Below are 56,768 nucleotides of genomic sequence, written 5' to 3' on the forward strand. Positions count from 1 at the left end.
CGGGAGCAGGCGCGCGGCCAGCCAGGCCGCGTCGTCGCCGTCGACGATGCCGAACGCCGCAGGGGGCGGGGCCGGGATCCGCCCTCCGTCCCCGAGCGTCTCGGCTGCCGCACGGACGGCTGTGACGAAGGCGGCGGGAGCCAGGCTGAACATGCCGGCGCCGTCGGCCCCTGCCCACCCGTCCACCAGAACGACGTGGTCGACGGCCTCGGGCCGCGCGTCGGCGGCCTGCCGTACGACCAGGCCCGCGTAGCTGTGCCCGACGAGCACCAGCTCTTCCTCGCCGCCGACGGAGTCGATGGCGGCGGTGATCGCCTCGGCGTGGTCGTGCAGCCCGTGATCCCCCGCAGCGCTGAGGTCGGGGGTGAGCGTGCGTGCCCCGGTGGCGTGCAGCAGGGGGACGACCCGGTCCCATGCCCATGGGCCGTGCCAGGCGCCGTGGACGAGAACGAACGTGGTCACTGCCGAACGACCCCCTCGGCGGTCTGGGCCCGCTTGGGCTTGTCGGCCTGCCGCGCCTGGACGACGAGCCGTCCAGGCTCGTGCTCGCCCAGAACGGTCTGGTCGTGCGTCGGCATCAGGTAGCCGACCTCCAGCCGTGCCATCGTGCCTCCCGGTCGTCGTGAGGTCCCGATCCTAGCTGTTCGCTTCTTGATGTTGAAGTGCAAGATTCTGTTTCAGGTAGCGATCGCAACATGTCCGAATGTGACAGATAACTGTCGTTGCGGTCATCCCGCGAGGTCAGTGACAATCAGGTCATGTCCACCGCGCACCGCGTCGTCATCGCGCTCTTCCCGAACGTCGACCTGCTCGACGTCACCGGTCCGGCCGAGGTGTTCGCCCTGGCCAACCGGATCGGTGGCCGCGCCCTGTACGACGTGCGGCTCGCCGGACCCCAGGGCGGCCCCGTCACCACGGCCGCCGGGGTGCGGCTGCTCGCCGACGTGCGGTTCGACGAGGTGGGCGACCAGGTGGACACCCTGCTGGTCCCCGGCGCCGTGGACGTCACCCCCGACGGGCCGCGCGCGCTGACGGACTCGGAGGTGGTGGCATGGGTGCGGCGGACCGCTCCCGCCGCGCGCCGCGTGGCGTCGGTGTGCGTCGGCGCGCACATCCTCGCCGAGGCAGGGCTGCTGGACGGCCTGACCGCCACCACGCACTGGTCCACCGCCGCGCAACTGGCCGCTGACCACCCGAACGTCACGGTCGACCCCGACCCGATCTTCGTGCGGTCCAGCGGCCGGGTCTGGACGGGCGCGGGCATCAGCGCCTGCCTGGACCTGACGCTGGCGCTGGTGGCCGAGGACCATGGGGAGGAGGCGGCTCTGGCGGTGGCTCGCGAACTGGTCGTGTACCTCAAACGCCAGGGCGGACAGAGCCAGTTCAGCGTCCCCCTGACCCATGCCGCCTTGAATCGTCGCGACATCGACGACCTGTGCCTGTGGATCGCCGAGCATCTCGCCGAGGAACTCACCACCACTGAGCTGGCGGCTCGGATGGGGCTGAGCCAACGCCAGTTCACCCGGGTGTTCCGGCAGCAGACCGGCACCACTCCTGCCGCCTACATCGAGTCCGCCCGCGTGGAGATCGCGCGACGACTGCTGGAGAGCACCGACCTGCCGCTGCCGCAGGTGGCGGCCGACAGCGGACTCGGCTCGGTGGAGACCCTGCACCGCGCGTTCCGCCGTCGCCTGGGCACCGGCCCAGGCTCCTACCGCCGTCGTTTCCACACGGTGGCCTGACCCTTCACCCGCTCGCCGTCCGCCCGACGGCGGCGCGAGCATGCCCGAAAGATCGAAAGGAAACCCACCATGAGCACCATCGCCTCGCCCACCCTCCGCCAGGTCGTCGGGCTGCCCACCGGCCCTGCGCGCCTGGCCGACTCCACGCTGGTCCTGATCGACTACCAGAACACCTACCGCACCGGCGTCATGGCCCTGCCCGACGCCGAGCGGGCCCTTGTGGCCGGATCCCGCCTGCTGGAACGCGCCCGCGCCGCCGGAGCCCACGTCATCCACGTCGTCAACGACGGCGGTCCCGGCACCCCCTACGACGTCCGGGCCGAGATCGGGGCCATCAGCCCGCAGGTCGCGCCGCGCGACGGCGAACCTGTGGTGGTCAAGACGTTCCCCGACGCCTTCCACCAGACCGACCTGCAGCAGGTCCTGAAGGACCTGGACGCCGGACCCGACCTGGTCCTGGCGGGGTTCATGACGCACATGTGCGTCACCTTCACCGCACAGGGAGCGTTCAACCTGGGCTACCACCCCACCGTCGTCGCCGACGCCTGCGCCACCCGCCCGCTCTCCGGCCCCGACGGCGCGCCGCTGTCCGCCGACACCCTGCACGCCGCCGCCCTGACCACGATCGGTGACCTGTTCGGCCTGGTGGTGCCCACCGCCGACGCCCTGCCCGTCTGACAGGCTCTGGTGGCGGGCGTGGGGGAGTGCCGGCAGCGCGTCCCGGCGGTCGGCGTAGCGGTCATCGAACCGGGCGGGACGCTCGGTATGAGCACCCGGACTCCGCGGCGACCGGTTTCCCGCACGCGTCGTCGCCATACACGCGCGCGGCGTATCCAGGTATCACACAGTGCGCAGGAAGTCTTCGAGGATCTCGTTGTAGACGTCCGGGCGCTCCATGTTGGGGTAGTGGGCGGTCCCGTCGATCGAGACCGCGCGGCCGTCGGCGACGGTGCGGGTGAGGCGCTCGGCCATGCCGATGTGATCGGGCGAGTCGATGGCGCCGTTGATGGCCAGCACGGGAACGTCGATCGTGGTGACGCGTTCCCAGGTGTCGCTCACCGGGACAAGCAGGTTGGGCTCGTCCTTGGTGTGCTTGGACATGGTGCCCCTGGCCATCCTTCGCTGGAGGTCGACGAAGGCGGGGTCGAGGTCGTCGAGGGTGCGCTGTGGGCCCGCGGCGAAGAGGGTGAACGCCTCGACGGAGGCGTCCAGGTCACCGGCGGCCATCGCCGCGTGCCAGGTGGTCCACACCTGGTTGGTCCAGGGGTCGGTGAAGTACGGCGCGCTGGTCCCTGCGCCGGTGACGACCACGGCGCTGACCAGTTCCGGGTGCTCCAGCGCGGTGTCGACCGCGGTGCTCGCGCCCATGGAGACACCCACGAGGACGGCGGGGCCGGTGTCCAGGTGGGTCAGCAGCGCGGCCAGGTCGTCGGTGAGCCGGTACGGCTCACCGACGTTGGCGGACAGGCCGTGGCCGCGGGCGTCGGGCGCGATGACGCGGTATCGGGAGGTGAAGTGCGGAATCTGGTCGTCCCACATGTGGTGGTCGAGGAAGCCGCCGTGCAGCAGGACGAGGGGGCGGCCGGTGCCGGTGTCGAGCCAGAACAGATCCTTCATGACAACTAAGGTGTCATTATTGGCCGGAAATGACAACCCAGATGTCATCATGGTGAAGTGAGCGAGAGCGAGACAGAACGTGGCCCGGAGGCCGAAGAGCTGACCGACCGGCTCGTCGAGGTGTTCGACCTGGTGGGGCCGCTGTACCGGCGCGCCCAGCGCAAGGTGGAACAGGACGCGCCCATCGAGGGGCTGTCGGTCGGGGTGCGGGCCGTGCTCAACATGCTCCGCGAGCACGGGCCCATGACCGTCCCCCAGATGGGCAGGGCACAGGCGTTGAGCCGCCAGTTCGTGCAGCGCATGATCAACGACGCGGCCGCGCGACACCTGGTGGAGTTCGTTCCCAACCCTGCGCACAAGAGGTCCTCGCTCATCCGGTTGACCGAACAGGGCCGAGCCGCCATCACCGCCGTCATCGACCGCGAGCGCGCGGTGCTGGGCCAGCTCGGCGGCGACCTGAGCGACGCCGAGGTCGCCGTCTGCATCCGCGTGCTCTCACGTCTCCTTCGATTCCTCGACAACGTCGACGTGGATTGAGACCAGGCCGCGCACTCCGGTGGCGGCCATGTGACGGCCGGCCAGCGCACCGCGGCAGGCCCTGGTAAACGCCGAGGGCCAACGCCGGTCTGCTCGTGGGCGGGCCCACCTGCCAGCCCTCGGGGCGGAGGACGCCTTCGCCAGGGTGCATGGATCCGTCGCTGTAGGAGACGGCCGGCTGGTCTCATTCTCTTGGCTTCTCCGGTCTCGCTCGTGGCCGCTGAGCTGTGATGGGCGGCTCTCACGGACGCCAGGGACCGGGCGTGGGGCACAGGTGTGAGTCTCCGCTCGCCTCGACGGCAAGCCTGACGGAGTCACCGGGTGCAGGTGAAGGACACTGCTGTCATGAACGCGCATGAGATGGCTGCGGCGCCCGAGCGGGTGGAGTACGCGGGCGCCGTGTACGGCTCGCTGCTGGCGGCCTCCGTGGTCGTCGGTTCCACCGCGGAGGGAGGACCGCCCTCGGCCGGGGAGCTCATCGTCCTGCTGATCTGCACGGGGGTGGTGTTCTGGCTCACCCACGTCTACGCCCAGGTGGTGAGTCACGGATATCCCGCCAAACCCCTGAGCTGGCGTAACGTGCGCACGGTCGCCCAGCACGAATGGCCGCTGGCCCAGGCGTCGTTCCCGCCGGCCATAGCGGCCGCCTTCGCCTCGGGGCTGGGCATGTCCGACGTGGTCTCGGCCTGGGTGGCGTTGTGTGTCGCGGTGGCCGGCCAGATCGCCTGGGCCGTCGCCGCCGCGGTCAGGATCCACGCCTCCATGCGGGTCGTCATCGTCTCCGGCGTCGCCAACCTCGTCCTCGGCCTGGCCCTCGTCGCGCTCAAGACGGTGATCGCCGGCCACTGAGCTGCCGGCGACCGGTCAGGCGCAGGGTGGTGGGAACGGCACGTCGGGTCCCTGCGGCAGCGTGCTGCAGTCGTCGGAAGCGGCGCACGTCGCGACGTGATGCCCGTTTGTGGAGATCTGATGGAGGTTCGCTGCCTTTTCTGTGATCATCGGGATCTTGGGCCGCGGCATGTCCCTACGCTCGTGGCGTGGACATCGTCATCAGGCTCGTCCGGCGGGGGATACCGCCTCTGGCCGTCCTCGGCGCCGACATGCTGCTCATAGTGCTGGCAGGCCGGATCGTGGTGGGCGCGCACCTGCGGGGCAAGCTGTGCGACGGGGCAAGCGTGTGGTGCGCAGGCGGGGATCCGACCCCCGCCGAATGGGTCGCCGAGATGGACTTCCGAACAGTGGTGACCTTCTGGGCGTTCGGGGGCGTCGCCGTGATCATGCTGGTGAGCGCCGTGTGGGCGTGGCGCCGCCGCTTCAGAGTCTTGGCCGCGGTCCAGTTCCTCGCCCTGGTCGTGCCTCTCCTCGCCATCACTTTCCGAGCCCTGAATCCCTACCCCTCACTCCACTGAGGATCTGAACTCAGACAGGACTGGAAGAGGACGTCGTGCAGCAGGGCGGGCAGTTGCCGGAGGCGGACGACATCTCCGGCGCACGCCATGCCGCTACCGGACGGCTGTGGTGCAGCCGGTTGGCCGATACCGCGCACGATACGAGGCCCAGATCACGTCGCTGTTCAACTGGGCGACATTCGCCCCGACGCAAGCCGCGGTTCTCCGGTCCCGGCGACGTTCTCCCGGTTCGGTTGTGGAGGGCTTCTTCGGGGCCGGCCAGGTTTCGGTCAAGGGGTTTCCTTCGCCGTGGGAGTGGGCTCCGTCTCAGCCGCGGCAGTCGGCTCCTGGGAAACGGCGGGCTGGACCATGGCGCGCAGCATGTCCGAGGCGAGGGATGCCTGGCGTTCGGCGGGTAGATCCTTCATGGCCTCGAGGAAGCGTTCCGCGGCGAGGTAGCGGGAGAACTCCAGCGGCTGGTTGAAGTAGGCGCGCAGGTGGCTTGCGGCGGTCTCCTGGGAGCGGACGAACGGCCGGCCGATGTAGGCCCCGAACGCCTTGGCGGCGGCGCCGAGCGCGCCGGTGACGATGCTGGCCGATGTGGTCGGGCCCCTGAGGGCCAGGTAGGCGAACGCCGTCAGGAGCAGGAAGCCGCCGACCATCGCGAGCTGGGCGTTGCGGAAGCTCTTGCGCGCCTGCGTCGTGGCGATTTCGTGGTAGAGGTCGAGCCGCTTCACGTCCGTCACCGATTCCGTCTCGAGAGAGACGATGGTGAGCACGCCCAACGCGACGATCAGCGCGGCGAGCAGCAGGATGGCTGACGGACCGAACGGCGCCCGGGGCCTCGGGGTCATAGATCAAGGGTGCCATGCGAACGGCCTGCCTCCTGCGCGAGGCGCGCGACCTGCTGCCCTGGGGCCCATGCGTGCGTGGTCAGGCGGCCAGTCGCGTGCGGACGGCCGTCCGGTCGACCCCCAGTTCGTCGATGAGCTCGGCGACCGGATCGGGGCGCGCCTGCGCGAGCAGGGCCAGTAGCAGCTGGCTGGGTCCCTCCGTGTCGCGGTCGCGCCTCTTGGTGGACTTGACGGCCTGGTTGATCGCCGCCCTCGCACTCGTCGTCAGCGCGGTGCCGGGCACCGGAGGGTGCTTGCGCGGCCTGCTCTGTGGCGCCTGCCCGACGTCGATGCCGATCGCCCGCAGCGCCGCGCCGTCGAGCGCGTCGAGCGCCGCCCGGGCGTCCGCCACGCCCACGCCGAGCGCCCTCGCCGGCGGCCCTGCCGGGTCGCGCAGCAGGCCCAGGAGTAGGTGCTCGGTGCCCAGACGTCGGTCGCCGCGCTGCCTGGCCTCGTCCATCGCCGCTTTGATCGCCACCGCGAACGGGCTCTTCTCACTGCCGAACATGCGTCCTCACTTCCCGTACTTGGCGTGCACCGACTGGCGGGACATGCCGAGGGCGTCGCCGATCTGCTCCCACGTCCAGCCCTGCTCCCTGGCGAGCGCGACTGACACGGCCTCGACCTGCTCGGCCAGCCGGTGCAGGGCGCCCACCGCCCGAAGGCCTACCGCGGGGTCGTTCGACTTGATGCGTTCCGAAAGGTCTCCCAGCTCCACATCGTCAGGCTAGCTTGACAGCGCGAATTCTGTCAATCTAGCCTGACAGGCATGGACGAGGTTGTGATCGTAGGAGCGGGCCCCGTGGGCCTGATGCTGGCGTGCGAGCTGGGTCTGGCCGGCGTGCGCCCGATCGTGCTGGAGAAGCGGCCTGAGCAGGGTGACCTGCCGAAGGCCAACGGGCTGGGCGGGCAGATCGTCCAGTTCATGGACTACCGCGGGCTGCTGGAGCGGTTGAGCGAGGGCAGCTCGTTCGCCGGTCGCCCGCCGGGGTTCCCCTTCGGTTCCGTGCCGTTGAGCTTCGCGGGGCTGGACGACCCTCCGCTGCGGGTCGTGCTGATCCAGCAGCCGCGGCTGGAGCGGCTGCTGGCCGAACGCGCCGTCGAGCTGGGCGCCGAGATCAGGCGGGGACGCGAACTGCTGGACCTGTCACAGGACGAGGAGGGCGTCACGCTCGACCTGCCCGGCGAGCGGCTGCGGGCGAGGTACGTGGTCGGCTGCGACGGCGCCCGCAGCCTGGTGCGCGAGCAGGCCGGGATCTCCTTCCCCGGCACCACCGACGACGAGGTGCTGCGGATCGGCCACTTCACGACGCCCGACCTCAAGGGGCCGTTCGAGCAGTACGAGCACCTGGGCCTGCGGCAGGGCTGGAACCGCACTCCGCGAGGGCGCCTGCTGGTCACCTCGTTGCAGCCGGGCGTGCACATCGTGGGCGTGCGCGAACGCGGTCAGGAGCCGGAGGGACCCGTGACCCTGGCCGACTTCGAGGCGGCGGTGCACCGCGTACTGGGTTCCGGGCTCCCGCTCGGCGAGCCGATCTGGCTGTCGAGTACCGTCTCGCAGGCCCGTCTCGCCTCCCGTTACCGCGAAGGCAGGGTGTTCCTGGCGGGAGACGCCGCGCACCTGTTCCCCGCGGGCGGCTCGGCGCTCAACGTCGGCCTGACCGACGCCGCCAACCTCGGCTGGAAGCTGGCGGCCGTGCTCGCCGGGCGCATGCCGTACGACCTTCTCGACACCTACGACGCCGAGCGCCGGCCCGCCGGCGCGCACACTCTCGCCCACACCCGCGCCCAGGCGGCGCTGGAAGGCCTGGCGGGGGAGAACGGCGACGCGCTGCGCGAGCTGCTCACCGAGCTGTTCGCCTACGAGGGGCCCGCGCGGCACCTCGGGCAGCTGCTCCATGGCTCCGACATCCGGTACGGCACAGCCGGCCATGCCCTCGTCGGCCGCTTCGCCCCCGACCTGCCCCTGACCACCGCGGCAGGACCCACCAGGGTGGCCGAGCTGATGCGCGGCGGCAGGCCGGTCCTCCTCGACCTGGGCGGCGGGGGACTGAAGGGCGCCGGCTGGGTCGATGTGGTCCGCGCCCACACGGACGACCCGCCCGCCGACGCACTGCTGATCCGCCCCGACGGCTACATCGCCTGGGCGGGCACGGCCGACCTTCCCGAGGTCTGGCTCGCTTCGTGAGCGGACGGCCGCGCATCGACTTCTTCGTCGCGACGGCTGATCGGCTGGAACGTACGCTGGAGCCTGTGGAGACAGGTCGCTGTTACGCGTGCAAGCGAGAGTTCAGCTTCGATCCGGGGGAGGTCGTGACGTTCCTGGTCGATCCGGCGACCGGCCTGCCGCCGGGCTTCTCCGCTCTGGGCTCCTTCCGTCCGGCCACGCCGGAGGCCGTTGCCCGGTCGGGCGACCTGCCCGTCTGCCCGGACTGCGTGGAGAGGGCGAAGCGATTCCAGCCCGGTTCCTGACCGGCGCCCACATGCCCTGGCCAGGGCGCCGGCGAGTGCCGGCTTACTCGGTGCCGTCGTCGGCGATGGCGTTCTGGACCCGGGTCAGCAGGTCGGTACGGTCGACGCCGGCCAGGGCCAGGGCCCTCGGCACCGTGCCGACCTCGGCCTGAAGGATCCCGAGCAGCACGTGCGCCGGTCGCAGGTCCTTCTTGCGGGGGCCGGCGGCGAAGCCGCGCTCAAGGGCGAGCTTGGCCGTCGCGCCCATGGTGGGAGGGCGGTTGACCGGGGTGCTCGACCGGGAGAGGCCGAAGGAGGCGCGCGACACCCCGACCGCGCTCAGGCTGTGGTCGAACTCCCGGTCGAGAGCGGCGAGGACGGCCTGGTGGTCGAGGCCGGCGGAGGCCAGGAGGCGCTGCGGCGCGGTGCCTTCCTGCGCCGCGACGGCCAGCAGGAGGTGCTGCGCCTCGACCGTGGGCGATCCGTGCCTCTGCGCCTCGACCGCTCCCTCCGTGATGATGGTATGGAGATAGGTGTCGAACATGTTCATGGTGAACGTCTCCTCAGCTTGACGCCTGCGGCGATGAGCCGCTTGGCGTGCTTCCTGTGGACCGCCTGGCGGGTCACGCCGAGCGCCTCGGCGACCTGCGGCCAGCTCCACTCCGCGCGCATTGCCTGCTCGACGGCGGCGTCCTCCAGTTGGTCGGCCAGTCGGCGCAGCGCCACCACGGCCGCCAGCGCGTCGGCGGGATCCTGAGGGGTGGGGATGTCAGTCGCGGACATACAAGCAACACTAGTTGACTAGTTGTAACGTAGTCAACATGGGTTGCTTGGAAGGGGCGTCTGGTCTGCACGGCGGCAGGCGCGGTGACGTGCGCCGGGTGGGGTAGCTGGACGATGTGTCGACCGCGTCCGTCACCGTCACGGCCGAGCGCGTCGGCGTGGCGCGCCGCTGGGGCCCGCGCCTGCTTGCCGCCCTGACCGGCGCGTGCCTGGCCCTGGCCTTTCCCACGGTGAATGTCTGGTGGTGGGCGTGGTTCGGCCTGGTGCCGTTCCTGCTCCTGGCGGCAGGCGCGGGGACGTTCCGTGAGGCGGGGTGGCGGAGCTGGTGGGCGTCGGCGGGCTTCTTCGGGACGCTGCACCACTGGGTGCTGCCGTTCCTGGGGGTGTTCTGGCCGCTGGCGGTGCTGGTCATCGGGCTGGTGTGGGTGCCGTTCGGGCTGGTCGCGTACGGCTTACTGCGGCGCGTCTCCCCGGCCAGAGCGGCGGTGGCGCTGCTGGTGCTGCCCTCGGTGTGGGTGGTCGTCGAGGCGCTGCGTTCGTGGCAGCACCTCGGCGGGGCGTGGGGGCTGCTCGGGTCCAGCCAGTGGCAGGTGCGGCCGGTGCTGGGGCTGGCCGCGCTCGGCGGGGTGTGGCTGCTCGGCTTCACGCTGGTCGCCGTCAACACCGGGCTCGCGATCGCCACGCTCCGGGGCGCGAGCCCGCGCGCCAGGCTGGCCGGCGGGGGAGCCGCCGTGGCGCTGGCCGCGCTCGCCGCGTGCTCCGGGCTGGTACGGCCTGAGCCCGTCGTGAGCGGTGTCATGCGGGTGGCGGGCGTGCAGCCTGGCCCGGTGCCAGGCCCCGACCGGCGCGTGGCCGCGCACCTGCGCCTGACCGGCGAACTCGCCGGCCGTGATCCCGACGTGGTGGTCTGGGGCCAGAGCAGCGTCGGCCTCGACCCCGCCCGGCGTCCTGACGTGGACCGCCTGCTGCGCAGGGCAGCCGCCGAGGTGGGCGCCGACCTGCTGGTGAACGTGGACGCCGCCGATTCCTCCGGCAGGATCGCCAAGTCGGCCTACCAGTACACACCGAACGGGGTCGTGGACACCTACGTCAAGCAGCGCCTGGCCCCGTTCGGCGAGTACATCCCGCTGCGGCCGGTGCTCGGCTGGATCGCGGGGCATACCGAGGCGGCGGAGAAGGACCGGATCACCGGTGCGGGGCTGACCGTGTTCGAGGTGGCAGGCCGCCGGGTGGGGCCGCTGATCTCGTACGAGTCGACCTTTCCCGACCTGCGGCGCGGCCTGGCCCGCAGGGGCGTGGACGTGACGATCACCCAGGGGTCGCTCACGACCTTCCACGGGAGCTGGGCGCACGCGCAACAGGCGAGTTTCGAGGCGCTGCGGGCGGTCGAGTCGGGCCGGCCCGCGGTGCTGGTCGAGCTGGACGGCACCTCCGCGGCGTTCGACGCGCGCGGCCGGCGGCTGGCCTGGTTCCCGCCCGACTACCGTGGCGCGTTCGTGGTGAACGTGCCGCTGTCCGCCGAGGAGACGCCGTACGTGCGGCTGGGCGACTGGGTGCCCGCCCTGGCGGGCGGGATCGCCCTTGGCGCCGGGGCCGCGGCAGCCGCCCTGCGGATTCACCGGCGACGCGCCAGGCGGTAGGCGTCACTTCAGGCGTTCGGCGGTGGGGGTCGTCTCCCCCCGCGGCTGCCGCGCGCCTTCCTCGGTCACCGGCGGCCTCAGGAAGCTGGTGGCCCAGGCGACCGGGATGGCGACCACGGCGATGATCAGTGCGGTGAGCACCGCGGACGAGGCGGAGAAGCTGCCGATCGCCGCGCCACCGGCGACCGAGCCGAACGCGATGCCCACGTTGGCCGCCGAGGCGGGCAACGAGGAGGCCAGCGCGCCGCCGGGCCCTGCCAGGCTCACCACGCGGTACTGGAGCGAGGGCACCATGCCCAGGGCGAACAGACCCCAGGCCAGCAGCGCCAGCGCCACGAGGAGCGCGATCGCGCCGACGAGGTGGAGGACCAGCAGGCAGGCCGCCACGCCGATGGTCGCGACGATCAGGGTGCGTGCGGCGTTCGTGTCGGCGAAGCGGCCGCCGCCGAACGAGCCGACCGCCGTGGCCACGCCGTACGCCAGGAGGAACGCGCTGACCAGCGCGCCGGAGACACCCGTGACGCTCTCCAGGAACGGCACGATGTAGGTCAGCGCCGAGTACAGCGAGGCGAACACCAGGAAGTTCAGGAACAGTACGGCGAGCACCCGCGGGGCGAACGCGTACGCGGCCTGGTCGCCCGCGCCGCCGGTGCTGGGCACGGAAGGGATCAGCGTCACCGTGGCGATCAGCGCGATCAAGCTGAGGGCGACGACCGCGGTGAACGAGCCGCGCCAGCCGAGCGCCTGGCCGACCAGCGTGCCCAGCGGCATGCCCAGCGCGGCCGACACCGCGAACCCGGAGAAGACCGCGGCGATCGCCCGCCCCATGCGCTCCGGTGGGACGATCGACATTCCCACCACGAACGCGACGGCGACGAACAGGCCATGGAGCGCCCCGGTGAGGGCACGCGCCGTGACGAACAGTCCGTAGTCGGCGGCCAGCACCGGGACCAGGTTGCCCAGGACGCACAGGACGACCGCGCCGATCAGGACGGTCCGCTTGTCCAGCCTGATCGTCAGCGCGGTCAGGATCGGACCGCCGACGGCCAGACCCAGCGCGTAGGCGGCCACCAGAGCGCCGGCCGCGGGTATGGAAACCCCGAGGTCGGCGGCGATGAGGTTCAGCACGCCGACCACGAGCAGTTCGGCAGTGCCCAGCACGAACGTTCCGAAGAACAGCGTGGCCAGGGCGAGATTCGTCCTGCCCTGGCTCAGCGCAGCTTGCCGGGTACCCATGTGTACCTTCCTTGTCGTGTGACCGAAGTACAGCGCCGCAGCGTCCGGCTCGCCGGTCCATCCACCTACGGGCGGGTGGGTCCCGCGGCCCGGGTTCCTGCGGTGTCTCTCTACCGTGTGGTCGGTCAGGAGCCTGGCGGGTGGTCCGGCAGGCCGAACACGGCGAACAGGCCGGGGTCGTGGAACATGGTGATCCGCGTGATCCCTGCGGCGGTGAGGGTGAGCACCAGGATGGCGTGCGCATGGTGCCGCCCGTCCTCTTGGCGCAGGTACACCCCGAAAGCGGGCTGCCCGTTGGCCGAGGTGGGGATCATGCGCATGGCGCCGGGGGTGCGCAGCCGGGTGGCGAGGAACCGTCCGACGTGCTCGCGGCCGGCGAACCAGGTCGGGATCGGCGGCATCTCGAAGATCGCGTCCTCGGTCAGCAACCGCATGAGCGAGGCGATGTCGGCGTCCTCGAAGGCGGTGGCGTACTGGTCGACCAGCGCGCGCTGCCGAGGGTCGGTGGGCTCCACGATCTCCTCCTCGGCGGGGTTCGCCCGGGCGAGCTGAGCCCTGGCGCGCTGGAGCGAACTGTTGACTGAGGCCGTCGTGGAGCCGAGCAGTTCGGCGACCTCGGACGCTCGCCACGCGAGGACATCACGCAGCAGCAGCACGGCGCGCTGTCTCGGTGGCAGATGCTGCAAGGCGGCGATGAAGGCCAGCCGCATGGTGTGCCGAGATTCCACAGTGGCGGCCGGATCGGCCGGTGTGGAGCCGAACAACGTGTCGGGAATGGGCTGCAGCCATGGTGTCTCGGGCTGCCGCGGATCCAGCGGGCCCTCCGGGTCGTCACTGGGGGCGCCCAGTCCGGACGGCAGCGGGCGCCGGGCTCCGCGCTCAAGCGCCTTGAGACACGCCCTGGTCGCGATCTTGTACAGCCAGGTGCGCAGCGACGACCGTCCCTCGAAGTTCCCGTAGCCGCGCCAGGCCAGCAGATAGGTCTCCTGGACCAGGTCCTCGGCCTCGTGGACCGAGCCGAGCATCCGGTAGCAGTGCGCCAGCAGCTCCCGTCGGAACGGTTGGGTGAGCCTGCCGAAATCCTCTTCGCCCGGGCTCGCTGTCGCCACCCGTGGCGGGCCGGCTGATGACAATGCTGCTCCTCTCATCGCTCGCGGACGCCCCCGTCTTGTCGGTCGTCCCCATCATGGGCGGCCGCTCACGAGCGCGCCACGCGCCCATGAGCGGCCGGTCGCGGACCTCAGTCAGCAAGGAGGCGGTACGAGCCGACCAGGGTGGCGTCGGACCGGTCCAGGGGAGCGACCAGCCGCTCGCCGATCCCTTTCTGGAACTCCTCGAACGCGGCCGACTCCGTCAGCGGGTTCGTCTCGCCCTCGACGATCCCGACATGGACGAAGCTCACGCCGTCGGCCAGCCGGAAAGTGGCGTAACGCAGGCCGTCAGGGCGCTCCTCGTTCAGCTGGGCGAACACCTGCCGCACCAGGCGCTGGTTCTCCTCGGCCGCCTCGGCCCCCGTCTCGTAACGGACCACGAACATCCTGCTCATTGGCGTCTTCTCCCGTGTCCACCTGCTACGGCATCTGCCGCAATACCTGTATGGATCCGGGAGGTGGCGAAAACTCATCGCGAGAGGTGGCCGACCCTCGCAAGGGCGAGGGAGGCTGTCGGCAGCGCGCCTCCTCGGGAGAGGCGAAAACGTGTTGCCGCGGCTCCCTCCGAAACGTATGGTCTTGCGCTCGTGATCACAGTGGTGGAGAGGGTCCTGCCTGCCCGGCTGGGAACAGGATTCCGATGGTTGCTGGCCTCGAGCTGGCTGACGAATCTCGGTGACGGGGTCGCGGCCGCCGCGGGCCCGCTGCTGATCGCGACGCTGACGCGCGATCCGTTGATGATCTCGCTGTCGGCCCTGGTGAGCTGGGCGCCGCCGCTGCTCTTCAGCCTGTACGCCGGCGTGATGTCGGATCGGCACAACCGGCGCAATATCGTGCTCGTCGCGAACGCGGCGCGGGCTCTGGTGCTGGCGGCGCTCGTCGTGCTCATGGTGACCGGCACGGTGACCGTGGTGACGGCGCTGGTGGCGCTCACGCTCCGGTCCATCGCCGAGGTGTTCGCCGACAACGCGACGGCCACGCTGACGCCCATGATGGTCAGCAAGGACGATCTCGTCATCGCCAACGCCCGCCTGGGCACGGGGTTCATCACGCTCAATCAGCTTGCCGGGCCGCCGATCGGCGCGGCGCTGTTCGGCCTGGGCTTCACCTGGCCGTTCGCGGGCCAGCTGCTCCTGGTGGTGGCGGGGATCGTCCTGGTCTCCCGGATCACGTTGCCGCCGCACGGCCGACAGAGCGACGATCCCAGACCTGACACCGTACGGGAACTGATCGCCGGGTTCAGCTGGACCATCCGGCACGCGGCGGTCCGCACGCTGGCGCTCACGATCCTGATCTTCAACTTCACGTTCGGCGCGGCCTGGTCGGTTCTCGTCCTCTACACCCAGGAGCAGCTCGGCCTCGGCGCCATCGGCTTCGGCCTGATGACCACCATCGGCGGAATCGGCGGACTGATCGGCACCGGCCTGTACGGGGCCATCACCCGCAAGGTGAGCCTCGGCGCCCTGATGCGGATCGGCCTCATCATCGAAACGTTCACCCACCTGGGTCTGGCCCTGACCCATTCGCCGTGGGTGGCCGGGGGCATCTTCCTGGTCTTCGGCGCGCACGCGTTCATCTGGGGCACGACCTCGGTCACCGTCCGCCAGCGCGCGGTCCCGCGCGAGCTGCAGGGCAGGGTGGGCAGTGTCAACGCCATCTGCGTCTACGCCGGTCTGGTGGTCGGCTCGCTGATCGGCGGTGTTCTGGCCACCCGCTTCGGTGTCGCGGCGCCGTTCTGGTTCGCCTTCGCCGGCTCCGCGGTGTTCGTGGTACTGCTGTGGCGGCAGCTCATGCACATCGCCCACGACGACTGAGCCGCCACTTTCCGGTTCGATGGCCCCTCGTTCCGCTGCAGGTCTACGCGGGGAGCCCTGAGCGCGTGGCTGGCGATGTCCGCGGAGCTGCGGACCCCAACGGATGCCACGCTTTCGCGACACGCGGCCGCGGATCACTGTCCACCGGGGTCCGCCAGCCTTCGCAGGTCCGCTTCAGTCGCGTGCCGCGCCTGAAGGACGGCACGGCGGAGCACCTCCCGCGGCACCGCGTCAGACGCACCGACGGAGATCAGGACTCCGCCGTCCTGGCGCAGATACTGGTGCAGCCCGCAGAAGCACCCCCACGTCGGCTTCGGAATCTTGCCGGTGAGATACCACAGCCCTGGCCCCTCCCGAAGACAGGCGGGTTCTTCGTCCCGGCCGAAGGCGACCGCGAGAGTCTGCCCGCCACAGGCGCTCAGTGTCCCGCGCGTGGCGGCCAGTGAGATCGTGCGCTCCTGCCATACCTTCACGCCGGACGTGTCGACCGGCTCGAACGATGCCACGACCCAGGAGCTGTCACGCCCGGCCTCTCTGTGGCTCGGGATGTCAATCATGTAGATCAGGTCCCGCACCGGCGCGACACGTTCGGCGAGCGCGGTGGCCTCCCGCTCGGCACGGCTCTCCTGAACCAGGAACACCCCACCGATGACCAGCACCCCGCTCAGGACGAGCGAGATCAGCCCGGTCCAGCGCACCATCAAGACCCCTGCCACCAGCGCGTACGGCAGGCCGCCGAGTATCCCCGGCCAGTTCTGCGGCATGGACGCGGAAGGCTGGGAGAGAACCCAGAGACCGGCCCACCATCCGGCGCTTCCCGCAAGGCAGACGATGATCGACCACACGAGTGCGCCCTCTCGCAACGGTCATGGGCGAGGCGGCTGAGGTCAGGCTGCCCACCACGTAGAGTCCAAGGATCATCGCCGCGGCGGGGATCAGCATCACGGCGTGGTCGCCGCCCAGCGCGGCGATCAACAGAGCGCCGTAGACGAACGGTGTCACCACCAGGCCGATCAGCCAGACACTGCCGATCTGGGCGACCGTCGGGATCCAGTGGAGCCGTGGCCTGGACGCGCTCGTGCGCGCTGCAGGGATCATTCAGACCAATGTAGGCCAACTGCCACGCGGAACGCCGATGGGCACGATCGCCGCGGCCGCTGGACGATGTGGGCCGATAACCCGAGGGACCTGACGAAGCCGGACGGCTGCCATCGGAAGATCCTTCCCGCCGACTCATCACGCTCGGCCGGTCACACTCCCCACCGAGCGGCACACCATGGAGGCTCAGCCGGTCACGAGTCGGGCCAGGCGGTCCCAGGCCGGGGATGAGGCTCCGGGCTGGGATTGCGCGGCCAACCGGGCGATGGCCGGCTTCTGGACGGGGCGGGTCTCGGATCGGCTGTGGTGATTGGTGAACCAGTGCCGGGTACGGTCGGCGAGGCCGAGGAGGCGGGGATCGTCAGGCGACCAGTCGTAGGCGGCGTCGTGGTCGAGGTAGAGGGCGCGGAACTCGGGATCGGCCATGAGCTCGCGTTTCTCGGCGATCCACAGGGAGGTGTCCTCGGGTGAGGCTGTCTGCAGGAGGATCCAGCCGTCGCGTTCCAGGTGGATCTGGCGCTCGCTGACGCCGAGGTCGCGCAGGTCGTCGAGATAGTCGGCGACCTCGGGGGAGACGAAGAGCCGGTCGCCGCCGCGCAGCTGGGCGAGCTGGTCGCGGGTTCGTCCCAGCCGCGCGATGCGGTCCTCAAGATCCTGATCGATCTCGGCGATGGCGGCCGTGAGCGTCTCCGGGTCGGCGTCGAGAAGGTCCCTGATGCGGGCCAGTGGCACGCCCGCATGGGCCAGGGTCCTGATCTTGACGAGGGTGATGGCGTCTTCGGCGGTGTAGCGCCGGTAGCCGGAGGAGTCGCGGTCGGGCTCGGTGAGCAGACCGCGCTCGTGATAGTGGCGGATGGCCTTGATGGTCACTCCGGCGTAGTCCGCGAGCTGGCCGATCGTGAGCATGTTGGACATCCTTCCACCAACGGCGGGGTCAGGCTCGGCGGGTCAGGCGGCCGCCGCCGTTGCGGAAGCGGGCCTGGCCGTCGCGGACGTCGTGGAAGGAGACGAGCAGCAGCCGCAGGTACCCGTCGAACGCCTCCAGCGGGTAGCCGGCGGGCGCGAAGAGGCCTGACCGGATCGGCACGTAGCGCTGCGGCGGGGCGGAGGTCATGCCGCCGGCGAACTCGGTGAAGATCCGCTCCTGAGACTCGTCCGCCGGCTCGTAGGTCATCCGCTCCTCGAGCTGGCCGTCGACGATGCTGACGTCGATGCGGAGCTGGTTGGAACGGTAGGTGCCCACGTAGGGGGCGAGATCGACGTCCTGCTCCATGTCGGTGACCAGCTTGGGGATCTGGACGCCGAGGTGCTCGCTCAGGAGCCACTGCAGGATCTGGTCCTGCAGCATGATCGCCCCCGGGTTGTTGCCGTAGGCGGCGAGGACCAGGTCGTGCTCGGGGAGCACGCACAGGAGCGAGACCCCGCCGGGCGAGGCGCCCGACATGGCCAGCACGGTCGTGTCGCCGAACGGGTACAGCACCCAGCCCAGGCCGATCGGCGGGGTGTTGGGGCTGCCCGTGTCGTAGGAGACCTGCTGCATCAGGGCGGTCGACTCGGCCGACAGGACCCGTGTGCCGGAAGGGGACACGCCCCCCGCGAGGTGGGTGCGCCCGAAGGCGAGCAGGTCGGCGATGGTGCCGATCGGCGTGCCGCCGGCCGGGCCCCAGGTGTCGGGCAGCGTGAACATGGTCGTGGGCTTGGGCGCCATGGTCTCGAGGTCGAGGAAGTGGCCGACCGCCGTGCTGCGCAGGATGGCCTGCTCGGCGGAGGTGCCGGAGTCCTTCATGCCGACCGGGGCGTAGACCTCGCGCGCCAGCAGGTCGTGGAAGGGCAGGCCGGTCACCACTTCCAGCAGGCGGCCCGCGACGATCATGCCGCCGTTGGAGTAGCTGAGCTGCTCGCCGGGCTCGAACAGGGTGCCGCAGCCGCTCGCCAGACCCTTGACGTAGGCCTTCAGGGCGTCGCGGCCCTTGTCGTCGGGGAAGTACAGGTCCGCGTCGATGCCGTTGGTGTGCCCGATCAGGTGCCGGACCAGAATCCTGTCCGCCGCGCCCGGCACGGCCAGCGCGAAGTCGGGAAGGTACTTCACGACCGGTGAGTCGAGGTCCAGCGACCCGCGGTCGACCTGCTGGAGGACCAGGGTGGTGGTCAATACCTTGGTGACGGAGCCGAACAGGAATCCGGTGTCCTGCAGCATCGGGGCGCCGGTGGCGAGGTTCGCGGTGCCGTGGGCGACGATGATCTGCTCGCCGGCGTGGTAGACACCGGTGACGAACCCAGGGACGTTGTTGGACTCGCAGTAGGCGGCGGCCTGCTCGCGGATCTGTGCTTCGACGGTGTGCAGTGCGTTGTCGTTCATGCAGAGCATCCTCGGACCTTGACCTAGGGGCAAGGTCAAGCCGGGAAGACGAAAAGCGGTGAGCTGGTTCGGCCGTCGATGCGAACGCCGAGGACGGCACCTCCTGATCGACGAGCAGTCCGTCATGGAGACCGGCCGGGCTGTCGAGAACGCGAGGACGCCCTGACGACTCCACGGCCGGGCAGGCACCCCTCGGCCGACTTCGTTCCCGACGGGATCGTCGACCAGTACCCGGCGTCCGAGCCTGTGGACCGGTCGGCCGAGCTCAGGTACCAACAGCCACAAAAGACCGACATGCGTTTCCACGGGCTCGGCTTGGCGAGGCTGTGCCTGTGAGCGACAGCATGGCGGAGGGGGTGCTCTCCCGTCCCAGGCTCACGGCCGGAACGCCGGGCCGCCGGTCCAGGCGCCGCTCCCAACGGCGTGCCGGGCACCGTACCGCAGGGTCGGTGCCCGGCCACAGCGTGCCCGTGCCGGTCCTACTCCTCGGTGGGGCCGAGATCGGGCGTCTGCTTGAAGTCGACGGTACGGGCGTGGTGGGAGGCGTGCAGTTCGAGGACGATGATCTCGTTGGTGCCCTTGCGCAGCACGGGGGCGGGGACGTAGAGGGACCGTTGGGGGCCGCGGGACCAGTAGCGGCCGAGTGCGAAGCCGTTGATCCACGCGTTACCCTTCGTCCAGCCGTCGAGATGGAGGAAGGTGTCGGCCGCCTCGACCACCTCGAACGTGCCGCGGTGGAACGCAGGCCCGATCGTCACGGTCCTGGTGGCGGCGAACGGGAGCCCTTCCAGGGAGGTCAGCGGAAGCGGACGGCTGGTCCACCCGGCGAGCTCCGAGCCGTTGAGGAGGACCTCTCCGAGCAGTCCCTTGCGGTCGTGGATGCCCACCCCGTAGTTGACGCGACCCTGGTTCTCCACGAGCACACTGAGGACGCTGCTCTCGCGCGGCACGGTGAACGCGATGGCATGCTCGTGATTCTCCCGCTCCAGGACGCCGACGGGCTGTCCGTCCAGGAAAACCTGGGCGCGGTCACGGACGTGCTCCAGTTCGAGCAGGACGGGCCCGGCCGCCGGCAGCGTGGTGTCGTAGAGAACGAAGCCGAAGTCCTGCCGAAGCTCTTCCATCGTCAGCGGATGTCGGGACTCGACGGCCTCGCCGAGCGACTCGGCGTTCTCCAGCAGGCCCGCGCTCTGCGTCAGCGGTACGGCAGGCACGGCGAGCTTGGCCGCGGGCGCGGGGACGGGCTCGTCGGGGACTGTCGCGTACTTGGCGATGACCTCGCGGAAGGCGGTGAACTTCTCGGTGGGGTCACCGGCTTCGTCGAGAGGGGCGTCGTAGTCGTAGGAGGTGACGGTCGGCCGGTAGGTGTGCTTGTCGTTGGCGCCGTTGGTGAACCCGAAGTTGGTGCCGCCGTGGAACATGTAGAGGTTGAGCGAAGCTCCGGTGGCGAGCAGTTCGTCAAGCTCCTGCGCCGCCTGGTCAGCGTCGCGGACCACATGGTGGGAGCCCCAGCGGTCGAACCAGCCGATCCAGAATTCCGTCGACAGCAGCGGGCCGGTGGGCTGGTGGGCGCGCAGCGTGGCGAGGCTCTGGGCCGAGCGGCTGCCGAAGTTCGCCGTGGCGAGAATGCCCGGCAGGGCTCCGCGCGACAGATCGGCGGGCTGGTCGCAGGTGAAGAGCGGGACGTCGACGCCGCACCGGCGGAGCGAGTGGGCGAGATGCTCGAGATAGGCGGTGTCGTCGCCGTAGGCTCCGTACTCGTTCTCCACCTGGATGGCGAGGATCGGGCCGCCCCGCGTGGAGAGGTAGGGCTGGAGCGGGGTGAGGAGCCGGGCGAAGTAGTCGTCGACCGCCGAAAGGTAACGGGGGTCGCGGGTGCGCAGCCGGAGGTCGGGTTCGGCCAGGAGCCACGAGGGCAGCCCGCCACCCTCCCATTCGGCGCAGATGTACGGGCCAGGGCGAAGCAGGACGTGGAGACCCTCGGCGGCGGCGAGGTCGAGATAGGCGGGCAGGTCGAGTTCGTCGTCCATGCGGAACCGGTCCGGCCGTGGTTGGTGGAGGTTCCAGGGGACGTACGTCTCAATGGTGTTGAGGCCCATGAGGCGCGCCTTGCGGAGCCGGTCAGCCCACTGCGCCGGATGGACACGGAAGTAGTGAAGCCCGCCGGACAGGAGCCGGAAGGGTTCACCGTCGAGTCGGAATCCGCCGTCGTCGATCTGAAGAACGGGCATGCGCTGCTGCTCCTGTGCTGAAAGACCCTGAGGTCGGCGGAGCGCCGTGCCCCGCCTGTATGTTTACGTAAACATACAGGCGGGGCAAGCCCTCGTCGACGCACGCTCCCTGCCCGACCGGGGGCTCAGCCGTTCCAGACGACCGACAGCACCTACCTGGAGTGAGCACTACAGGTAGGTGGACGACGCCTGACGGTCACCTGTGCTGTGCGGGCTCCTCGGCCGGTGAGAGCGAGGCTCCCTCCTGGCCGAAGGTGATCACGATGTACCTGCCGTTGGCGTAGCTGATCACAGGCCGCCGCAGCATCTCGCCCACCCGGCGGGCGACCGCCTGGAACAGCTCCACCATCTCCGGCGTGTCGGCGCTCACCCTGAACCGTCCGCTGCCGAGGAGCTCCTGGGCGACGAGAGTGGAGAAGTTCGCCACGCCCCTGGCCTTCTCCTCCGCGTCGAGAGGGGTGCGCCGGGGCGCGGGCTGCGTTCCGGAAGCGTGGCTCATCGCTGATCTCCTCGTGATCGCCGGCCTCCCAGCATGCCACCCCGCGCCCCCACCCTGGACCCATGCGGGAGCCACCGGACCTTAGCGAAGCCGTCGGATCGGGAGGCCCGGCATGCGCCGTCGCATCGCCGCCGCTCTCGCCGCCGTGAAGTTCGGTGGACACCGCTCACACCCCGCGGCCATCGTTGGCGGCATGGAGCAGGAGGAGATCTGGGGCATCGATGCCGCCCGGGGCTATGACACGCCGGGCACCGGCATGTTCGCGCCTGAAGTCCTGGAGCCGACCGTGGACCGCCTCGCCGAACTCGCGGGCGACGGGAAGGCACTCGAGTTCGCCATCGGAACCGGGCGGGTGGCCGTGCCGCTCGCCGAGCGTGGGGTGCCCGTCACCGGCATCGAGATGTCATCTGCGATGATCGACCAACTGCGGACGAAGGCGGACGAGGCGACGATCCCGGTGATCGTCGGCGACATGGCGACCGCCGTCGCTCCAGGGGAGTACACGCTCGTCTACCTCGTCTACAACACGATCTCCAACCTGCTCACCCAAGCCGAGCAGGTCGCCTGCTTCCGCAACGCCGCCCGCCACCTCACGCCCGGCGGCCGGTTCGTGATCGAGCTCTGGGTTCCTGAGCTGCGCAAGCTACCGCCGGGTCAGCAGGCCACGGTCTGGCATTGCGAGCCAGGCTACATCGGGCTGGACACCTACGACGTGCTGCGCCAGCACGTCGTGTCCCACCATTTCAGGTTCGACGACAGCAGGCAGGCTCGGCTGTTCCGTAGCCCGCACCGCTACATCTGGCCGGCGGAGCTCGACCTCATGGGGCAGCTGGCCGGGTTCGAGCTGGAGGCCAGGCATGCCGACTGGTCGGGAGCCGACTTCACCGCCGAATCGCGTTCCCACGTGTCGGTCTACCGCCTCCCGCGCGGCCACTAAGCGGCTTTGGTGAAGTCTGCTGCTGATCCATTGATGCGTGCGCGTTGACGGTTCAGGGCTTGGTCGACGGCGGTGCCGATCACGCTCTGCCTCATATCCGAACTTCAGCCGCATCACCAAGACCGGTCAGCTTGTGTGCGGGGAGGCTGCCGGCGGCTATCCGCCCCGCGGCACCGCGGCTGTATCTCTCCGGGGCTGTCGCTACGCGGCACCCACCACTGTCAGGACCGCGACCGGCAGGAGAAGAATCCACTGCGGCAGCCTGAGCAGTGGCTTCGGCCAGCCGACCGACAGCGTGACGACCAGGAAAGCGACTGCGTACGCCACGAAGTGCACAGCCACGAACCACGCCATCAGGCCGGTCGCTGACGTATCGTCCGCCAGCGCGAGGTAGACCAAGGCGGCCGCGGAGAGCACCAGGTCGGCGCTCACCATGTGCCACACGGCATGAAGAACGCGCTTGGGTTCGTCCGCGAGTCCGCAGGACAGCAGCGGGAGCACCACATCCCGGTGCCCGCCGACGATGTGCGCTGCGGCCACACCCAACGCGGTGATGCCCGCGGCGAGAAGCCAGCCGTTCATCGGATCTCGATTCCTTTGGCTATGACAGCAGCCAGCCGGCCGGCCAGCTGACGGTCGGGGCGTTCCCCGACCAGGCCGACGTGGAAGAACACGGCTCCTGCCAGCGTGTCCAGGACCAGATCCACGGGTGTGTCGGCCGCGATCTCCCCGCGCGCCACGGCACGCTCGAAGACGATCAGCAGCCGCTCCTTCGAGGGGGCCAGGAAGTCGCTGCGGATGCGCGCCTTCAGCACCGGATCGGCGGCGAAGTCAGCGAGCAGCCCTGGGAGCGCCGCTGCGGCGGCAGGTGCGTGGAACTCCTCGACCAGGCTCCGCAGCAGTGCGGTCAGGTCGCCGGCCAGCGTTCCGGTGTCCGGGGCCGGAACATGGTCGGTGGTCGTGAACACGGCCTCGAATACCAACTCCGGCTTGCCGCGCCACCTCCGGTACACCGTGTCCTTGCCGACACCGGCACGGGCGGCCACAGCTCCGATCGATGTCGCGGCGTAGCCGACCTCGATCACCAGCTCTGTGGCCGCGCTGACGATCGCCTCGTGCGAGCGGGGATCCCTGGGACGTCCCCTGGAGGACGGAAAGGAGCTCATATCGATTTACCATACGGGTCGACCCGTTTGCTAAGTAACCTGGGTCGGCGTCACGAGGACATCACTGTCGCAGAGCATGCACACGCTCGATGAGACGAGCCTCGGCAGTGGCACCAACCACAACGCGCTTACTCAAGACCGCTTGGCGTCGTTCGACGCCGGAGCGCCGGTGCCTCGTCACCGGCCAGGCGGGCCGCCGTGATCGTCGCCGTGCCTGCGGCGGCGACCCGGACGCCTCGCCAGAGCGCGAGAAGCCGGACGCCCGCCTCGAAAGGCGCGGGCATCCGGCTTCAGGCCCGGGTCAGGACTGTCGGGCGAGGCTCTTCTCGACCGTCTCGATGATGCGCGGCCGCAGCTCGGCGCAGCTGATGATCGCGTCCACCGAGCCGACCTCGACCGCCCGCTGGATGCTGTGCACGCGGTCGAACTCGGTGGCCACCTCGGTGAGCTTCTCGGCCCGCACCGACGCCCGCAGCTCGGCCAGCTCGGCGGCCAACGCGGCCCGGCTGGCCGCAGGCGCCTCCGCGACACGGGCGGCGAGCGCGAGCACGCGGGGGTCGTTGCCGGTCCGCTTGTCGACGTCGCGGGCGAAGACCACCGCGGCGGCCGGAGCACCGCCGAGTACCGAGGCGAACGAGCCCTCGACCGCGAGCACGGTCATGTTCGGGTTGAGCGCCTTGGAGAACACCACGAACGCGCCGCCGTGGTAGCGCGAGATCACGCAGAACACGATGGGTCCCTTGAAGTTCACCACCGCGCGGCCGATCTCCGCGCCGTACTCCAGCTGCAGCTTGCGCATCGACTCGGGCGAGCCGTCGAACCCCGACAGGTTGGCCAGCACGACCAGCGGGCGGTTCCCGCTGGCGGCGTTGATGGCCCTGGCGGCCTTCTTGGACGACCGCGGGAACAGGGTGCCCGCGGTGTAGGTGTCGGGGCCGTCGGTGGGAGGGAATCCGCGACGCGGCACGGAGCGGGACTCGATGCCCAGCAGGCACACCGGCCGGCCACCGAGATGGACGTCCTGGACCACCGCGGTGTCCGCGTCGGCCATGCCCGCCCACCGCTCCAGCACCGGGTGGTCCTGATCCGACAGGGCGCGCATGACCGTGCGGATGTCGAACGGCTTCTTGCGGTCCGGGTTGGACTCGGCGGAGAAGATCTGACCCACCGTCGTGAAGTCGCTGTCCGGCGCGGCGTGCGGGAAGGTCGACACGTCGCGGTCCGCCGGGTCGCTGGTGACCGTCTTGCGCGGCCGGCTCTCGCCCGGCGCGACGTAGCTGTGGTCGTAGTGCGACATCAGGACTTCCCGCGCAGCGCGGATGTCCGGCGCCCAGTACTGCGCCTGGCCGTTCGGGCCCATGATCCGGTCGTACCCGCCGATGCCGTGGTTGTCCTCGGCCGACACCCCGCCGGAGAAGTCGAGCGACTGCTTGCCCGTCAGCACCATCGCGGAGTCGGGCGTCATCACCAGGATGCCCTTGGTGTGCATGAGCATCGTGGCCTCGGCGTTCCAGTACGGCTGAGCACCGACGTTGATGCCCGCGACCACGACGTTGATCTCGCCGCCGTCCTGGGTGAAGGTCACGATCCGCTTGAGCGCGGCCGCCACCCAGTCCATGTTCTCGGTGCCGGACGACATCGAGATCCGGGCGCCCGCGGAGAGCGCGAACCACTCCAGCGGCACCCGCATCTCCTCGGCCAGGTCGAGCGCGGCGATCACCCGGGCGCACTCGGGCTCGGACAGCGCGCCGAGCGCCTTCGTCGGGTCGCCCAGCAGCACGACGCGGGTCATGCCCTCCGGGTGGCGCGGCGTGGGCGTGCTGACGACCCCCGCGACGATCGCGGCGGTGTTGCGCCCCTTGGGCCGGTTCACCGGCACCAGCTTCGCGTGCTCGTCCAGGTCGTACTCGGTGAACGAGCCGAACGGCCCGGCGAGCATGCCGGTCAGCTCGTAGGGGTAGGGCGTGCCCCGGCTGTGCGCGCGCAGCACTTCCTGGCGGTAGTCGTCCAGCGGCTCGATGGGCTCGGTCGGCGGCGGGACGATGGACAGCCGCACGCCGGAGCCCACGTCGTAGCCGATCTGGACGGCGATGTCGACGATCTCGCCGGTGGCGCTGTCGCGGCGTCTGCCGAGGAACAGCACCTCCTCCAGGCCCGCGCCCGCCGTCGTCGGCAACACGCGCTTCGCCACGGTGTTCAGGTCGTCCGAGGAGAGGTCGGTCGGCGGCCACACGTAGATGACGATCCGGTTCGTGGCGGAGGTCTTCGCGCCGGGCTTCTTGGCTCTGCGGATCGCGTCGAGGCACGTGACCAGGATGTCCTCGGCCGCGGGCAGCGCCACGATCCTGCCCTCGTCGTCGCGCAACGGGGTCAGGTCGCGCACCTGGCCCAGGGCGACGAGGCGCTCGTCGGAGGGGTTCTGCCGTGCGGCGGCCCTGAAGAGGTAGACCTCCTCGTCAGGCGAGGGCAGCCGGGTGAGGTCGAAGTCGCGCAACCGCTCCAGCTGCATGCGCTCGGCGATGCGCGGGTGCAGGCCGCGCAGCAGCCGTTCCTCCACGAAGCCGTCAGCGGACGGGCGGAAGGTGAAGTGGTGGTGATGCGTCACGGCGCCGCCGTTGCCCGCCACGGTCGTGGTGATACGGCCCACGCGGTTCGACGGCTCCTGCCCGGCCAGGACCTCGCGCAGGCGCTCGGCCATCTCGTCGGGGTCGCTCGGAGCGTCCGACCAGGCCAGGTAGACATCGGCCACCAGCAGGCCGTCACCGGCGAGCTCACCGACCGCCTTGAGCGCCTCGGCCAGCGCGGGGAAGTCGACCGCGGTGGTGACGACGCGGCCGTTGCCGGTCGCGGAGCGGTGATCGGCGACGACGAACGTGCAGCCCGCCACCTTGCTCACCCGGATGTCGCTCAGCGCGCGGTTGCCGTAGTAGCGGCGGCTCAGCACCTCCAGCAGCGGCACGGGATCGGTGCCTTCGCGGCCGATCCGCTGGCCGACCAGCCGGACGAGCGGCTCGGCGCTGGCGACCATCGCGGAGATGCGCTCGGCGCGGTCGGGCGCGTCAGGATGCTGGTCGAGGTGGCGCAGGTGCTTGCGCACGGCCGTGTAGACCTTAGCGCGGCTACGGCGCAGCAGCGGCTGTGCGAACCAGGCGAACACGACGCCGCGTGCCAGGTCCGCGACGGCGGGGAAGCGAACCTGGGTGGCGGAGACCAGGTGCTCCAGCGCCAGGCCGACGGTGACGCGGTCCGCCTCGGCGGGCGGGGCCTCCTTCACCCACTGGCGCAGCAGGCTCGTCACCACGGCGACGTCGGCGGAGGCGCGCTGCTGGGCCAGGAAGATCCGGAAGACCGCGTCCTCCAGCTCCGGCGTGCGGTCCAGGCCTTCGACGCCGTAGCGGGACAGCACGTGCGTGAGGCGCTGTTGGAAGCTCTCCGACAGCCCGGACCGCTCAGGGTCGAGGTACTGCAGGTAGATGTGGAAGTACTCGCGGGGGCTGTGCACCGAGGAGTCGGACTTCGACTCCTCTCCCGCGGGCCTGTTGCGGCTCAGTTCGCTCAGGTCGGCGAACAGGCGCAGCAGCTCGACCTCACCGGCCAGCTCGTGGTCGCCCCCGGCGACGAGCTCGGCGCGCGCGGCCAGGTAGTTGGCGAGCAGGCGCCCCTCGTCCTGTGAGTCGATGTCGAAGCCCAGCAGGAGGCTGCGCAGGTCCTGCAGGCCACGTGCGGCCCGCGCGGCCGCGGGCACGTCCACCGGCTCGGACGGCAGGTCCAGCTCGACCTCCTCCGCCGCCTCCCCGGGACCGGCCGCCTCGTCGCCGTCACCCAGCGGCTCCAGGCGGAGCAGGCGGGCGCCCGCCTCCACCTGGCTGCCCACCGACACCGCGACCTCCCGCACGCGTCCGCGGAACGGCGCGCGCAGCACGGTCTCCATCTTCATGCTCTCGACCACGAGCAGCGGCGCACCGGCCTCGACCTCGTCGCCCGCCTGCAGCGGCGTGGCCACCACGAGCGCGGGCACGGGCGAGCGCACGATGCCGCCCTCGTCGCGGCTGATGCGGTGCGTGATGCCGTCGACCTCGACCAGATGGATCGGGCCGTGCGTGCTCGTGACGACCTTGAAACGAACGCCGTTCACGGTGAGCTGGCCGCTGTGCTCGTCGAAGCGCTCGATGTCGACGTCGGCCGCGTGCTCGGGGCCGCCCGCCGAGATGCCGATGCGGAACCGGTGGCCGCCGGTGCGGGCGACCTGGACGCGGTAGCCGACGTCGCGGAGCTTGAGCTCCAGCGCACGACCGCTCTCGTGCTGGGCCTGCGGACGGCCGCCGTGCGCGGTGGACAGGAAGCGCTGGCGCGTCACCGCCTCCTCGTCCTCGTAGGCCTCGATGGCGGCGGCGATCAGGGCTATCGCGGAGTGCTGGTGCGACACGAGAGCGCCCTGGGCGCGCACACGGTCGATCCAGCCGGTGTCGGCGGAGCCGTCGATCACCGCGGGTTCGTCGAGCAGCAGGCGGACGAAGCTCTTGTTCGTCACGCCGCCTTCGATGATGACGGTCGTCTGCGCCATCGCGCGGCGCAGGCGGGCCAACGCCTCCGTGCGGTCACGGCCGTGCGCGATGATCTTGGCGATCATCGAGTCGAAGTCGGCGGGGATCACGTCGCCCTCGCTGAACCCGGTGTCGACCCGGATGCCAGGGCCGCTGGGCAGCGCCAGCCGCGCGATCCGGCCGGGCGAGGGCGCGAAGTCGCGGTCGGGGTCCTCGGCGTTGAGGCGCGCCTCGACGGCGTGACCCCACTCCTCGGGCGCGTCACCCTCGAGCTTGCCGCCCGCCGCCACGTGCAACTGGGCCTTCACCAGGTCGACGCCGGTGGTGATCTCGGTGATCGGGTGCTCGACCTGAAGCCGCGTGTTGACCTCGAGGAAGGCGAACAGCTGCTCGCCGGGGTGGTAGAGGAACTCGATGGTGCCCGCGCCCCGGTAGCCCACCGCGAGCACGAGCCGCTCGGCCGACGCCTTCAGCTCGGCGACCTGCCCGGCGTCGAGAACAGGGGAGGCGGACTCCTCGATGATCTTCTGGTTGCGCCGCTGCACGGAGCAGTCGCGCACGCCCAGCGCCCACGCGGTGCCCTGACCGTCCGCGATGACCTGCACCTCGACGTGCCTGGCGCCCGTCACCAGGCGCTCCAGGAACACGACACCACTGCCGAACGCGCGCGCGGCCTCCTGACGCGTCAGCTCGTAGGCCTGGGTCAGCTCGTCGGCGTTGGAGATCTTCCTGATGCCGCGACCACCGCCGCCCGCGGTCGCCTTCAGCATCAACGGGTAGCCGATGCGGTCGGCCGCCGCCTTGGCGTCCTCCAGCGTCTCCACCGGTCCGCGACTCCACGGCGCGACGGGCACGCCGACCTCTTCGGCGATCAGCTTCGAGCCGATCTTGTCACCGAGCTTGCGCATCGCCTCGGCGCTCGGGCCGACGAACGTCACGCCGATCTCGGCGCACAGCTCGGCGAACGCCGGGTCCTCCGCCACGAAGCCCCAACCGACCCAGGCCGCGTCCGCGCCGGTCTCGACCAGGGCCTTCCTGAGGACCGCGTGGTCGAGATAGGGCCGGTTCGCGGCGAGACCCAAGTCGTAGGCGATGTCAGCCTCGCGGACGAACGTGGCCGTTCTGTCGGAGTCCGTGTACAGGGCGACGGTCTCGATCCGTGTTCCGGTCTCCGCGGCTAGGTCCCGAACGGCGTGGATGAGCCGCATGGCGGCTTCACCGCGGTTGACGATGGCGACACGACTGAACACTGAGGGCCTTTCGAAGACGATGAACACGGCGGCCGTCCCGCCTCAACCGGTATCCATACTCTCGGGTGCCCCCGGATACGGCCATGCGGGGTACTGAGCGTGCTTCACGGCCGGAGTTGTGGGGATCGTACAAACGATTCACGTCACGAAAGGTCTCGGGAGCTCCTCCAGAGTCGCCGGGGTGACCGATCTCTCCTACCTCGCCGCCGTCCGGGAGCCAGGCGGACTGCCGCCACCTTGCTGGCCCGCAGGCGACCGGTCGTGAGGTGCGGCTCTGGTTGAGGCACCTCCCTGGACCGGCACCGGCATCCCTACAATGGCCGGGTGAACCACACCGTCCTGGTGGATGACCTCGAAGCGCCACGTCATGGTGCGGGCGTGCCCTCGGCCGCCAGAGCGTCCACCCAGGACGGCGAGAGCCGCGTGCGGCGTGACGTCGCCGCCCCGCCCGCGCCGGAGATCCTCGACCGGATCTCCCGGATGACGTGCTGAGCGCCGCGGGGCTGAGCGCCGAGGAGGAAGCCGCCTACCGGCTGCTGGTCAGAACCGCCGGGGTGGAGCCCGCCGAGCTGGCGGCGGAGCTCGGCGTCGAGAGCGAGGCGGCGCGGCGGGCGCTCGGCTCCCTGCTCGCCAAGGGCCTGGCGCGAGCCGTACCAGGAGAGCCTGACAGGTTCACCGCCGTCGCGCCCGACGTGGCGCTCGCGGCCCGGCTGCACAGGCGGCAGGAGGAGGTGGACCGGGCCAGACAGGCCGTGGAGCAGCTCACGGGGGAGTACCTGGCCCACTCGCGGCGCCGCGAGGCCGCCCAGCTGATCGAGGTGATCACCAGCAGGACGGCGCTGCGCGAGCAGTTGCGCCTGCTGCAGGACAACGCGCGGCACGAGGTCGTCAGCCTCTGCAGGGCCGGGCACGTGGCGATGACCTCCCAGGAGAACACCGAGGAGCTGGCCGCGCTGGGACGTGGGGTCGGCTACCGCGTCATCTACGAAGGGGCGCTGCTGGAGGAGCCCGGCATGCTGGTCAACCTCGCCGACGGGATCAAGCTGGGTGAGCAGGCGCGCGCCCTGCCCACCCTGCCGGTGCGGATGATGATCGCGGACGGCGAGCTGGGCGTGCTCCCGCTGATCCAGCACACCGGCGGGCTGACCCAGCTCACCGCGGCGCTGATCAGGCCGAGCAGCCTGCTCGACGCGCTCGAGGCGCTGTTCGAGAGCCTCTGGGAGCGGGCCACCCCCGTCAGTCTCACCACACCGGGCAGCCCGCTCGACTCCGACCACCTCTACCTGCTGTCGCTGCTGGTGGCGGGCGTGCCCGACAAGTCGATCGCCACGCAGCTGAAGGTGTCGCAGCGGACCGTCCAGCGCCGGATCACCCACCTGATGGAGCAGGCGGGCGCCCAGACCAGGATGCAGCTGGCCTGGCACGCCGCCCGTGAGAACTGGCTCTGACGGTCAGTAGGCCCTGATCACCGTCTGCCTGACCTGGTTGCCGCCGGAGTCGGTGGCGGTGACGCGCAGCGACGGATGCGGGCGAAGGACGACCGCGCTGTAGCGGCCATGGCCGAGCGGAAGGACCGGCTGCCTGCGCCAGGTCGCCCCGTCGTCATAGGACACCTCCAGCCGCAGGTCCTTGGCGGTCAGCCCGCTCACTCCCTTCTGGTGCCGTACGGCGAGGCCGAGCAGTCCGGGGCGCACGTCGTAGTCGACCTGCAGCAGCGGCAGCACCTGCTGGCCCTGCTTCGACCTGAACGTCCAGGCCGTCTCGGTCGCGACCGCCGTCGTCCACTCCTCGGAGGTGCGCCTGGTGGACAGCTCCAGGCGGTACTCGGCCTCCTGCGGCACGGCGGGGAAGGCGCCCCAGGCGGCGTCGCGTTCCTCCACGAGCTTGCCGTCCCTCAGGAACCTGGCCGAGGCGCTGTCGTTGTCGACCCCCGCGCGGGAGACGTGGCCGGAGGCGTCGACGAACTCGGGGACGCGGATCTCCAGCGTGTCGCCCGTGCGGGTGGAGGGAGCCAGCCAGTCGGGGATGGCGGGCCGTACGACGGGGGCGTGCCAGCTCTCGCTGACCCGCTGACCGGGCCGGTAGGTGCGGGGCGGCTCGGTCAGCCCGTCCTGCAACCGGTTCATGTCGTCCCAGGTGTACTGGTGGTTGACGAGGTGCTGCCAGAACGAGCCGTCCGCGCTGACGTACTCGGCCCGCCGCGACGGCGTCTTCACGATCCGCTGCTTCTCCATCTGGCTGCCCAGGGAGTAGGCCTGCCAGGGCCGCCAGCCGAACCGCTGCTCCTTGGCCCACCCGAACCCGCCCGTGTCCTGATATTTCGTTTCGATGCGGGCGGTGTTGCGGTCGCTCACCTCGTGCACGATCGTGTCCGGCACGTGCCCGGCTGAGACCTGCATGACGTCATAGAGGTACGGCGAGGCCATCGTCCCGCTGATGTCCAGCAGGGCGTGCCCCTTCCTGACCCTTTCGAGCAGCCGCTGCCCGTGGTCGTTGGCGATCAGCATGACGGGGATGGGCAGCCTCACGTTGGCCGGGCTCCATCCACGTGCGAGCGCGTCGTCGGGGGTCATCACGATGATCGCGGCGACCGCCCCCGCCTTCACCGCGGCCTCGGCGCCGGCTTCCCAGTCCGGAGAGTCCATCACGGCGACCTTGCCGCGCGCGCCGTCCGCTCCCTCGGCCAGCCGCCACAGGTGGCGGCCCTCCAGGCCGGGCGAGCCGCCCAGGAAGCCCATCGGGTAGGTGGAACCCGCCACCCGGGCGGTGATCTTCGGAGCGATCAGCTGCCAGCGGGAGGCGAACTCGAACGTGCCCTGGCTGACCGGCTGGGTCGGTGAGACGTTGAGGCCCTCGACGACGTCGAAGTTCATGACGCCCTGGGAGATTCTGCGCGAGCCGAAGGCGCGGTGGGTGAAGTAGGTGAAGATGCCCACCTGCTCCACCGGCTCGCTCACCTTGACGGTGACGGGGCTGGTCCTGCGGTAGTCGAGGACCACCTCCAGGTCGCGGTCGACCTTGAGCTCCGGGATGACGACGAGCCCGTCGCGCGGGTGCATGCGGCCCCAGCCGCTCGCCAGGTTGATCGCCTGCGTCATGTAGGTGCCCTCGGAGACCTCCACGGTCAGGCCCTGCTCGGGCACCCAGGTGAAGACGTCGTCCTGCTGCGACGCTCCGAACATCGACAGGGTGTCGGTGCTCGTGGGCCTGCCCGCAGCGTCCACGGCGGTGAAGCGGACGGTGTGCTGCGGTCCCTTCCAGGTCAGTGCCAGCGTGGTGTGCACCGTCTCGGCTCCCGCGGTCGCCGTGACGTGCCCGCCGTACCTGCCGAAGGACAGCTTGGCCAGGTCCACGCGGACCTGGACCTCGGCGGTGCCGCCGGCCTCGACTGTGACGCTCTGCGTGCTGAGCACGGCGCCCTCAAGGGTGCTGGAGAGCGCGAGCGTGACCGGCGCCGCCGTGCCGTTGGTGTAGGTGATCGTGCCCTCGGCCGTGCCCGTCCCCTCACCCTTCTGGTGCTTGCCCAGGTTGACCACGCCCGTGGCCGTCACGCCCTGCCGCAGGGCGCGCGCCACGTCGAGCCTGCCCGCGCCCGCGTCGTCGACCTGCTGACCGGCCACCGTCCTGGCCGAGCCCACCAGGGCGTCCTTGATCTGCCCCGCCTTCCACTCCGGATGGCGCTGCTTGAGGATGGCGGCGGCCCCCGCCACGTGCGGAGTGGCCATGGAGGTGCCCGACGCGGCCGTGTAGTGCTCGTCGACGGGCTGGCCCATGCCGGTGCCTGTCGCCCTGGCCGCGACGATGCCGACGCCCGGCGCCGTGAGGTCCGGCTTGGGCGCGTCGTCCAGACGCGGACCCCTGCTGGAGAAGTCGGCGATGGCGTCCTTGCCGTCCACCGCGCCGACGGTCAGCGCGGAGGTGGCCGCTCCCGGGCTGCCCACGGAGTAGGCCGCGCCGTCGTTGCCCGCCGCGACCACGAAGAGCGCACCGGTCCGCTCGGTGAGATTGTCGACGGCGACGCTGAGCGGGTCGGTGCCGTCGGTGACGTCACCGCCGAGGCTCATGTTGATCACCGACGCTCCCTCGGCGGCGGCCCATTCCATGCCCTCGATGACGCCGGACAGGGTGCCTGACCCGTCGTCGCCGAGCACCTTGCCGATGATCAGCTCCGCGCCGGGGGCGACGCCCTTCTTGCCGACCCCGCCCGCGATGGTGGCGGCCACGTGGGTGCCATGCCCGTGGGCGTCGTTCACGCTCTCGTCGCCGGTGAACACCTTGGTCTGCTTCACCCGGCCCGCGAGATCCCGGTGGGCGGCGTCGACTCCGGTGTCGAGGACGGCGACCTTGACGCCCTTGCCGTCGAACCCGGCCTGCCACGCCTCAGGCGCGCCCACCTGCGGCACGCTGTGATCGAGCGAGACCTTGACCTTGGCGTCGAGCCAGATCTTCGCCACGCCCTGGGACAGGCTCGCCCGCTCCTCGTCCAGAGACTTCCACAGCTGGCCGATCGTGCGCTTGTCGGCCGAGACGGCCCGCCCGTTGACGCTCTCCAGCGGAGTCGCGGTCCTGGTGGCCATGCCGTCGTAGACGAACAGCAGCGGCAGCTTGTCCGTCTTCGCGTCGTCGTAGCCCTGCTCGATCAGGCCGGTGACGGAGAACAGGCTCGGGTCCAGCCGCTTGGCCGCCAGGTAGGGCACCATGTCGGCGGGGAGGACCCGCAGCTCGCCGTCCTCCTCGGTGGTGTGGAAGCCCATCCGGTCACGGCCGGGCCCCGGCTTCACCTCCACCGCGCGCCTGCCCTGCTCCGACTCCCTCACGGTCACCACGTCGCCGGTGATCAAGGTGACGCGGTGGACGCCGGAGGCGGCAGGCTGCGCCGCCGCGGGCGACGGGGGACTCAGCAGGGCGGCGGCGGATACTCCCACCGCCGCCACATGTGCGGACCAGTGCATGGGGGGTGAACCTCTCGTATCAACAACTAGTGATCACGAGAGTGGGCGATGGCGGGCTCTGCCCGCCAGCCTCAGGACCTGCCGTTTGTCTGCCATGTCGCTAATGCGACAGCGGCCGTCGGGGTTGTCCTCGCGCGCGGTGATGACGAGGTGTCCGTCTCGGCCGTCCCGGCGGTCGTCCGGCCGGACGCGCGGGCGACCTTCTGTGTCCTTCTACGCACAAGATCAATTGTGTGTCCTTTGGCGTGTTTCGCGGAGAGCCGGGGCGTTTTGATGTGAGCGCAAGCCGATGGAGAGACCGTCCGCAGACGGAAGGTCCCATCGGGGGACTCCATCACGATCAAGGACAAGGATCCATGCGTACCACCAAGCACCTGACCCGGCTGTCGCTGCTGGCCGCCGTCTCCACGGCGCTGATCGGCTCTGTCGCCGGCCCCGTCCACGCGGCCTCGGCGGGGACCGTCGACCTGACGGCTGGGAAGATCACCTACACGGCGGGGGCCGGAGGGATCAACAGCGCGTCCATCACCGTCTTCAACGGGCAGATCGCCGTCTTCGACACCGAGCCGCTCACCCCCAAGGGCGGGTGCCGTCAGCTCACCCCCCGCGCGGTCACCTGCGGCACCAGCGCCACGGAGTTCACCGCCAACCTCGGCGACATGGACGACTCCTTCAGCGTCGGCGTCTCCTTCAGAGGCGCCGTCAACGGCCAGGACGGCAACGACAGCCTCATCGCCGGCGCCGGCTCGTCCACCGGCAGAGCCATCACCTGGAGCGGTGGCGCCGGCATCGACACCGTCTCCTACAAGAGCAGCGACTCCTCGGTACGGGTGAGCCTGGACAACCAGGCCAACGACGGCCGCAACATCGACTCCGACAACGTCAGGGACGACGTGGAGAACATCGTCGGCTCCACCTTCGGCGGCGACTTCCTGATCGGCGCCGACTTCGCGAACAACCGCATCGACGACGGCGGCGGCGCCGGCGACAAGCTGTTCGGCCTGGGCGGCAACGACCGGCTCTTCGCCAAGGACCTGGCCGCCGACGGCGACCTGAACTGCGGGCTCGGCATCGACGAGATCGTCGTCGACAAGACCGTCGACCCCCGGCCTGTCGGCTGCGAGACCGTGCAGGAGTTCTGATCATCGCCTGGCCCTGGCGTTCATCGGAGCGGCAGGGTCCCCGGCCCTCGCATGACCGCGACGAGCGTCGCGATTACACACCGTAGTGAGTGGATACGTAGCGTCCGACCGAACGTGCCGCCGCCGGAAGAAGGATCACATGGGCAGTGTCGAGCCGCCGGTGAAGCTGCTCAGGACGCCTCGCGCCGCAGGGGTGGCGGGGATCCTCGCCGCCCTGCTGGTCGTCAGCACGGTCACCTGGTCGGAGCTGCTCTTCCCCGTCCGGGTCCTGGTCGTCGGCTGCTTCCTGCTCGCCTCCCATCGGCGGCGGAGCGCGTCCGCTTGACCGCGAAAATACCCACTCCATGGCTCTTCGTCGCTTATCGCCGAGAAGGAGTCGGGTAAGGGGGTGACAGATCGGCCTGGTGGCGTATGCCGGCCCGGATCGACGGGGGAGTGGCTGTGAGGGTTGTCGTTGATCTCACGCGCTGTCAGGGCTACGGACAGTGCGTCTTCCTGGCGCCGGACGTGTTCACGATGCACGGCCAGGAGGCGCTCATGTACGACACCGACCCTGACGACGCCCAGCGCGAGCACGTCCTGAGGGCCGCCGCGGCCTGCCCTGTCCAGGCGCTCCACGTCGACAGGATGGCCACCCAGCACAGAACCGTGGAGCCCGAGCTGCGCCATCCGACCAGCGACGTCGACGGCGAGTTCAAGCGCAACGGCCACATCGTCATCGTCGGCGCCTCACTCGCCGGGGGCAGGGCCGCGGGTGTCCTGCGCAGGGACGGCTTCAAGGGCAAGGTGACCCTCATCGGGGACGAGAAGCACCAGCCGTACGACCGGCCGCCGCTGTCCAAGCAGGTGCTGACCGGCAGGGTGGACGCCGAGCACACCATGCTTCCCCACCTGCGGGAGATCGAGGTCGAATGGCTGGCGGGAACCCCCGCGACAGGGCTCGACATCGGCGCCAAGCAGGTGACCCTCGCCGACGGCCGGCAGATCGGCTTCGACAAGGTGCTGATCGCCACCGGCGCGCGCGCCAGGCCGTGGCCCATCGAGGCCGAGGCGGCGCTCGACGGCGTGTACGTGCTGCGCACGCTCGATGAGGCGGACCGGATGCGCAGGAGGCTGGCCGCAGGCGTCAACCGGGTCCTGATCATCGGGGCCGGGTTCACCGGCTCGGAGGTGGCGTCGGTCTGCCGCGGCCTGGACCTGGAGGTGACCGTCGTCGAGGCGGGGCCCGCCCCGCTGGTCGGCGCGCTCGGCAGGGTGATCGGCGACATCGCCGCCGGCATGCAACGTGACGCGGGCGTGGATCTGCGTTGCGGGGTCACGGTCACCGAACTGGTGGGGGACGAGCAGGGACGGCTGACCGGCGCGCGGCTGTCCGACGGAGGCACGGTCGAGGCCGACATGGCGGTCGTCGCGCTCGGCGCGGTACGCAACGTCGAATGGCTGGAAGGCTCGGGCCTCGCGGCAGGGCCCTGGGGGGTGGCCACCGACGCGGGCTGCCGCGCCGTCGACATCAACGGCCTGGTCACCGATGACATCTTCGTCGCCGGTGACGTGGCCAGGTTCCCGCACCCGGTCTACCACTACCAGTTCATGTCGCTGGAGCACTGGGGCAACGCCGTCGCCCAGGCGGAGATCGCCGCCCACAACATGCTCAGCGACCAGGCTCATCGCTGGCCGCACCTGTCGCTGCCGGTCTTCTGGTCCAACCAGTTCGGCGTCAACATCAAGTCGGTCGGCGTGACGAGCATCGCCGACGAGGTCGTGATCGCACAGGGCTCGGTGGAAGAGCGCCGGTTCGTCGCCGTGTACGGATACAAGGGCAGGATCACCGCCGCGGTCACCTTCGACCAGGCGATGTGGCTGGACTTCTACCGGGACCTCATCGAGCGGGCCACACCGTTCCCGCCCGACTACCGCATGGTCGGCAGACCCGACGAGATGCGGCCCGTCCCTGCCGAGGTGCCGCAGCGGATGGCGCCCGCGGCGGGCGCGACCGTGGTGGTGACGGGTCATGACCCAGCCGAACGTCGCGTCTCTCTCGTACGGCAGCAGCCGTAGGACCCACGAACCACCGGACAGGGGAGGCACCTGCGTGGAGCCGGCAAGCATCTACGAGCAGATCCACCAGTTCACCAACCGGGCGAACCCGTACCCGCTGTACGCCGAGCTCCGCGAGACCCCCGTGGCGCGGCTGGAGGACGGCGGCTACGTCGTCAGCACCTACGAGGAGATCGTCGCGCTGCTGCACGACCCGCGCGTCAGCTCCGACAGGCGGAAGCTGGCCCACCCGCCGCCCGGCGAGCCTCTGCCACCCTCCTTCATCGGCACCGACCCGCCCGAGCACGACCGGCTCAGGCGGCTGGCGATGCGGCACTTCGGACCGCCCCACTCGCCGCGCGTGGTGGAGAACATGCGCGGCGAGCTGCACGAGATCGTCAAGGACCTGATCGACGGCGTCGCCGGCAGGACGCAGGCCGACATCGTCGACGACATCGCCTACCCGTTCCCCGTCACGGTCATCTGCCGCCTGCTCGGGGTGCCGCGCGAGGACGAGCCCAGGTTCCACGCGTGGGCCGAGCAGATCGTCGAGAACATCGGCCCCGGCGAGGGCGACCAGGACGAGCGGGCCAAGCGCCGCACGGCCGCCGTGCTCGCGCTGGCGACCTACCTGGGGGAGCTCGCCCAGGCCCACCGCAGGAACCCCGGCGACGACATGCTGTCCGGACTGGCGACCTACGAGGGCCCCGACGGCTCGCTGTCGGATACCGAGCTGATCACGACCGCCGCGCTGCTGCTGGTCGCCGGGCACGAGACCACCGTCAACCTCATCACCAACGGCATGCTGACCCTGCTGCGCAACCCCGGGCTGATCGAACGGATCCGCGACGAACCCGACCTGATCATCCACACCGTCGAGGAGCTGCTGCGTTTCGAGCCTCCGGTGCACTTCCTGCCGCAACGCGTCGCCCTCGACGACATCACGATCGCGGGCGTCACCATCCCCAAGGGGTCGAGCATCGTCCTGGCACTCGCGTCGGGCAGCCGCGACCCCGCGCACGTGCACGATCCCGAGAGGTTCGACCCCGACCGTCCCTACATCCAGCATCTCGGGTTCGGCGGGGGGATCCACCACTGCTTCGGCGCGCCGCTGGCCCGCCTGGAGGCCCAGATCGCGCTGCGCGAGCTGGCGAAGCGGCTGGTGAACCCGCGCCTGGTCACCGACCCGCCGCCCTACCGCCCGAACTCGACGCTGCGCGGGCCGCGCCACCTTCTCGTCGAGTACGACCGGGTCCTGCCGTACCGGCCGTGACCGCGACGAGCGCTCCTGGAAGATCGGATCGTGCCCGCCGTGACGGACCGAGACCCGCGCGCCCGCCTTCGCCGGAGATCGGGGGCGTGTGCTCAGGGCTGTCGCCACACGCCCCTGGCGGCGGCCTCGCCGGCGTAGGTGCCGAAGTCCTTGCCGGGGCGTTCGAGGACCTCCTCCACGACCCCGGTGGGTACGGCGTCACCCTGCGCCGCGGCGGCGGAGAAGTTCTCGATCAGGGTGTCGATCACCTCGTCCGGTGTGCCTTCGGCGCGCAGGGACTCGCGGTACGCGCCGGGGGTGCCGTCGAAGTGAACCGTGAGCCCGGTCGCGCGCTGGATGTGGTCGAGCGCCTCTGGGAATGACAACGCCCTCGGACCGGTCAGAGGCAGGACCTGGCCGATGTGATCCTCCCGGATCAGGACCCGGGCCGTGACGGCGGCGATGTCGTCGGCGTCCACGAAGCCCTGGCGGGTCGAGCCGACGGGCACGCACAGGCGCCCATCGAGGACGGCCTGGCGAAAGAAGGTCTCGAAGTTCTGGTTGAACCAGTCGGGGCGGACGATCGTCCACGCGCATCCGGACTCGCGTACCTGTCGCTCCGCCTCCTGGAGGTGGGTGACGTTCATGACGTCGACGCCGCGGTCCGAGTGAAGGACGACCCTCCGGACCCCGGTTCGGTAGGCCTCCCGCATGAACGACTCCGGCATGCCGGTCTGGTCCGGCAGCAGGACGTACATGGTGTGGACGCCGTCGAGGGCGGCGCTCCAGGTGTCCGGGACCGACCAGTCGAACCGGCACTCAGCGTGCCTGGCGGCGACCCTGACGCTGTGACCGGCGTCGCGTAGCCGGTCGGCGACCCGGCTTCCGACCGTGCCGGTGCCGCCCAGGACGAGGATGGGGGTGTTCGTGGTCATGCTGACACGCTACGGACGGTCGCGGACGGATCCTGTCCTCATCTCGGGGTGAGATGGAGCATGGCTCATTCGACCGAACGCCTCTTCTCGCTGCTCTCCTGTCTGCAGTCAGGTCGCCCGATGTCCGGACGAGAACTCGCCGCTCGGCTGGACGTCGATGTCCGGACGGTTCGCAGGGACATCGCCAGGCTCAGGGACATGGGTTACCGCGTCGACGCCGGACCCGGTCCGCACGGGGCATACGAACTGCGCGCCAGCGCGGCCATGCCGCCCTTGGTGCTCTCGGACGAAGAGACCGTGGCGCTCGTTGTGGGCATGGCCCTGGCCACGGCCAGGTCAGGCCTGACCGGCACGGCGAGCAGCGCGCGGGGCGAAGACCCAGCCCGGAGCGCGCTGGGCAAGCTGACGCGGGTGCTGCCGCGCCCGCTGGCGGCGACGTGCCGGCGCGTCACCGAGGCCCTGACCACCTCGCCCGAGGTCACGGTCCCCGTCGACGCGGGACTCCTCGCCACCCTGGCACAGGGGGCCGAGCAGGGCCGGACCGCGATGCTGGAGCTGAGCGACGGCACCACGCCAGAGGTGCAGCCCCACCGGCTGCTCCTTCGGCGCAGGCGGTGGTACCTGCTCGCGCGGGCTGACGACACCTGGGCGGTCCACCGGTTGGACGGCATCCGGTCCTGCACCCTGACGCGGACGTCCTTCGCCCCTCACCCCCTCACCCCCGGCCGAGAAGCGCAGGAGCTCGAGCGCCTCCTGCCCGACCGGCGGATCCGGGTACGCATCAGGTTCGAGGCCGACTCCGCCGCCGTCATCGACCGCTTCCGCAACGAAGAGCCCGACGTCATCAAGGACGGCCCGCGGCACGTGATCCTGACCGCTCGCGTCGACTCGCTGGAGTGGGCGGCCATGCTCGCGACCCTCGTGGACGAGGCCTTCACGGTCCTCGAGCCGAACGAGCTGAAGCAGCGCTGCCACACCCTCGGCCGGCGTCTGGCCAACGCCTGATCGACCACCCGCGACCGGTCGATACGGCGACCGGTCGCGGGTGGTCAACCCGTCCGCGGGGATGAGACCGCGGCCGGTCAGGCGCTGGGACAGATCGCGGCTTATGAGGCCACGGTCCGGAACAGGGTGGCGGCTGTGCCGTCCACGGATCGGGCGGTGCCGCTCAGCACGACGACACCGATCCGCCGTTCCGGGTCGAAGCCGACGTAGGAGGCGAAACCGCCGGTGCGCCCGTTGTGCCAGATCCGGCGGCCGCCACCGATCTTCGGATGCAGGAGGGTCTCCATCCAGCCGAGCTGGACGGCCTGCAACGGGTTGACGCGGTGCTCGGTCCGGCGGCTGAGGCCGACGGCCTCCTCGCGGCACTCGATCTGGGCCTGGAGAAAGGTGAGCAGGTCCGCCGCCGTCGAGCGGAGTCCGCCCGCCCCTGCCAGAGCGGCCATGTTCCAGGGCGGGGTCGGTCGACCGCGCCGGGTGTGTCCCTGGATGACGGGCTCACCGAGGCTGGTCCTGGTCATGCCCAGCGGCTTGCACACGTCCTCGGTGACGAGCGTCGCGTAGTCGGTTCCCGCCCGGGTGGCCAGTGCCAGTCCGAGCAGGCCGGCGCCGAGATTGGAGTACCGGAACCGGGTGCCTGGAAGGGAACGGAGACGGGTGCCGGCCAGCCCTGCGAGGATCGTGGCGTCGTCGTAGCGCGCGTAGGGGTCGCGGTTGCCGTTCGGGAAGTCCCTGATCATCTGCCAGGTCGCCCCCCTGGGCAGGCGCGGCAGCCCGGAGGTGTGCTGCGCCAGATGCCGCAGCGACACCTCCCTGCCCTCGCGCGCGGGCATGGCGGTACCCGCCGGCAACAGGTCGCGCACCGGCTCGTCCAGCGCCGCCGTACCCGCGACGACCTGCCTGGCCAGCGCCAGAGCGGTGAACACCTTGGTCACCGAGCCGATCTCGAACACGGTGTCGCCGTCGGGCGCGCCGGGCCCGGCGCCGCGGATCTCGGTGCGCCCTTCCGCGAGCACCCCCACCACCGCCGCGGACCGTCCGGCCGCCAGGCCGCCGGCCGCCTCCTGGACGATCGACTCAAGATCGCGGCCCACGGGCACCCCTTCCGAACGACACTCAGACCGAACCACAGGAAGGGTACGGCTTCTCGGCGGGGAGTCCTGATCGGGGCGCCCCTGTCCCGGCGTCCCAACGACGAGTGACCGCAAGCGCCCGGGTGCCCACCGTGGCGGCCCGGCCACGCAAGGACACGGCGACGGCGTCGATCGGCTCCCGCCTGTCACGGCGCGTCTCCGTCAACGCCCTGATCAGCGAGCTGCCACCCCGTTGGTGATCGCCGGAGCGGCTTCGACATCAAATCGCGCACTTCTCGGGCAAACCGGTCTTGACATCCGCAACCCCACACCCGCACCCTGTTGCGTATAGCGCGAGATGTTTCTCTTTGTGAAACCGAGGTGTGACACGATGATCCCAGCGTGCCCACTTGCATCACTGCCGAGAGGCGAGGCCCTCCGCCTCGAAGCCGATCCGCCCATCGCCGTCTTCCACACCGAGGAGGGCGAGATCCTGGCCATCGACGACACCTGTACGCACCAGGATGCCTCGTTGGCCGACGGCTGGCTCGAGGGGTGCGAGATCGAATGCCCGCTGCACGCCTCGCGGTTCGACCTCCGTACCGGCCGGGTGGATGCCCCTCCTGCCAAGCGCCCGGTCCGCACCCATCAGGTGGTGATCGAGGACGACGTCATCTACGTCGTGCCGTCCGAGGAGGAGCCGAACCTGCCGCCCGGCGTCACGCTGAAGGGGCAGGCGTGAACACCGTCTGCGTCGTGGGCGCCTCGCTGGCCGGGCTCCTGACGGCCCGCGCGCTGCGCGGCCAGGGGTACACGGGCCGCCTCGTGCTCGTCGGGGAGGAGAGGCACCGTCCCTACGACCGGCCGCCTCTGTCCAAGGACTTCCTCAGGGGCGCCGTCGGCGAGGCCGATCTCGCGCTGGAGGGCGAGGGAGAAGAGCTCGACGCCGAATGGCGGCTCGGCGTGGCCGCGACCGGGCTCGACGCCGTCGCCCGCCGCGTGACGCTGAGCGACGCCACCTCGATCAGAGCCGACGGCATCGTGATCGCCACCGGGGCCTCCGCCCGCACCCTGCGGGACTCACGGGGGCTGGCGGGTGTCCACACGCTGCGCACGCTCGACGACGCCCGCGCGCTCCGCCGCGAGCTGGGCGAAGGCAGGCGGCTGGTCGTGATCGGCGGCGGCTTCATCGGCGCCGAGGTGGCCGCCACGGCGTGTGAGCTCGGCCTGGAGGTCACGCTCGTGGAGTCGGGGCCCGCGCCGCTGGCCGGCGTCCTCGGCGCCCCGATGGCGGAGGCGATCGCCACCCTGCACGAGAGGCGCGGCGTGCGCCTGGTGCGCGGCGCCTACGTCACGGAGCTGACAGGAGCGGGCAGGGTGGACGGGGTGCGGCTGGCCGACGGCGCCCACCTGCCCGCCGACGTCGTCGTCGTGGGGATCGGGGCGATCCCCAACATCTCGTGGCTGGAGGGGAGCGGCCTCGAGCTCGGCGACGGCGTGCTCTGCGACGAGGGCGGCGGCACCCGCGTGCCCGGCGTCGTCGCGGTCGGCGACTGCGCGGCCTGGTTCGATCTCGCGCAGGGCGGCCACCACAGGATCGAGCACTGGACCGGCGCCAGGCAGCGGGCCGCCGTCGCGGCGGCGACGCTGCTGTCGGGCGGCACGGCTCGCCCCGAGCCCGCCCGCCCCCCTTACTTCTGGTCCGACCAGTTCGACATCAAGATCCAGTTCATCGGGCACGCCGGGCACGCCGACTCGGTGACCGTGGAGGAGGGCGACCTCGCCGGCCACAGCTTCCTCGCCGTCTACCGGCAGGGTGAGCGTCCTGTCGCGGTGCTGGGAGTCAACCAGGTCAGGCTGTTCACCCGATGGCGCCGCCACTTGGAGACCGCGCCGGTCCAGGCCGGCTAACACAGGAGTGAATCATGGCTCATGAAGTACGCGGCGTGGTCGCGACGGGCAAGGGCAGGCCGGTGAGCCTGGAGACGATCCTGGTCCCCGACCCAGGACCGGGCGAGGCGCTGGTGAAGGTGCAGGCGTGCGGCGTCTGCCACACCGACCTGCACTACCGCGAGGGCGGCATCAGCGACGACTTCCCCTTCCTGCTCGGCCACGAGGCGGCGGGCGTGGTGGAGGCCGTCGGCCCCGACGTCAAGGACGTCGCCGTCGGCGACTTCGTCGTCCTCAACTGGCGCGCGGTGTGCGGCTCCTGCCGCGCCTGCCTGCGGGGCCGCCCGCAGTACTGCTTCGCCACCCACAACGCCACGCAGAAGATGACGCTGAAGGACGGCACGCCGCTCAGCCCCGCGCTCGGGATCGGCGCCTTCGCCGAGAAGACGCTGGTGGCCGCGGGGCAGTGCACCAAGGTCGATCCCGCGGCCGCGCCCGCCGCGGCGGGGCTGCTCGGCTGCGGCGTGATGGCCGGCCTCGGCGCCGCCGTGAACACCGGCGCGGTCAGCCGCGGCGACTCGGTCGCGGTGATCGGCTGCGGCGGCGTGGGCAACGCGGCCATCGCGGGATCGCGGCTGGTCGGAGCCACCACGATCATCGCGGTGGACGTCGACGACCGGAAGCTCGACTGGGCCCGCGGGTTCGGCGCGACCCACACGGTGAACGCGAAGGAGAGCGATCCCGTCGAGGCCGTGCGGGAGCTCACCGGCGGGTTCGGCGCCGACGTGGTGATCGACGCGGTCGGCCGTCCCGAGACCTTCAAGCAGGCCTTCTACGCCCGCGACCTGGCCGGGACCGCCGTGCTCGTGGGCGTGCCCACCCCGGAGATGACGCTGGAGCTGCCGCTCCTCGACGTCTTCGGCCGCGGCGGCGCGCTGAAGTCCAGCTGGTACGGCGACTGCCTGCCGAGCCGTGACTTCCCCCTGCTGATCTCGCTCTACCTGCAGGGCCGCTTCGACCTGGACGCCTTCGTCACCGAGACCATCGCCCTCGACGACGTCGAGGCCGCCTTCACCAAGATGCACCACGGCGACGTCCTGCGCTCGGTGGTGGTGCTGTGATGGATCCGCAGCGGAGCGAGGACATCCGTCACAGCTTCAGCCTGGCGGAGCCGGGCCAGGGGGCACTGTGATGGATCCGCAGCGTAGCGAGGACATCCGTCACGGCTTCAGCCAGGCGGAGCCCGGTCAGGGAGCACTGTGATGAGGGTCGAGCGGTTGGTCACCTCGGGGACGTTCAGTCTGGACGGCCAGACGTGGGACGTCGACAACAACGTGTGGCTCCTCGGCGACGACGACCAGGTTCTGGTCATCGACGCCGCCCACGACGCGGACGCGATCGCCGAGGCCGTCGGCGACCGCAGGCTTGTGGGCATCGTCTGCACGCACGCGCACGACGACCACGTGAACTCCGCCCCCGAACTGGCCGCCCGCACCGGCGCGCCCGTCCTCCTGCACCCCGACGACTCGGTGTTGTGGAAGCTCACGCATCCGGCAGCCGCTCCCGACCAGGCGCTGGCGAACGGGCAGATCATCAGGATCGGCGACAGCGCCGTCCATGTCCTTCACACTCCAGGGCACGCTCCGGGCGGCGTCTGCCTGTACGTGCCCGAGCTGGGCGTCCTGTTCTCCGGCGACACGCTCTTCCGCGGCGGACCCGGGGCGACGGGCAGGTCGTACAGCGACTTCCCGACGATCATCTCGTCCATCAGCCGAACGCTGCTCACGCTGCCGGCCGAGACCGTGGTCCACACCGGCCACGGCGACGACACCAGCATCGGAGCCGAGGCTCCGCAGCTCGAGGACTGGATCCGCCGAGGGCACTGACCCGGCCCGTACCAGAGGAGTACTCCCGTGACGACCTCAAGCCCCGCCACCACCTCCAGCGTGATCCCCACCCTGCCCGGCCACTACTACACCGATCAGGAGCTGTTCGCGCGGGAGCAGAAGAACATCTTCGAGGCGATGTGGTTCTGCGTGGTGCGCTCGTCCGACCTGCCGAAGCCGGGCTCGTTCAAAACGGTACAGGTGGGGGGCGAGAGCATCCTGGTCACCAGGGCGCGCGACAAGACGGTACGCGCCTTCTTCAACGTCTGCAGGCACCGTGGCGCGCAGCTGTGCGCCGAGGAGTCAGGCGAGGTCAAGCGGGCCTTCCAGTGCATGTACCACGCATGGACCTACGACCTCGACGGCAAGCTGATCGCCGCGCCCAACCTCACCAAGATGGCCGATCTCGACCGCGTCGAGTACGGCCTGGTGAAGGTGCACGTCCGTGAATGGCTCGGCTACGTGTGGGTGTGCCTGGCCGACGAGCCGCCCTCCTTCGAGGAGGACGTGCTCGGCGCCGTGACCGAGCGGCTCGGCGCCCTGGAGCTGATCGACAACTACGACGTGGCGGGGCTCGAGGTCGGCCGCAGGATCGTCTACGACGTGAAGGCCAACTGGAAGCTCATCATCGAGAACTTCATGGAGTGCTACCACTGCGCCACGATCCACCCGGAGCTGACCGAGGTGCTGCCCGAGTTCGCCGACGGCTACGCGGCGCAGTACTTCGTCGGGCACGGCGCGGAGTTCGGCGAGGAGGTCCGCGGCTTCACCGTGGACGGCTCCGAGGGGCTCGACCGCATCCCCGGGGTGAGCGAGGACCAGGACCGGCGCTACTACGCGATCACGATCAAGCCGCAGGTTTTCATCAACCTGGTTCCCGATCATGTCATCGTGCATCGTATGTTTCCCTTGGCGGTCGACAGGACCGTCGTCGAATGTGACTGGCTCTATCTTCCCGGCGTGGTGGCGAGCGGAAAGGACCTCGACAAGTCCGTCGAGCTCTTCCACCGCGTCAACGAGCAGGACTTCGAGGCGTGCGAGCGCTGCCAGCCCGCGATGGGTTCGCGCACGTACGCCAGGGGAGGAGTGCTCGTGCCGAGCGAGCACCACATCGGCGCTTTCCACGAATGGGTACAGGACAGGATCGGCTGACAGTGGTTCGAAAGGCGCCGCGCGACGATGCCGGCGACGAGGGCATGCGGGTCGTCCCGCCCAAGGACTGGGCGGGCGGCCTGCCGGCCGTGGCCCACGCGATGGAGACGGCCTATCGCCAGATGGGGGTGGGCCGCACCGCGCTGACCCTGCTCCAGGTCAACCAGAAACGCGGCTTCGACTGCCCCGGCTGCGCCTGGCCCGAGGGTGAGCATCGCAGTCCCGCCGAGTTCTGCGAGAACGGAGCCAAGGCCGTCGCGGAGGAGGCCACCACGCGAAGGGTCGGGCGGGAGTTCTTCGCCGCCCACCCCGTGGGCGAGCTGGCCGTCCGCAGCGACCACTGGCTCGGCCAGCAGGGCAGGCTCACCGAGCCCATGCACAAGCCTGCGGGCTCCGACCACTACGTGCCGATCGCGTGGGAGGCCGCCTTCGAGATCATCGCCAGGGAGCTGCGCGCGCTCGGCGGTCCCGACGAGGCGGTCTTCTACACCTCGGGCCGCACCTCCAACGAGGCCGCGTTCGTCTACCAGCTGCTCGTGCGCCGCTTCGGCACCAACAACCTGCCCGACTGCTCCAACATGTGCCACGAGTCAAGCGGCTCGGCGCTCAACCAGACGCTCGGCATCGGGAAGGGCACGGTGTCGCTGGAGGATCTGCACAGGGCGGAGCTCATCTTCGTCGTGGGGCAGAACCCCGGCACCAACCATCCCCGCATGCTCACGGCGCTGGAGCGGGCCAAGCGTGGAGGGGCCCGCATCATCGCGGTCAACCCGCTGCCGGAGGCGGGCCTGCTGCGCTTCAAGAACCCGCAGAAGCCCTCCGGTCTCGGCAAGGGCACCGCGCTCGCCGACCGCTTCCTGCAGATCCGGCTCAACGGGGACATGGCGTTGTTCCAGGCGCTGTCCCTGCTCCTGCTCGACTCCGCCGACCAGGAGTTCATCGAGCGGCACACCCACGGCTTCGAGGACTGGGAGCGCCACCTGCGCGCGCTCGACTGGGAGCGGGTGCTGGAGGCCACCGGCCTGTCCATGGCCGAGCTCGAGGCGACGGCCGAGGACGTGCGGGCGGCGGGTTCGGTCGTCGTGTGCTGGGCCATGGGGCTGACGCAGCACCGCAACTCGGTGGCCACGATCAGGGAGGTCGTGAACTTCCTGCTGCTGCGCGGCAACGTGGGAAGGAGCGGCGCAGGGGTCTGCCCGGTGCGCGGGCACTCCAACGTCCAGGGCGACAGGACCATGGGCATCTACGAGAAGCCGTCACAGGCGTTCCTCGACGCGCTGGGCAAGGAGTTCGGGTTCTCGCCGCCAGGCCACCACGGGCTCGACACCGTGGAGGCGATCAGGGCCATGCGCGACGGTTCGGCCAAGGTGTTCGTCGGAATGGGCGGCAACTTCGTCAGAGCCACTCCCGACAGCGACGTCACCGAGGCGGCGCTGCGCCGTACCCGGTTGACCGTGCAGATCTCCACCAAGCTGAACCGCTCGCACGCGGTGTGCGGCAGGGAGGCGCTCATCCTGCCCACGCTCGGCCGTACCGAGCGGGACCCCGCCGGCTACGTGACCGTCGAGGACTCGATGGGCCTGGTGCACGCCTCCACGGGCCGGCTCAGACCGGCCTCGGCCGAGCTGCTGTCCGAGGTGGCCATCGTCTGCCGGCTGGCGGGCGCGCTGTTCGGCGACGACCCGCACGTGCCGTGGGCCGGCTTCGAGCACGACTACGGAGCGATCAGGGACAGGGTGTCGCGGGTGATCCCCGGCTTCGAGGACTTCAACGCCCGCGCGCCAGGCGGCTTCGCGCTGCCCAACGCGCCGAGGGACGAGCGCAGGTTCCCCACCGCCACGGGGAAGGCCAACTTCACCGTCAACGCGCTCGAGGTGCTGCGGGTCCCGCCAGGCCGGCTGCTGTTGCAGACGGTCAGGAGCCACGACCAGTACAACACCACGATCTACGGGCTCGACGACCGCTACCGAGGGGTGAAGGCGGGACGCAGGGTCGTCTTCGTGCATCCGGACGATCTGGCCGAGCGCGATCTGGCCGACGGCGACCTGGTGGACCTGATCAGCGAGTGGCCGGACGGCGAGCGCAAGGCCGAGGGGTTCAGGGCGATCGCCTATCCGACGGCGCGCGGCTGCTGCGCGGCCTACTTCCCCGAGACCAACGTGCTGGTGCCGCTGGACTCGGTGGCCGAGACGTCCAACACCCCGACGTCCAAGAGCGTGGTGGTACGGCTGGAGCGAGCCGGCTAGCCCGCGTAGCCGAGGCGGCGGCTGATCTCCTCGGCGCCGTCGATGAGGACGGGGGCCAGCTCGTGCATGCGCTCGGCGCTGAAGCGGTAGGCGGGCCCCGAGGCGCTGACGGCCGCGACGACCTCTCCGTGGTAGGAGCGGATGGGCGCGGCCATGGCGTTGAGCCCCTCCTCCAGCTCCTCCAGGCAGAAGGCGTAGCCGGTCGAGCGGGCCTCGTCCAGTTGCCGCTCCAGCGCGTCGACCGCCGTGATCGTCCTGGGCGTGAAGCTCTCCAGCTTCCCGTCGGACAGCAGCTTGGCGCGCTGCCCGTCCTCCTGGTGGGCCAGCAGCACCTTGCCGCTGGAGGTGGCGTGGAGCGGCGTCACCTGGCCCACCCAGTTGTAGGCGGTGACCGCGGACGGGCCTCTGACCTGGTCGAGGTTGATCGCGTAGGAGGAGCGGAGCACGGCGATGTTCACCGTCTCGCCGATCGCCTCCGCCAGCCGCTGGCAGACGGCCCGCGCGCGCTGGGTGATGTCCATCTGCGTGCTGACCCCGCCGGCCAGCCTGATGATGCCGAAACCGAGGCGATACTTGCCCCGGTCCTCGGCCTGCTCGACGAGGCCGCGCGCCTCGAGCGCGCCGAGCAGCCTGAAGGCGGTCGACTTGTGGACGTCGATCTCGGCGGCCACCTCGCTGACCCCGGCTTCGCCCCGGCGCGAGAGGATCTCCAGCACGCTGATCGCCCGATCGACCGACTGCACGCCCCCGCTGCTCGAGTCGTTGCTCATAGCGAAACTGTAAGTGCTGAAGGCAACCGAGTCGAACTCATCGTCAAAAGATCTCCTGTTGCGACTAGTGCAACACAATGCGCAGGACGCTACGATTCGGTGAAACGCGCGAGCGAGACGAGGCAACATGACGTCACAGCACTACGACTTCGTCATCGTCGGAGGCGGCTCGGCGGGCAGCGCCCTGGCCAACCGGCTCTCCGCGGACCCCGCCACGCGGGTGCTGGTCCTCGAGGCCGGCCGTCCAGACTATCCGTGGGACGTCTTCATCCACATGCCCGCGGCCCTGCCCTTCCCGATCGGCAACCGCCTCTACGACTGGAAGTACGAGTCGGAGCCCGAGCCGCACATGCACGGCAGGCGCATCTACCACGCCCGCGGCAAGGTGCTCGGCGGTTCCAGCAGCATCAACGGGATGATCTTCCAGCGCGGCAACCCCCTCGACTACGAGCGGTGGGGCGCCGACCCGGGGATGAAGACATGGGACTACGCCCACTGCCTGCCGTACTTCAAGCGGATGGAGAACTGCCTGGCCGATCCCGGCACGCCCTTCCGCGGCCACGACGGGCCGCTGGCGCTGGAGCGGGGGCCGGCGAGCACGCCGCTCTACGACGCCTTCTTCGAGGCCGTGCAGCAGGCGGGCCACCCGCTCACCGACGACGTCAACGGCTACCGCCAGGAGGGCTTCGCCCGCTTCGACCGCAACATCAGGCGCGGCCGCAGGCTCAGCGCCGCCCGCGCCTACCTGCACCCCGTCATGAAGCGCCCCAACCTCACCGTCAGGACGCGGACGCTGGTGACGCGGGTCATCTTCGAGGGCAGGCGCGCCGTCGGCGTGGAGTACGACGGCGGAGCCGTCAGGGCGGGCGAGGTCATCCTGTGCGGAGGCGCGATCAACTCGCCGCAGCTCCTGCAGCTGTCCGGCGTCGGCAACGCGCGGGAACTGGGCGCCCTGGGCATCGACGTGGTGCACGACCTGCCGGGCGTGGGGGAGAACCTCCAGGACCATCTCGAGGTCTACATCCAGCACGGCTGCAGCCGGCCCGTCTCCATGCAGCCGAACCTGCAGAAGTGGCGCCACCCGTGGATCGGCGCGCAGTGGCTGTTCCTGCGGAGCGGACCCGGCGCGACCAACCACTTCGAGGCAGGCGGCTTCGTCCGCAGCAACGACGACGTCGACTACCCCAACCTGATGTTCCACTTCCTGCCCATCGCCGTGCGCTACGACGGCTCGGCGCCCTCGGGAGGGCACGGCTACCAGGTGCACGTCGGGCCCATGTACTCCGACGCGCGCGGCTCAGTCAAGATCAAGAGCACTGACCCCCGGCAGCACCCCGCCCTGCGCTTCAACTACCTGTCGACCGAGCAGGACAGGCGGGAGTGGGTGGAGGCCGTCAGGGTGGCCCGCGACATCCTGGGCCAGCCCGCGCTCGGCGCGTACAGCACGGGCGAGATCTCGCCGGGCCCCTCGGTGGAGAGCGACGAGGAGATCCTCGACTGGGTCGCCAAGGACGGCGAGACGGCCCTGCACCCGTCGTGCACGGCCAGGATGGGCGTGGACGACCTGTCGGTGACCGACCCGGAGACGATGCGGGTGCACGGCGTCGACGGGCTGAGGGTGGTGGACGCCTCGGTCATGCCGTACGTCACCAACGGCAACATCTACGCGCCGGTGATGATGCTGGCGGAGAAGGCGGCCGACCTGATCCTCGGCAACACGCCGCTGCCGCCCGAGCCGACGGAGTTCTACCGCCACAGGGCATGAGGAAAGGCGGTGGGGGCCGGCGCCCCCACCGCCTCGTCACGCGGCGGGCTCAGCGGAAGACGACCGTCCTGTCCCCGTTGAGCAGCACGCGTTGCTCGCTGTGCCACTTGACGGCCCTGGCCAGCACCTGGGCCTCGACGTCCCGGCCGGCCGCGACCAGGTCCTCGGGGTCGAGCTCGTGGTCCACCCTCGCCACGTCCTGCTCGATGATGGGCCCCTCGTCGAGGTCGGCCGTGACGTAGTGGGCGGTGGCGCCGATGAGCTTCACCCCCCGCTCGTGGGCCTGGTGGTACGGCTTGGCGCCCTTGAAGCCCGGCAGGAACGAGTGGTGGATGTTGATGGCCCGGCCTTCCAGGCGCTTGCACATGTCGTCGGAGAGGATCTGCATGTAGCGGGCCAGCACCACCAGGTCCGCGTCGTACTCGGCCACCAGGTCGAGCACCTTGGCCTCGGCTTCCGCCTTGCCGTCAGCGGTGACCGGGACGTGGTGGAAGGGCACGCCGTAGGAGGACGCGAGCGGCTCCAGATCGGGATGGTTGGAGACGATCGCGGGGACATCGATGTTGAGGCCCCCCACCTGTCTGCGGAAGAGCAGGTCGTTCACGCAGTGGCCGAACTTCGACACCATGACGAGCGCCCTGGTGGGCGTCGCCGCGTCGTTGAGCTGCCAGGTCATCTGGAACGACTCGGCGACGTAGGCGAAGCCCTCGCGCAACTCCTCCAGGCCGTCATGGGCGGCGAAGTGCACGCGCATGAAGAAACCGCCGCCGCGCCGGTCGTTGAACTGCTTGCTCTGCAACATGTCACCGCGGTGCTGGACGAGGAAGCTGCTCACCGCGTACACGATGCCTGGCTTGTCCGAGCAGGAGACGGTGAGGATGAACTCGCGGCCTGGGCCTGGACGAGGGGACATCACACCTCCTTGTGTTGCGTATTACGCAAAATGGTGATGTATACGCAACAGCGTGGACGCGCGAGCGTCCGCTCGTCAAGAGGGGTGACTCGGGATAAACGGAATCACAACGTATGGATTCACCCAGTGATTCCCCCAAACCCTTGACGAACGGAGGGTAACGGGTCAATTGTGTTCCCCATTGAGCATGGCCTTGCGTCATACGCAACGATCAGAGGTGTGCCGATGACCGATCTCTACATCGGCGGCACGTGGACCAAGCCGGTCGCCGGCGGACAGCGGAGTATCCTCTCGCCCGCCGACGGCAGCCTCGTGACCACGGTCGCCGAAGCAACAGCGGCCGACACCGTGGCCGCCATCAGGGCCGCGCGGCACGCATTCGACAGCGGTCTCTGGCCCTTCACTCCCGCAAGGGAACGGGGCGCGCTGCTGTCCAAGGTAGCTGACCTGGTGGAACGCGACCGCGACGCCTTCGCCCGCGCCGAGTCGGGCGACACGGGCAAGCGCCTGGTCGAGAGCGAGTACGACGTCGACGACTCCGTCTCATGCCTGCGCTACTTCGCGGGCGTGGCGGGCACCGACGCGGGACGGGTCATCGACACCGGCCGCGACGACGCCATCAGCAGGGTCGTCTACGAGCCCGTCGGGGTCTGCGGCCTGATCACGCCGTGGAACTACCCGCTGCTGCAGACCACGTGGAAGGTGGCGCCGGCGCTCGCCGCAGGCAACACCTTCGTGCTCAAGCCGAGCGAGCTCACTCCGAGCACGGCGATCCTGCTCGTCAGGGCGCTGCAGGAGGCCGGACTGCCCGAGGGCGTGGCCAACCTCGTGCTCGGCGCGGGACCCGAGGTGGGCGCGCCGCTGGCCGAGCACCCCGACGTCGACATGGTGTCGTTCACCGGCGGCCTGGCGACGGGACGGCGCATCATGGCGGCGGCTTCGGCCACCGTGAAGCGCGTCGCGCTCGAACTCGGGGGCAAGAACCCCAACATCGTCTTCGCCGACGCGGACTTCGAGACCGCCGTCGACTTCGCCCTCACCGCCGTCTTCCTGCACTCGGGGCAGGTCTGCTCGGCAGGCGCGCGGCTGCTGGTGGAGGACTCCCTGCACGACGCCTTCGTCGACGAGGTGGTCAGGAGAGCCGAGCGTATCCGGCTCGGCGGACCCTTCGACCCCGAGGCGCAGGCGGGCCCGCTCATCTCAGCGGCCCACCTGGCGAAGGTGGAGGAGTACGTGGCCGCGGGCCTCGCCGAGGGCGCGACCCTCCGCTGCGGCGGCAGCAGGCTGGAGCGCGACGGCTACTTCTACCCGCCGACCGTGCTCGACGACTGCAAGCAGGGCATGCGCGTGGTGCGGGAGGAGTCCTTCGGCCCCGTGCTGACCGTCGAGCGCTTCACCGGCGAGGAGGAGGCGATCCGCCTGGCCAACGACACCGAGTACGGCCTGGCCGGCGCCGTCTGGACCCAGGACGCGGGCAGGGCCCAGCGTGTCGCGGGACGGCTCCGCCACGGCACGGTGTGGATCAACGACTACCACCCCTACGTGCCCCAGGCCGAATGGGGCGGCTTCAAGCAGTCGGGCATCGGCCGCGAGCTCGGCCCGACCGGACTGGACGAGTACCGCGAGATCAAGCATGTGTGGCAGAACACCCGCCCGCGCCCCCAGCGGTGGTTCCCCGCGAACTGACGCTCCGACGACCAAGAGGTGGCCATGACCGTGCCGTCACTGACCGAACCACGTCAGCTCGACACCGACACCCCACCTGTCCTCGCCGTCAGGGGACTGTGGAAGGTGTTCGGTCCCAAGGCCGACGGAGTCGTCGGCACCACGCTCAGCCGTAAGGAGCTGAAGGAGCAGACCGGCTGTGTCGCCGCCGTGCGCGACGTCTCCTTCGACGTCCGGCGAGGCGAGGTGTTCGTCGTCATGGGCCTGTCGGGCTCGGGCAAGTCCACTCTCGTCCGCTGCCTGACCAGGCTGATCGAGCCGACGGCGGGCGAGATCGTGCTGGACGGCGAGGACATCCGCAAGGCCGACGACCGCAGGCTGCGCGAGCTGCGCAGGCACCGCATGGCCATGGTCTTCCAGCACTTCGGGCTGCTGCCGCACCGCTGCGTGCTGGACAACGTGGCCTTCGGCCTGGAGATCCGTGGCGTGCCCAAGCAGGAGCGCTACGCCCGCGCCCGTGAGGTGGTGGACCTGGTCGGGCTCAACGGATTCGAGAACTCCTACCCCGACCAGCTGTCCGGCGGCATGCAGCAGCGCGTCGGACTGGCCCGCGCGCTGGCCGCCGACCCCGAGGTGCTGCTGTTCGACGAGCCGTTCTCCGCGCTCGACCCGCTGATCAGGCGGGAGATGCAGAACGAGGTCATTCGCCTGCACCACGAGGTCGGCAAGACGATGGTCTTCATCACCCACGACCTCAGCGAGGCGCTCAAGCTCGGCGACAGGATCCTCATCATGCGCGACGGCGAGCTCGTCCAGGTCGGCACGCCCGACCAGGTGGTGGGCGCGCCCGCGGACGACTACGTCAGGGACTTCGTCAGCGACGTCCCCCGCTCGCACGTCCTGACGCTGCGCTGGATCATGCGCCAACCCCTGATGGACGAGTCGCTCGACGGTCCCGTGCTCGGCCCCGACGTCGTCATCCGCGACGCGGTGCACACCGTGCTGTCGGCCGACAGGCCGGTCCGCGTGATCGAAGGCGACGACCTGCTCGGAGTCGTCACCAGCGCCGAGATCCTCGAGGTGATCGCGGGAGGGCAGGAACGATGACCACCGTGGCGGTGGTGGCCGCCAGGCTGCCTGCCCGCAGATACCTGCTCCTCGCGGTGCTCGCCCTGTGGGTGCTCGGCTGGGCGGTCTTCGAAGGACGTGACACGCTCGGCCTCGGCGGCGCCGAGCTGACGCCCCTGCACACCTCGCTCAACGAGGGCATGGACGCCATCGACGACAGCCGCAACAGCAACCCGTTCTTCCTGTACTTCATCAACTACGTCAGGCTCTTCCTCGACGAGGCGGTGACCTTCGTCCAGGCGTTGATCAGCCAGCCCTCCTTCGGCCGTCCGCTGCCCGTCCTGGGCTGGCTCGGCGTCGTCGCGCTGGCCACGGCGATCGCGTGGCTGTGGGGCAACGGCAAGGTGGCGCTGCTCACCGCCGCGGGCCTGATCTCCTTCGGCGTGCTGGGGCTGTGGCAGGAGAGCATGGACACCCTCGCTCTCACGCTGACCGCGGTGGTGCTCTCGCTGGCCGTCGGCATCCCGCTCGGGGTGTGGGCGGGGCTGAACGACCGGTTCAACCGGCTGGTGACGCCGGTGCTCGACTTCATGCAGACGATGCCGACGTTCGTCTACCTGGCGCCGCTGACGCTCTTCTTCCTCATCGGCCCTGCCAGCGCCACGGTCGCCACGATGATCTACGCCATCCCGCCGGCGATCCGCATCACCTCCCACGGGATCAGGCAGGTCTCGCACGACACGCTCGAGGCGGGGGCGTCGCTGGGCGCCACGGGGGTGCAGTCACTGCGCCACGTGCGGCTGCCGATGGCCAAGCAGACGATCATCGTCGGTGTCAACCAGACCATCATGGCGGCACTGTCCATGGCGACCATCGCGGCGCTCATCGACGCGCCCGGTCTGGGCAAGACGGTGCTGAAGGCGTTGCAGACCCTCGACGTGGGCACCGCGTTCAACGCGGGCCTGGCCATCGTCATCATGGCCGTCGTCCTGGACCGGGTGACCTCCGCCGCCAGCAGGAGGGTGGAGGCCGACCGGCGGGCCGGCCGGCTGCGCGGCACCAGGAGGCGCAGGCTGGAGCTGGCGGGCGCGTTCGGCGTCGTGGCCGTACTCGGCTACCTGTCCTACACCTACGTCTGGGCCGCGGACTTCCCGATCCAGGCCAACCTCGGCTCCTACGTGCGCCAGGCAGCGGACGCGGGAAGCCTGTGGGTGCAGGACAACCTCGCCGCCTACACCGACGCGCTCAAGAACGTGCTCACCAACACGCTGCTCAACCCGTTCGAGAAACTGCTCACCGCCTCACCGTGGTGGCTCGTCCTCGCCGTCGCCGTCGCCGTCGCACTGCTGGTGGGCAGCGTCCGCGCGGCTCTCGTGACCGCCGCGGGGCTGCTGGTGCTGGTGCTGCTCGGCCTCTGGCAGGACAGCATGGTGACGCTGGCCTCGACGCTCGTCGCGACGATCCTCGTCATGGTGCTCGGCGTGGTGCTGGGCGTGTGGATGGGCCGCAGCGACAGGGTCGACACGGTCCTCAGACCGGTGCTCGACGCGGGCCAGACCATGCCCGCCTTCGTCTACCTGGTGCCGATCCTCGGACTGTTCGGCCCGACGCGGTTCACCGCGATCATCGCGGCCGTCGTCTTCGCCGCGCCCATCGCCATCAAGCTGGTGGCCGAGGGCATCAG

General features: G+C 70.4%; 51 protein-coding genes (2 of these 51 cut by a window edge). 27 read left to right on the forward strand and 24 right to left on the reverse strand.

Annotation, left to right across the window (positions count from 1 at the left end; genetic code table 11):
• Both FHR33_RS00555 and FHR33_RS00560 read right to left on the reverse strand, forming a co-directional pair.
• Positions 1-462, reverse strand: the 5' portion of a protein-coding gene (locus FHR33_RS00555; protein WP_183641954.1) for an alpha/beta fold hydrolase. It extends 237 nt beyond the left edge of the window; only the first 462 of its 699 coding nucleotides appear in the window; the start codon lies at positions 460-462; its stop codon lies beyond the left edge, outside the window.
• A complete protein-coding gene (locus FHR33_RS00560) occupies positions 459-605 on the reverse strand; it encodes a hypothetical protein (protein ID WP_183641956.1) in 147 nt (48 codons plus the stop codon). Before FHR33_RS00560 ends, FHR33_RS00555 begins: the two co-directional genes overlap by 4 nt.
• A 153-nt stretch (positions 606-758) precedes the next feature.
• On the opposite strand from FHR33_RS00560, the gene FHR33_RS00565 reads away from it, so the two are divergent.
• Entirely contained in the window at positions 759-1,742 is a 984-nt protein-coding gene (locus FHR33_RS00565; protein WP_183641958.1) for a GlxA family transcriptional regulator, read from the forward strand.
• 69 nt (positions 1,743-1,811) lie between these two features.
• The gene (locus FHR33_RS00570; RefSeq protein ID WP_183641961.1) at positions 1,812-2,420 is read left to right on the forward strand and encodes a cysteine hydrolase family protein; all 609 of its coding nucleotides are present in this window, start codon (positions 1,812-1,814) and stop codon (positions 2,418-2,420) included.
• 162 nt (positions 2,421-2,582) lie between these two features.
• Here the strand turns inward: FHR33_RS00570 and FHR33_RS00575 are convergent, their stop codons facing one another.
• Positions 2,583-3,359, reverse strand: a complete 777-nt coding sequence (locus FHR33_RS00575; protein WP_183641963.1) for an alpha/beta fold hydrolase — start codon at positions 3,357-3,359, stop codon at positions 2,583-2,585.
• A 57-nt stretch (positions 3,360-3,416) separates the two neighbouring features.
• Here FHR33_RS00575 and FHR33_RS00580 point away from each other — a divergent pair, with 57 nt between their 5' ends.
• The 3 genes from FHR33_RS00580 to FHR33_RS00590 all read left to right on the forward strand — a co-directional run bounded on the left by FHR33_RS00580 (position 3,417) and on the right by FHR33_RS00590 (position 5,305).
• On the forward strand, positions 3,417-3,896 hold the full coding sequence (locus tag FHR33_RS00580) for a MarR family winged helix-turn-helix transcriptional regulator (RefSeq protein ID WP_183641966.1): 480 nt from the start codon (positions 3,417-3,419) through the stop codon (positions 3,894-3,896).
• Positions 3,897-4,241: 345 nt separating this feature from the next.
• A complete protein-coding gene (locus FHR33_RS00585; RefSeq protein ID WP_183641968.1) occupies positions 4,242-4,745 on the forward strand; it encodes a hypothetical protein in 504 nt (167 codons plus the stop codon).
• A gap of 188 nt (positions 4,746-4,933) precedes the next feature.
• Positions 4,934-5,305 (forward strand): DUF6234 family protein, encoded by a 372-nt coding sequence (locus FHR33_RS00590; RefSeq protein ID WP_183641970.1) that lies wholly within the window; start codon positions 4,934-4,936, stop codon positions 5,303-5,305.
• A 269-nt stretch (positions 5,306-5,574) separates the two neighbouring features.
• Here FHR33_RS00590 and FHR33_RS00595 read toward each other — a convergent pair whose 3' ends face one another.
• The 3 genes from FHR33_RS00595 to FHR33_RS00605 form a co-directional block, all read right to left on the reverse strand.
• Complete coding sequence (locus FHR33_RS00595) at positions 5,575-6,138, reverse strand: TRADD-N-associated membrane domain-containing protein (protein WP_183641973.1); 564 nt, start codon at positions 6,136-6,138, stop codon at positions 5,575-5,577.
• A 79-nt stretch (positions 6,139-6,217) separates the two neighbouring features.
• The gene (locus tag FHR33_RS00600; RefSeq protein ID WP_183641976.1) at positions 6,218-6,685 is read right to left on the reverse strand and encodes a Clp protease N-terminal domain-containing protein; all 468 of its coding nucleotides are present in this window, start codon (positions 6,683-6,685) and stop codon (positions 6,218-6,220) included.
• Between the two features lie 6 nt (positions 6,686-6,691).
• Positions 6,692-6,895, reverse strand: coding sequence for a helix-turn-helix domain-containing protein (locus FHR33_RS00605; protein WP_183641979.1), 204 nt, complete (start codon positions 6,893-6,895; stop codon positions 6,692-6,694).
• Positions 6,896-6,946: 51 nt separating this feature from the next.
• Between FHR33_RS00605 and FHR33_RS00610 the strand changes: the two genes are divergently transcribed.
• Positions 6,947-8,365: an FAD-dependent monooxygenase gene (locus FHR33_RS00610; RefSeq protein ID WP_183641982.1), complete on the forward strand. Its 1,419-nt coding sequence runs from the start codon at positions 6,947-6,949 to the stop codon at positions 8,363-8,365.
• Positions 8,362-8,649, forward strand: coding sequence for a hypothetical protein (locus FHR33_RS00615; protein WP_183641985.1), 288 nt, complete (start codon positions 8,362-8,364; stop codon positions 8,647-8,649). The genes FHR33_RS00610 and FHR33_RS00615 overlap by 4 nt, the downstream gene beginning before the upstream one ends.
• A 43-nt stretch (positions 8,650-8,692) precedes the next feature.
• Here the strand turns inward: FHR33_RS00615 and FHR33_RS00620 are convergent, their stop codons facing one another.
• Complete coding sequence (locus tag FHR33_RS00620) at positions 8,693-9,178, reverse strand: Clp protease N-terminal domain-containing protein (RefSeq protein ID WP_183641988.1); 486 nt, start codon at positions 9,176-9,178, stop codon at positions 8,693-8,695.
• Complete coding sequence (locus tag FHR33_RS00625; RefSeq protein ID WP_183641990.1) at positions 9,175-9,411, reverse strand: hypothetical protein; 237 nt, start codon at positions 9,409-9,411, stop codon at positions 9,175-9,177. Before FHR33_RS00625 ends, FHR33_RS00620 begins: the two co-directional genes overlap by 4 nt.
• A 116-nt stretch (positions 9,412-9,527) precedes the next feature.
• Between FHR33_RS00625 and lnt the strand changes: the two genes are divergently transcribed.
• Positions 9,528-11,051: an apolipoprotein N-acyltransferase gene (lnt, locus tag FHR33_RS00630; protein ID WP_221240848.1), complete on the forward strand. Its 1,524-nt coding sequence runs from the start codon at positions 9,528-9,530 to the stop codon at positions 11,049-11,051.
• A 3-nt stretch (positions 11,052-11,054) separates the two neighbouring features.
• On the opposite strand, the gene FHR33_RS00635 is transcribed toward lnt, so the two are convergent.
• From FHR33_RS00635 to FHR33_RS00645, 3 genes are all read right to left on the reverse strand, one after another.
• Positions 11,055-12,287 carry an MFS transporter gene (locus FHR33_RS00635; protein WP_183641993.1) on the reverse strand — a complete coding sequence of 411 codons (1,233 nt, stop codon included), beginning with the start codon at positions 12,285-12,287 and terminating at the stop codon, positions 11,055-11,057.
• A 125-nt stretch (positions 12,288-12,412) separates the two neighbouring features.
• A complete protein-coding gene (locus FHR33_RS00640) occupies positions 12,413-13,420 on the reverse strand; it encodes a sigma-70 family RNA polymerase sigma factor (protein WP_246451543.1) in 1,008 nt (335 codons plus the stop codon).
• A 107-nt stretch (positions 13,421-13,527) separates the two neighbouring features.
• The gene (locus FHR33_RS00645) at positions 13,528-13,833 is read right to left on the reverse strand and encodes a hypothetical protein (protein WP_183641999.1); all 306 of its coding nucleotides are present in this window, start codon (positions 13,831-13,833) and stop codon (positions 13,528-13,530) included.
• Between the two features lie 192 nt (positions 13,834-14,025).
• Here FHR33_RS00645 and FHR33_RS00650 point away from each other — a divergent pair, with 192 nt between their 5' ends.
• Positions 14,026-15,252, forward strand: a complete 1,227-nt coding sequence (locus FHR33_RS00650; RefSeq protein WP_183642004.1) for an MFS transporter — start codon at positions 14,026-14,028, stop codon at positions 15,250-15,252.
• 134 nt (positions 15,253-15,386) lie between these two features.
• Here FHR33_RS00650 and FHR33_RS00655 read toward each other — a convergent pair whose 3' ends face one another.
• The 5 genes from FHR33_RS00655 to FHR33_RS00675 form a co-directional block, all read right to left on the reverse strand.
• The gene (locus FHR33_RS00655) at positions 15,387-16,097 is read right to left on the reverse strand and encodes a hypothetical protein (RefSeq protein ID WP_183642007.1); all 711 of its coding nucleotides are present in this window, start codon (positions 16,095-16,097) and stop codon (positions 15,387-15,389) included.
• A gap of 439 nt (positions 16,098-16,536) precedes the next feature.
• A complete protein-coding gene (locus FHR33_RS00660; RefSeq protein ID WP_183642010.1) occupies positions 16,537-17,256 on the reverse strand; it encodes a MerR family transcriptional regulator in 720 nt (239 codons plus the stop codon).
• Between the two features lie 28 nt (positions 17,257-17,284).
• Complete coding sequence (locus tag FHR33_RS00665; RefSeq protein ID WP_221240850.1) at positions 17,285-18,709, reverse strand: serine hydrolase domain-containing protein; 1,425 nt, start codon at positions 18,707-18,709, stop codon at positions 17,285-17,287.
• A gap of 479 nt (positions 18,710-19,188) precedes the next feature.
• The gene (locus FHR33_RS00670) at positions 19,189-20,940 is read right to left on the reverse strand and encodes a glycoside hydrolase family 35 protein (RefSeq protein WP_183642016.1); all 1,752 of its coding nucleotides are present in this window, start codon (positions 20,938-20,940) and stop codon (positions 19,189-19,191) included.
• 196 nt (positions 20,941-21,136) lie between these two features.
• A complete protein-coding gene (locus tag FHR33_RS00675; protein ID WP_183642019.1) occupies positions 21,137-21,439 on the reverse strand; it encodes a hypothetical protein in 303 nt (100 codons plus the stop codon).
• A 193-nt stretch (positions 21,440-21,632) separates the two neighbouring features.
• On the opposite strand from FHR33_RS00675, the gene FHR33_RS00680 reads away from it, so the two are divergent.
• Complete coding sequence (locus FHR33_RS00680) at positions 21,633-22,376, forward strand: class I SAM-dependent methyltransferase (protein ID WP_183659803.1); 744 nt, start codon at positions 21,633-21,635, stop codon at positions 22,374-22,376.
• Between the two features lie 201 nt (positions 22,377-22,577).
• On the opposite strand, the gene FHR33_RS00685 is transcribed toward FHR33_RS00680, so the two are convergent.
• The 3 genes from FHR33_RS00685 to FHR33_RS00695 all read right to left on the reverse strand — a co-directional run bounded on the left by FHR33_RS00685 (position 22,578) and on the right by FHR33_RS00695 (position 29,336).
• Complete coding sequence (locus tag FHR33_RS00685) at positions 22,578-22,958, reverse strand: hypothetical protein (protein WP_183642022.1); 381 nt, start codon at positions 22,956-22,958, stop codon at positions 22,578-22,580.
• Complete coding sequence (locus FHR33_RS00690) at positions 22,955-23,542, reverse strand: TetR/AcrR family transcriptional regulator (protein ID WP_183642024.1); 588 nt, start codon at positions 23,540-23,542, stop codon at positions 22,955-22,957. Before FHR33_RS00690 ends, FHR33_RS00685 begins: the two co-directional genes overlap by 4 nt.
• 301 nt (positions 23,543-23,843) lie before the next feature.
• A complete protein-coding gene (locus tag FHR33_RS00695) occupies positions 23,844-29,336 on the reverse strand; it encodes an ATP-binding protein (protein WP_183642027.1) in 5,493 nt (1,830 codons plus the stop codon).
• A 324-nt stretch (positions 29,337-29,660) separates the two neighbouring features.
• On the opposite strand from FHR33_RS00695, the gene FHR33_RS00700 reads away from it, so the two are divergent.
• Together FHR33_RS00700 and FHR33_RS00705 are read left to right on the forward strand one after the other, a co-directional pair.
• The gene (locus tag FHR33_RS00700; protein WP_183642030.1) at positions 29,661-29,828 is read left to right on the forward strand and encodes a hypothetical protein; all 168 of its coding nucleotides are present in this window, start codon (positions 29,661-29,663) and stop codon (positions 29,826-29,828) included.
• Entirely contained in the window at positions 29,822-30,784 is a 963-nt protein-coding gene (locus tag FHR33_RS00705; RefSeq protein ID WP_183642033.1) for a helix-turn-helix domain-containing protein, read from the forward strand. The genes FHR33_RS00700 and FHR33_RS00705 overlap by 7 nt, the downstream gene beginning before the upstream one ends.
• A 3-nt stretch (positions 30,785-30,787) precedes the next feature.
• Here FHR33_RS00705 and FHR33_RS00710 read toward each other — a convergent pair whose 3' ends face one another.
• On the reverse strand, positions 30,788-34,288 hold the full coding sequence (locus tag FHR33_RS00710; RefSeq protein ID WP_183642036.1) for a S8 family peptidase: 3,501 nt from the start codon (positions 34,286-34,288) through the stop codon (positions 30,788-30,790).
• Positions 34,289-34,644: 356 nt separating this feature from the next.
• On the opposite strand from FHR33_RS00710, the gene FHR33_RS00715 reads away from it, so the two are divergent.
• From FHR33_RS00715 to FHR33_RS00730, 4 genes are all read left to right on the forward strand, one after another.
• Entirely contained in the window at positions 34,645-35,430 is a 786-nt protein-coding gene (locus tag FHR33_RS00715) for a hypothetical protein (protein WP_183642039.1), read from the forward strand.
• A 139-nt stretch (positions 35,431-35,569) separates the two neighbouring features.
• Positions 35,570-35,755 (forward strand): hypothetical protein, encoded by a 186-nt coding sequence (locus FHR33_RS00720; RefSeq protein ID WP_183642040.1) that lies wholly within the window; start codon positions 35,570-35,572, stop codon positions 35,753-35,755.
• A 116-nt stretch (positions 35,756-35,871) separates the two neighbouring features.
• Positions 35,872-37,488 carry an FAD-dependent oxidoreductase gene (locus tag FHR33_RS00725; RefSeq protein WP_183642043.1) on the forward strand — a complete coding sequence of 539 codons (1,617 nt, stop codon included), beginning with the start codon at positions 35,872-35,874 and terminating at the stop codon, positions 37,486-37,488.
• Positions 37,489-37,522: 34 nt separating this feature from the next.
• The gene (locus tag FHR33_RS00730; RefSeq protein WP_183642046.1) at positions 37,523-38,740 is read left to right on the forward strand and encodes a cytochrome P450; all 1,218 of its coding nucleotides are present in this window, start codon (positions 37,523-37,525) and stop codon (positions 38,738-38,740) included.
• A gap of 92 nt (positions 38,741-38,832) precedes the next feature.
• On the opposite strand, the gene FHR33_RS00735 is transcribed toward FHR33_RS00730, so the two are convergent.
• Positions 38,833-39,654 carry an SDR family oxidoreductase gene (locus FHR33_RS00735; protein WP_183642049.1) on the reverse strand — a complete coding sequence of 274 codons (822 nt, stop codon included), beginning with the start codon at positions 39,652-39,654 and terminating at the stop codon, positions 38,833-38,835.
• 60 nt (positions 39,655-39,714) lie between these two features.
• On the opposite strand from FHR33_RS00735, the gene FHR33_RS00740 reads away from it, so the two are divergent.
• On the forward strand, positions 39,715-40,659 hold the full coding sequence (locus tag FHR33_RS00740) for a helix-turn-helix transcriptional regulator (protein WP_183642052.1): 945 nt from the start codon (positions 39,715-39,717) through the stop codon (positions 40,657-40,659).
• A 101-nt stretch (positions 40,660-40,760) separates the two neighbouring features.
• Here the strand turns inward: FHR33_RS00740 and FHR33_RS00745 are convergent, their stop codons facing one another.
• Positions 40,761-41,750, reverse strand: coding sequence for a serine hydrolase domain-containing protein (locus FHR33_RS00745; RefSeq protein ID WP_183642055.1), 990 nt, complete (start codon positions 41,748-41,750; stop codon positions 40,761-40,763).
• A 370-nt stretch (positions 41,751-42,120) separates the two neighbouring features.
• On the opposite strand from FHR33_RS00745, the gene FHR33_RS00750 reads away from it, so the two are divergent.
• From FHR33_RS00750 to FHR33_RS00775, 6 genes are all read left to right on the forward strand, one after another.
• Positions 42,121-42,471: a bifunctional 3-phenylpropionate/cinnamic acid dioxygenase ferredoxin subunit gene (locus FHR33_RS00750; RefSeq protein ID WP_183642058.1), complete on the forward strand. Its 351-nt coding sequence runs from the start codon at positions 42,121-42,123 to the stop codon at positions 42,469-42,471.
• Complete coding sequence (locus FHR33_RS00755; RefSeq protein WP_183642072.1) at positions 42,468-43,640, forward strand: NAD(P)/FAD-dependent oxidoreductase; 1,173 nt, start codon at positions 42,468-42,470, stop codon at positions 43,638-43,640. The genes FHR33_RS00750 and FHR33_RS00755 overlap by 4 nt, the downstream gene beginning before the upstream one ends.
• A gap of 14 nt (positions 43,641-43,654) precedes the next feature.
• A complete protein-coding gene (locus FHR33_RS00760) occupies positions 43,655-44,740 on the forward strand; it encodes an S-(hydroxymethyl)mycothiol dehydrogenase (RefSeq protein WP_183642075.1) in 1,086 nt (361 codons plus the stop codon).
• A gap of 141 nt (positions 44,741-44,881) precedes the next feature.
• Entirely contained in the window at positions 44,882-45,505 is a 624-nt protein-coding gene (locus FHR33_RS00765; RefSeq protein ID WP_183642077.1) for an MBL fold metallo-hydrolase, read from the forward strand.
• A gap of 27 nt (positions 45,506-45,532) precedes the next feature.
• Complete coding sequence (locus tag FHR33_RS00770; protein ID WP_312895292.1) at positions 45,533-46,657, forward strand: aromatic ring-hydroxylating oxygenase subunit alpha; 1,125 nt, start codon at positions 45,533-45,535, stop codon at positions 46,655-46,657.
• Entirely contained in the window at positions 46,633-48,903 is a 2,271-nt protein-coding gene (locus FHR33_RS00775) for an FdhF/YdeP family oxidoreductase (RefSeq protein ID WP_376773086.1), read from the forward strand. The genes FHR33_RS00770 and FHR33_RS00775 overlap by 25 nt, the downstream gene beginning before the upstream one ends.
• On the opposite strand, the gene FHR33_RS00780 is transcribed toward FHR33_RS00775, so the two are convergent.
• Positions 48,900-49,673 carry an IclR family transcriptional regulator gene (locus tag FHR33_RS00780; protein ID WP_221240853.1) on the reverse strand — a complete coding sequence of 258 codons (774 nt, stop codon included), beginning with the start codon at positions 49,671-49,673 and terminating at the stop codon, positions 48,900-48,902. The genes FHR33_RS00775 and FHR33_RS00780 overlap by 4 nt on opposite strands.
• A 127-nt stretch (positions 49,674-49,800) precedes the next feature.
• On the opposite strand from FHR33_RS00780, the gene betA reads away from it, so the two are divergent.
• Positions 49,801-51,438 (forward strand): choline dehydrogenase, encoded by a 1,638-nt coding sequence (betA, locus tag FHR33_RS00785; RefSeq protein WP_183642080.1) that lies wholly within the window; start codon positions 49,801-49,803, stop codon positions 51,436-51,438.
• Positions 51,439-51,487: 49 nt separating this feature from the next.
• Here betA and purU read toward each other — a convergent pair whose 3' ends face one another.
• The gene (purU, locus tag FHR33_RS00790; RefSeq protein WP_183642084.1) at positions 51,488-52,351 is read right to left on the reverse strand and encodes a formyltetrahydrofolate deformylase; all 864 of its coding nucleotides are present in this window, start codon (positions 52,349-52,351) and stop codon (positions 51,488-51,490) included.
• A 225-nt stretch (positions 52,352-52,576) separates the two neighbouring features.
• Here purU and FHR33_RS00795 point away from each other — a divergent pair, with 225 nt between their 5' ends.
• The 3 genes in view from FHR33_RS00795 to FHR33_RS00805 are tightly spaced (at most 24 nt apart) and all read left to right on the forward strand, a layout consistent with a single transcriptional unit that may run on beyond the window.
• Positions 52,577-54,037, forward strand: a complete 1,461-nt coding sequence (locus tag FHR33_RS00795; RefSeq protein ID WP_183642087.1) for an aldehyde dehydrogenase family protein — start codon at positions 52,577-52,579, stop codon at positions 54,035-54,037.
• 24 nt (positions 54,038-54,061) lie between these two features.
• Positions 54,062-55,123, forward strand: coding sequence for a quaternary amine ABC transporter ATP-binding protein (locus FHR33_RS00800; RefSeq protein WP_183642090.1), 1,062 nt, complete (start codon positions 54,062-54,064; stop codon positions 55,121-55,123).
• Positions 55,120-56,768, forward strand: partial view of an ABC transporter permease subunit gene (locus FHR33_RS00805; RefSeq protein WP_183642093.1) — the 5' portion only. Its footprint extends 340 nt past the window's final position; the window shows 1,649 of its 1,989 coding nt (coding positions 1-1,649); the start codon lies at positions 55,120-55,122; its stop codon lies off the right edge, out of view. The genes FHR33_RS00800 and FHR33_RS00805 overlap by 4 nt, the downstream gene beginning before the upstream one ends.

Source organism: Nonomuraea dietziae, from assembly GCF_014195505.1.
Lineage (GTDB): Bacteria > Actinomycetota > Actinomycetes > Streptosporangiales > Streptosporangiaceae > Nonomuraea > Nonomuraea roseola.

What these genes read in the sequence shown, in the direction of transcription:
- FHR33_RS00560 (WP_183641956.1), bottom strand. Translation starts at nt 605, where the DNA reads ATGGCACGGCTGGAGGTCGGCTACCTGATGCCGACGCACGACCAGACC.
- FHR33_RS00565 (WP_183641958.1), top strand. Translation starts at nt 759, where the DNA reads ATGTCCACCGCGCACCGCGTCGTCATCGCGCTCTTCCCGAACGTCGAC.
- FHR33_RS00570 (WP_183641961.1), top strand. Translation starts at nt 1,812, where the DNA reads ATGAGCACCATCGCCTCGCCCACCCTCCGCCAGGTCGTCGGGCTGCCC.
- FHR33_RS00575 (WP_183641963.1), bottom strand. Translation starts at nt 3,359, where the DNA reads ATGAAGGATCTGTTCTGGCTCGACACCGGCACCGGCCGCCCCCTCGTC.
- FHR33_RS00585 (WP_183641968.1), top strand. Translation starts at nt 4,242, where the DNA reads ATGAACGCGCATGAGATGGCTGCGGCGCCCGAGCGGGTGGAGTACGCG.
- FHR33_RS00595 (WP_183641973.1), bottom strand. Translation starts at nt 6,138, where the DNA reads ATGACCCCGAGGCCCCGGGCGCCGTTCGGTCCGTCAGCCATCCTGCTG.
- FHR33_RS00600 (WP_183641976.1), bottom strand. Translation starts at nt 6,685, where the DNA reads ATGTTCGGCAGTGAGAAGAGCCCGTTCGCGGTGGCGATCAAAGCGGCG.
- FHR33_RS00610 (WP_183641982.1), top strand. Translation starts at nt 6,947, where the DNA reads ATGGACGAGGTTGTGATCGTAGGAGCGGGCCCCGTGGGCCTGATGCTG.
- FHR33_RS00620 (WP_183641988.1), bottom strand. Translation starts at nt 9,178, where the DNA reads ATGAACATGTTCGACACCTATCTCCATACCATCATCACGGAGGGAGCG.
- FHR33_RS00625 (WP_183641990.1), bottom strand. Translation starts at nt 9,411, where the DNA reads ATGTCCGCGACTGACATCCCCACCCCTCAGGATCCCGCCGACGCGCTG.
- FHR33_RS00635 (WP_183641993.1), bottom strand. Translation starts at nt 12,287, where the DNA reads ATGGGTACCCGGCAAGCTGCGCTGAGCCAGGGCAGGACGAATCTCGCC.
- FHR33_RS00645 (WP_183641999.1), bottom strand. Translation starts at nt 13,833, where the DNA reads ATGAGCAGGATGTTCGTGGTCCGTTACGAGACGGGGGCCGAGGCGGCC.
- FHR33_RS00660 (WP_183642010.1), bottom strand. Translation starts at nt 17,256, where the DNA reads ATGCTCACGATCGGCCAGCTCGCGGACTACGCCGGAGTGACCATCAAG.
- FHR33_RS00665 (WP_221240850.1), bottom strand. Translation starts at nt 18,709, where the DNA reads ATGAACGACAACGCACTGCACACCGTCGAAGCACAGATCCGCGAGCAG.
- FHR33_RS00670 (WP_183642016.1), bottom strand. Translation starts at nt 20,940, where the DNA reads ATGCCCGTTCTTCAGATCGACGACGGCGGATTCCGACTCGACGGTGAA.
- FHR33_RS00675 (WP_183642019.1), bottom strand. Translation starts at nt 21,439, where the DNA reads ATGAGCCACGCTTCCGGAACGCAGCCCGCGCCCCGGCGCACCCCTCTC.
- FHR33_RS00680 (WP_183659803.1), top strand. Translation starts at nt 21,633, where the DNA reads ATGGAGCAGGAGGAGATCTGGGGCATCGATGCCGCCCGGGGCTATGAC.
- FHR33_RS00685 (WP_183642022.1), bottom strand. Translation starts at nt 22,958, where the DNA reads ATGAACGGCTGGCTTCTCGCCGCGGGCATCACCGCGTTGGGTGTGGCC.
- FHR33_RS00690 (WP_183642024.1), bottom strand. Translation starts at nt 23,542, where the DNA reads ATGAGCTCCTTTCCGTCCTCCAGGGGACGTCCCAGGGATCCCCGCTCG.
- FHR33_RS00710 (WP_183642036.1), bottom strand. Translation starts at nt 34,288, where the DNA reads ATGCACTGGTCCGCACATGTGGCGGCGGTGGGAGTATCCGCCGCCGCC.
- FHR33_RS00715 (WP_183642039.1), top strand. Translation starts at nt 34,645, where the DNA reads ATGCGTACCACCAAGCACCTGACCCGGCTGTCGCTGCTGGCCGCCGTC.
- FHR33_RS00720 (WP_183642040.1), top strand. Translation starts at nt 35,570, where the DNA reads ATGGGCAGTGTCGAGCCGCCGGTGAAGCTGCTCAGGACGCCTCGCGCC.
- FHR33_RS00735 (WP_183642049.1), bottom strand. Translation starts at nt 39,654, where the DNA reads ATGACCACGAACACCCCCATCCTCGTCCTGGGCGGCACCGGCACGGTC.
- FHR33_RS00740 (WP_183642052.1), top strand. Translation starts at nt 39,715, where the DNA reads ATGGCTCATTCGACCGAACGCCTCTTCTCGCTGCTCTCCTGTCTGCAG.
- FHR33_RS00750 (WP_183642058.1), top strand. Translation starts at nt 42,121, where the DNA reads ATGATCCCAGCGTGCCCACTTGCATCACTGCCGAGAGGCGAGGCCCTC.
- FHR33_RS00760 (WP_183642075.1), top strand. Translation starts at nt 43,655, where the DNA reads ATGGCTCATGAAGTACGCGGCGTGGTCGCGACGGGCAAGGGCAGGCCG.
- FHR33_RS00765 (WP_183642077.1), top strand. Translation starts at nt 44,882, where the DNA reads ATGAGGGTCGAGCGGTTGGTCACCTCGGGGACGTTCAGTCTGGACGGC.
- FHR33_RS00775 (WP_376773086.1), top strand. Translation starts at nt 46,633, where the DNA reads ATGGGTACAGGACAGGATCGGCTGACAGTGGTTCGAAAGGCGCCGCGC.
- FHR33_RS00780 (WP_221240853.1), bottom strand. Translation starts at nt 49,673, where the DNA reads ATGAGCAACGACTCGAGCAGCGGGGGCGTGCAGTCGGTCGATCGGGCG.
- betA (WP_183642080.1), top strand. Translation starts at nt 49,801, where the DNA reads ATGACGTCACAGCACTACGACTTCGTCATCGTCGGAGGCGGCTCGGCG.
- purU (WP_183642084.1), bottom strand. Translation starts at nt 52,351, where the DNA reads ATGTCCCCTCGTCCAGGCCCAGGCCGCGAGTTCATCCTCACCGTCTCC.
- FHR33_RS00795 (WP_183642087.1), top strand. Translation starts at nt 52,577, where the DNA reads ATGACCGATCTCTACATCGGCGGCACGTGGACCAAGCCGGTCGCCGGC.
- FHR33_RS00800 (WP_183642090.1), top strand. Translation starts at nt 54,062, where the DNA reads ATGACCGTGCCGTCACTGACCGAACCACGTCAGCTCGACACCGACACC.